Here is a 40,973-nt window from a genome sequence, read left to right as displayed (position 1 = left end):
CGCCGTACAAGTGCCTCGACCGCCGATCGGATCGGCGGGCTGCAGCTTATGTCAAAGGCCATTGTCAGCAATCATGAGAGTGGGGTGATTGGATGTCACTTCGGCGTTCGCTAGTCTCCAAAGAAGGGCGCTTTCGGCGAAGCTGCCAATCTCCCCCCCTTGGGGGCCCACGAGGGGGAGATGTCCGGCAGGACAGAGAGGGGTGCTGTCCCGCCGGCGTGACTAATTGTTCTCACGCAAATAGCTAGCCAGTGCCACCGCATTGTTGTGCGCCTCGTCATGGGCGCCGTAGAGCAGCGTCACCTTGCCTTCACGGAGCAAGGCGCGCAGTTCCGCCACCGCCTCGCCGTTCCGTTCGAGCTCATCGCGGTATCGCCGCTGGAACTCCGCCCAGCGCGCCGGCTCATGGCCGAACCATTTGCGCAACGCGTCGCTTGGCGCGATGTCCTTTAGCCAGGCCGTCAGCGCCGCGTCCTGCTTGGCGATGCCGCGCGGCCATATGCGATCGACGAGCACCCGCTGCCCGTCATCGGGCGCCGGCGGCTCATAGATGCGCTTGACCGCGAGCTCCATTGCCAACTCCGCATGGGCCAGCAGGCGCCGATGCTTGCTGGCCTTCGCTTAGCGATCCCGGGCCTAAACCCACTCGCCCTTGCGCATCACCGGCACGCGGCTGCCGTCCTTGTGGATGCCGTCTATGTCGATCTTGTCGGAGCCGATCATCCAGTCGATGTGGATGAAACTCTTGTTGCCGCCGCGCGCCGCGATCTCGTCCTGGCTGAGCGAGGCGCCGTCGACGAAGCACTTCGAGTAGCACTGGCCGAGCGCAATGTGGCAGGCGGCGTTCTCGTCGAACAGCGTGTTGAAAAACAGCAGCCCGCTCTTGGCGATCGGCGAGGAATGCGGCACCAGCGCCACCTCGCCGAGACGGCGCGAGCCTTCGTCGGTGTCCAGCACCTTTTGCAGCACATCCTCGCCCTTCGTGGCCTTGGCCTCGACAATGCGCCCCGCCTCGAAACGCACCGCAATGCCGTCGATCAGCGTGCCCTGGTAGGACAGCGGCTTGGTGCTGGTGACATGACCCTCGACGCGCCTTGCATGCGGCGTGGTGAAAACCTCTTCGGTCGGGATGTTGGGGTTGCAGGTGATGCCGTTCTTGGCGGTCGAGGCACCACCCATCCACTCGTGGCCTTCGGCCAGTCCGACGGTCAGGTCGGTGCCGGGGCCGGTGAAATGCAGTGCGTGGAAATTGTGGCCGTTCAGCCATTCGGTGCGGCTCTTCAACGCCGCATTGTGCGCCGTCCAGTTGCCGATCGGGTCTTCGACGTCCACCCGCGAGGCCGCAAAGATGGCGTCGGCTAGCTTGGCCACGGCGACGTCTTCGGCGTCGTCCGGGAAAACCTGCTTGGCCCAGGCCTGATCGGGATAGGCGACGATGTTCCAGTTGATATCGAAGCCGGTGATCTTCTCCAGCGCCGGCTGGTAAGCCATCGAATTCGCCTTGTTGGCACGCGCCACCTTTGCCGGGTCCTGAGAAGAAAGCAGCGACGGATCCTCGCCGCGCACGGCAAGCCTCGCCGCATTATTGGCGAAGGCTTTTGCCATGCCTTCAAAGAGCCAGCCGGCGGCGCGGTCGAAGCCGGCGTCGGCGCCGTAGCGGAAGCGCGCCAGCGTGATCTCGTCATCGTTGAAGATCGGCGTCACCAGGCCCGCACCTGCCTTGTAGGCGTGCTCGACGATCCGCCGCGTCAGAGGCAGCGCGGCGATAGACGAGGTCAGCACCAGATCCTGCCCCGGCTGCAATTGCAGCCCGACCTTGACGGCGACCTCCGCCAGCCTGTCGAGCTTCACCGGGTCGATGCTTGCGGAAACGCCGCGCGAATGTGTGGTCATGATCCTGCCTGCCGTGATTGGGGACTGTGTCTTACATAGACCGGCGCTACCGACCTTTCCACTCTGATGACGCCGGCAGCCCTAGGCCGTGAACTCATAAATTGGGGAAGACTGGGATCGGTGGGAAACGGACGCTCCGGACTTCCTGTACTGGGCGGCTTGGATAGGTGCCATGGTCGTCGAGGTCTGACGACCCTTATTTCAACCGCACTCAGTCGCGGTAGCGCAGCGTTTCCAGCACGAGTGCGAAAGCCGGCGAGTGTTGGCGCCGGCTTGGATAATACAGGTGATATCCCGGCCGAAGGGGGCACCAGTCCTCAAGAACACGCACCAGGCGACCCTGTTCGAGTGGGTAGGTCACCAGATCCTCGGGCAGATAGGCGAGCCCGAATCCTTCAAGGCTGGCCTGACAGATCATCGCGAGGGTGTTGAACGCGGCGTGTCCTTGAACGCGCACCTTCAACTCCCGCCCCTCCTTGCGAAACTCCCACGGTGCACAGCCGCCTGTGGGCAGTCGCAGGGGTATGCACGCATGATCGGCAAGGTCTTCAGGCGTGACCGGACGGGAGCGGCTTGCGAAGTATGAAGGCGCTACCACAACCGCCATGCGGAAGTCTGGCCCAACGCGCGCCGAGATCATGTCCTTGTCCACCTGTTCGCCAAGCCGTACACCCGCATCGAAGCGATCGGCCGCAATGTCTGCCAAGCCGTAGTCGTGGATAATCTCGACCCTGATGTCGGGATAGTCGCGCATGAGCCCGACCATGGCGGGCCAGATGATGGTCTCGCCGGCATGCTCCACCGTGGTGATCCGGACTGTGCCGGCCGGCTTGTCGCGCAGGGCGCTGAGGGCGGCAATCTCGCTTGCGATCTCATCTAACTTGGGAGCGATGCTTCGAAACAGGCGATCCCCCGCTTCGGTTAGCGAGACGCTGCGGGTCGTGCGGGTCAGCAGCCTAACGCCGAGGCGCTCTTCCATCGTCCGGATCGAATAGCTCAGAGCCGACTGCGACACGCCGAGCATGGCGGCCGCCTTGGTGAAGCTGCGCTCGCGGGCGACGGCGATGAAGGTCAGGAAGTCATCCAGGCTGTCGCGACGCATTCATCAATCCCCCTTCTAAGCTCATGCAAATTATACCATCTAATTGCATGCCGCTAAAGGAGCTAACTTCCTGACATCAAGGCCAGACGGTCAACCGGAGCAACTCTCCGCGCAATGCCTACCGTCCAACTGGCCCACTGAAGGAGAACAAAATGAAGAAGGTAATCGTGGGCGCGCTCACCGCTCTCACCATGATCGTGAGCCCGGCCGCCTTTGCTCAGGAAGCGACGGGCGCCGTCCCCCGCGCCTACATGATCGGCAGCTATGACATCAAGGATCAGGCGGTGTTTCAGCAGTACATCGAAGCCGCCTCGCCGCTCGTCACCCAGTATGGCGGCCGCGTGATCGTCTACAATCCTAATGTCACTGCCATCGAAGGAAGCTCGAGATCGGTGATCGCCATCGCCGAGTTCCCGAGCCTTGCTGACGCCAAGCGCTACTACAACTCGCCGGGATACACGGCGGCCCGGCAGTTTTTTACCAAGTCGACCGAAGGATTTCGCATCATAACCGAAGGCGCCGGCCTTCCGCAGTGACGCAGTCCGCTGGCGGATGATACCAGCATGGGGATCAGACCCTGCAGGCCATCCCGTCCAAATTCGAGGCCGAGCTGCGGCCTAGAGAACAGGAGCCCAATATGAGTGTTTGGTTTATCACTGGCGCAGGCCGGGGCCTCGGTCTGGATATCGCCAAGGCCGCGTTGGCGGCGGGCCACAAGGTGGTGGCAACCGGCCGCAACACGGAAAAGGTCGCAAGGGCCGTGGGAAAGGCCGAGAACCTCCTTATCGTCAAGCTGGACGTGACGAGCGCGGCCGACGCCGAAGCCGCTGCCCAGGCAACGCTTGACTGGTTTGGCCGCATCGACGTGCTGGTCAACAATGCGGCGAGCTTCTTTGCCGGGTACTTCGAAGAGCTGACCGTCGAACAGATGCAACTGCAGCTCAGCACCAGCCTCGTCGGTCCCATGAACGTGACGCGGGCCTTTCTGCCAGCGATGCGCAAGCAGCGGTCCGGCAGGGTCATCTCGATCTCCTCGACGGCCGGGCTGATGGGCTTCGAGTTCTGCACGGCCTATTCAGCCTCGAAGTTCGGCCTCGACGGCTGGATGGAGGCGCTGCAGACCGAAGTCGTGCCGTTCGGCATCGAGACGATGATCGTGAACCCCGGCTTCTTCCGCACCGAGCTTCTCACGGAAGAGTCGACCAACTATGCCGCGCCTTCCGTCGAGGACTACCATGAGCGGCGGACGGCGCAGATCGCTTTCTGGCGTTCTCAAAACGGCAAGCAAGGAGGTGACCCCGCCAAGCTTGCGCGCGCCCTGATCACGCTCGCGGCTGGGGACGTGCTGCCCCACCGTTTCCTTGCCGGTGCCGATGCCATTGCCACGGCAGAGCAGAAGATTGCCATTCTGCAGCAGCAGATCGATACCTATCGCGAGCTGTCGAGTTCCCTCGCCATCGACGACAACGGCCGCAACTAACGACCCCTGCGGAACGTCCGGACTTGCCGTGCTGGTGACTGAACACCATTGGCACTGCAATTCCGAGGTCAAGACTTCGTGGCTGCGGCACTCCCAAGACCACCTGTGAATTGATCAAATACGTCCGCTAAGAGGTCGATTGTCGACTGGCGGCTTTCCTATTGCAGAGGAATCTGATTCCAGACTCTGCATGAGCCGATATGACCTGACCGACTTCGAATGGCACGTGATCAAGCCACTTTTGCCCAAAAGGCCACGAGGTGTGCCGCGTGTCGATGATCGGCGCGTGCTATCACCAAAGTCCATGACGGCAAGGTGCAGATGATCGACACCTCTATTGTTCGCGTCCATCAGCAGGGCGCGACGGCAAAAAAGGGGGATCGAGATCATTGTCTCGGTCGTTCCCGAGGCGGGCTGACAACCAAAATCCATGCTCTTGTCGACGCCAAAGGCATGCCGATCAAACTGATGCTCACGGCAGGTCAGATGAGTGACATTACCTCGGCCGCGGACCTGATCACGGATTTGCCGGAGGGTGCCATGCTACTCGCCGACAAGGGCTATGATGCCGACGCCTTGCGCAATGCGGTCAGCGAGCGAAAAGCATGGGCCAACATCCCGCCCAAGGCCAACCGCAAGGACCCGATCTGCTTCAGCCCCTTCTTGTATAAGGCCCGCAACTTAGTTGAGCGCTTCTTCAACAAAGCGAAGCAATTCCGCCGCATCGCAACCCGCTACGACAAGCTGGCTGAGAACTATCTTACCGCGCTCAAACTCGTCGCAATCCGCATCTGGCTACGCGGTAATGAGTCTACGTCCTAGCTGGCCCTCTCGAGCGATCTGAACTGCGCCATCGTCGCCTCGATCTCTTCGCGCATCCAGGTCTTGAAATCCCTGACCTTGCGGCTTTCGCCCTTGCTGGCCGAAGTCACCAGCCAATAGCCGAGGCCGCTCTGCGCGCGTACGCCGAACGGCGCGACGAGCCGGCCGTCGGCCAGTGCGTCGGCGGCCAGCAACTGCCAGCCGAGCATGACGCCGTGACCGGCAATCGCCGATTCCAGGCACAGCATCGGATCGGTGAAGCGCGCGCCCTTCATGAAGGTGACCGGCTCCACCCCCGCCGCTTCGAACCAGCTCCCCCAGCTGATCATCGATCTTTCGTCGGTGATCGCACAGGTCAAAGCAAGGTCCTCGATCGATTTCAGCTTGCTGGCGATCACCGGTGCACAGACCGGAAACACCTCCTGCGCCAGCAGCAATTCTGCCCGCCCGCCCGGCCATTTGCCGTCGCCGAGCCGGATGGCGACGTCGATGTCCGAGCGATCGAGATCGGCAAGCCGCACCGAGGCATCGATGCGCAGGAGCACGTTCGGATGGCGGGCGAAATGCCGCGACAGCCGCGGCAGCAGCCATTTCGAGGCGAAAGCCGGCGCCACCGAAACCACCAGCGTGCACTCCGAGCTTTCATCGGCAAGCGCTACCGCCTGTGCGAGCTCGCGGAAGCCTGCGCTGAGCCGCGCGGTAAAGACGGTGCCGAATTCCGTCGCCACCAGGCCAGCTGGCGTTCGTTCGAACAGCGCCCGGCCGAGCTGCTTTTCGGTCCGGTTGATCTGCTGGCTGACGGCGCTGACCGAGACGTTGAGCTCGCCGGCCGCCGCCGCGAGCGAGCCCAGGCGGGCGACGGCTTCGACGGCGCGCAAGCCGTTGAGATGGACACGGTTCAGCATAGCCATACAGTTTTTCTAAACTCGTACGGCTTAAATCTCAATTGCCAGACGCTGCCGAATGCCGGATTTTAGGTGGGTTACTCAGAGTGAGGAGGCAAATCCGATGAAGATTTTATCATGGCTCGGCGCCTTTTCCCCAATCGGAATGCAGCCACACCGGCATGACAGCGAGGCCACCAACTGGGTGACCGATCCGCTGTCGCATCCGGTGCTCGACACCATGTCGGAGCGCGAACTCGCCGACATGCCGTTCAGGCTGACTGCGGGTCGTACTCACTTTGAGACGGCCCCGCCAAGGACCTGCTGCGGCTAAACAAGGACTTGCTGGCACTTCAGGCGAGCCAGCCGCCGACGCGGCCGCGAACACTTCTGGCCCAATAAAAGGCGGATTGTCTCACTGGCAGGCGCACCTATGGTGCACCGCGATGAACATCGCTTCGCCCTTGCGTCTGGCAATCGCCGGCATGATCGCCCTGGCCGTCGCCATGGGCATCGGCCGCTTCGTCTATACGCCGATCCTGCCCGGAATGATGGAAGAGCTCGGCCTGTCGCCGGCCGATGCCGGCTGGATCGCATCGGCCAATTATCTCGGCTACCTCGTCGGCGCGCTTGCCGCCACCGGCGGCTGGGCGCAAGGCCGCGAGCGCCAGCTGATGCTGGCCGGCCTCGCCGCCACTGCGATCCTCGCCGGCCTGATGGGCCTGACCGGCACGATGCCCGTCTTTCTCCTCATCCGCTTTCTTGCCGGCCTCGCCAGCGCCTTCGTATTGGTCTTCATGACCAGCATCGTTTTTGGTCATCTCGCCGCAGCCGGGCGAAACGACCTGCAGGCGCTGTATTTCGGCGGAGTCGGCCTCGGCATCGCGGCGTCTTCGGCGCTGTTGGCAGTCCTCGTCACCGAACATGCCGGCTGGGCTGCGGGCTGGCTGTGGTCGGCGGTGATTTCAGCCTGCGGCTTTGCCGCCGTCGCCTTGCTGGCCGGCGGCACCTCGGCCGCGAACAGCACCACCGGGAGCGAGCCGGCACTGCCGAAAGACCGGTCGCTGGTGAAGATCATCGTCGCCTACGGCCTGTTCGGCTTCGGCTACATCGTCACGGCAACGTTCCTGGTCGCCATCGTCCGCCAGGGCGGCGGCGGCCGCGTCTTCGAGGCGGTGGTCTGGATGGTCACCGGCCTTGCCGGTTTCCCCTCGGTCTGGCTGTGGCAGAAGCTTACGGCCAGGATCGGGCTCTATGCCACATACGCGCTGGGGTGCCTGGTCGAGGTGGTCGGCGTCAGCGCCAGCGTCGCCATGGGCGGGCGCACCGGGCCGCTGCTCGGCGGCCTTCTTGTCGGCGGCACCTTCATCGCCATCACCGCGCTTGGCCTGCAGGCCGGCAGGCAGCTTGCTCCGCAAGCACCACGCCGGATGCTGGCGGTAATGACGGCCGCCTTCGGCCTTGGCCAGATCATCGGCCCGATCGTCGCCGGGCTGCTTGCGCAGGCCTCCGGTAACTTTTTCCTTGCCTCGATCGTGGCCGCCGCCGTCCTGCTCGCTTCCGGTACGATCGCCTGGTCGGCTGCGCCAAAATCGCCATGATTATGGTCTTGCTCGGTTGCGGGCATCGGGCACGGGCATTTTCTTTCCCACTAATGTGTGACTTTATGCCCGCTGAACCCCGCTGATTTGCGCATCGACCGAGGATTTCGCCACAGTGTTCGTATCGTTTTTTCCGCAGCCGAAGCTGTTCTTCAGTTCGGTCGCCGTCTGGAGCCTCGCGGCCGTTCTGTTTTGGTTTTTTGGAGGAGAGCAACTTGGAGCAGTGTTTGGACTGCCCCCGATGGCCGCCGGCGTCGACAAGATCATTGGCGTGTCGCTCTTTTGGTCGAAGCCATTTCTCTGGTTCTATATATATTTTGCGGCTGTCGTCCTCATCTTCTACGGCTTTTGGGCCTGGTACCGACCTCATCCATGGCGGAATTGGTCGATCCTTGGCACCTCACTGATTCTCTTTGTGATCTATTACCAGGTGCAGGTAAATGTCGCCTTCAATGACTGGTATGGCCCTTTCTACGATCTTATTCAGAAGGCTTTAGGCACACCGTACTCTACGACGCCGTGGGACTTCTATATCCAACTGCTGACAATCATGTGGATTGCGCTTCTGGCTGTGACCGTTGGCGCCCTCAACCGGTTTTTTGTAAGTCATTGGATATTTCGTTGGCGCACCGCAATGAACGAATACTACATGACCAACTGGGAAAGATTGAGGCGCATCGAAGGTGCGTCCCAGCGTGTTCAAGAAGACACGATGCGCTTCTCCAGCACGATGGAGGATCTGGGCGTAAGCTTAGTCGGGTCCATCATGACACTGATAGCGTTCCTTCCCGTGCTGCTGCATCTCTCTGAAAACGTCACGGAACTGCCGATTGTCGGCACGGTGCCTTACTCCCTGGTCGTTGTAGCAATCCTTTGGTCGGCCTTCGGAACTACTTTCTTAGCTGCGGTAGGAATCAAACTGCCGGGTCTCGAATTCCGCACCCAACGTGTCGAGGCAGCCTACCGCAAAGAATTGGTCTATGGTGAGGACGATGCAGATCGCGCCCAACCGCCAACTGTCGCTGACCTTTTTAGAAGCGTAAGAAGCATCTATTTTCGTAAATATTTCCACTACTTATATTTTAACGTCGCTAGAATATTCTATCTACAGATCGACAATATATTTCCATATATTGTTCTTGTTCCTACGATGGTCGCGGGAAAGATCAAGCTCGGCGCTCTGAACCAGATTCTCAACTCCTTTGAGCAGGTCCGATCTTCATTTCAGTATCTGGTCAATGCCTGGCCGACGGTCGTGGAACTGATCTCGATCTACAAGCGCCTGCGCGCCTTCGAGGCGACGCTCGAGGGCGAGCCACTGCCCGAAATCGACCAGCGTTATCTCGAACGTGAGCAAGCCGGCTTGCGCCCTGAGGATCAGCCGGTAAGCTAAAAAGTATCGGGCGGCGATCACTTGCGGCTCAGCCGCCCACCGCCGCCTGCCTTTCGCCTCGCCGCGAAACATAATCGCGAAAGCTGATGCACTCGACGTCCGCTTTGACGCAGACCTCGCCGGCAAAGCCTTCCAGCGCGTTCCAGTAGGCGCCGTCATTCATCAGCGTGAAATGGAAGCCGAGCTCAAGCGGAATGCGCTTGCCCTGGTATTGCGCATCGAAGGCGGCGCGGAACGCGTGATAGGTCCGGTCAGCGAACTCTTCTGCCATGCTCGGCCGCTCGAAGCCGCCGGAATGTCTGACATAGAGATTGTAGTCCATGGCGATCACCCGCCTTGAGCTCGGCCCTTCCGGGATCTGCGGCAGCGAAAAGCGCGTGATGCCGTTGACGGTCGGCGGCTCGACCGGCCCGCGCGAAACGCCGCTTGCGTCGAGCAGGAAACCGGCCGCGGGCAGCGCCTCGTAAAGCGCCTTGTTTGCCGACAGATAAGGCGCGCGAAACCCGACCACCGATTTGCGGGCGAAATCGCGCCAGCCCTTCGGTTCAGCAGCAATGCCGTTGATCGAATAGGCGTTTTCGAGAACATGCCTGAAGGCGCCAAATTCGCTCAGCCAGTCGGCCTTGCTCCAGTCCTTGCCGTCGAAATGGCCGCAGCCATGGCTGCCGATGTCGTGGCCTTCCGAGGCCGCAAGGTTGATCTGCTCGAGCCGCTCGGCAACTTCCTGTTTGGAGGCGGCAAAGCCGATATTCGATTTGCCTTCTGTCTTGCCGGGTGCGGTGTATTCCTTGCGTGTCTCGGGCGACAGCAGGAACACGCAGGAGACAAAATAGGTGAAATGCGCACCCGTGCGCGCGGCCAGCGCCCGGCTGCGCTGCCACTGCGAAATGTCGCGGGCGCTGTCGAATGAGATGATGACGATCTGCTTCGGTTTTGCCGGCGGCGCCGGCGGGTCGGCAAAAGCCGCGCTGGCAGCAAATGCGGAAAACGCAACAACGCGGGACAAACGGGGCAAAGGCATCTGACCGGGTCAAGGAATGTAGAAGCGACGCCTACCGGTGAAATATGGCACGGGTACGATCGACCTGTCGGCCGCCGTTGGCGGCGACTGCCTCGTGAATAGGCGATTTTCCTGCCGAACCCCTTCCATGCCGGCAAAATTTCGCTAAAACGCGGGCTCATCAACCGCCCCGCCCGGGGCATGAATGGTTTTGATCATGTCGGACGACAGTTTTATCCGCGAAGTCAACGAAGAGATTCGTCGCGATCAGGCGCATGCGCTGTGGGACCGTTTCGGTCCCGCCTTGCTCGTGCTGGCCGTGCTGGTGGTGCTCGGCACTGCTGCCGTCGTCGGCTACCGCTATTGGGACGAGACCCGCGCCAACCGCTCGGGCGATGCTTTTTCGCAGGCGCTCAAGCTCGCCAATGACGGCAAGAACGACGAGGCGCTTGCCGCGCTGGAGGGGCTGGAGAAGGACGGCTACGGCGCCTATCCGCTGCTCGCCCGCATGCGTGCGGCAACCGTCAAGGCGGACAAGGGCGACGTCGATGCCGCCGTCAAGGATTTCGACGAGGTCGCCGCCGACACCAAGATTCCCTCCGGCATTCGCGACATGGCGCGCCTCAGGGCAGCGCTGCTTCTGGTCGACCATGGCTCTTTCGCCGATGTCTCCAGCCGCGTCGAGGCGCTTACCGCCGACACCAACACGCTGCGCCATACGGCGCGCGAAGCACTTGGCCTTGCCGCCTGGAAGGAAGGCAAGGCGGCGGATGCATTGAAGCTGTTCGACCAGATCGCCGCCGATGACGGCGCCCCGCGCAACACGCGCGAGCGGGCGACGTTGATGTCGGAGCTGATCCGCGGCTCGGGCGGTGTATCGTAACAACGGATGACTTTCAAAGTCGCCATCATCGGCCGGCCTAACGTCGGCAAATCGACCCTTTTCAACCGGCTGGTGGGAAGGAAGCTGGCGCTTGTCGACGATACGCCGGGCGTCACCCGCGATCGACGCGTCCATGCCGCAAAACTCTACGATCTGCATTTCGACGTCATCGATACCGCCGGCTTCGAGGATGCGGCCGCCTCGACGCTGCCCGGCCGCATGCGCGCGCAGACCGAGATCGCCATCCGCGAGGCCGACCTGATCTTTTTCACGATCGATGCCAAGTCCGGGCTGATGCCCGACGACAAGACCTTCGCCGAGATCGTGCGCAAATCCGGCAAGCCGGTTGTCGTCGTCGCCAACAAGGCCGAGGCGCGCGGCGCCCAGGGCGGCATGCTGGAGGCCTGGGAGCTCGGCCTTGGCGAGCCGATCCCGGTCTCGGCCGAACACGGCCAGGGCCTGCCCGATCTGCGCGATGCGGTGATCGCGGCACTGGGCGAGGCGCGCGCCTTCGGTGAGGACGAAGAGGCCGGTGAGGAGGAGGTCGCCGCCAGCGAGGTGCTGATCGGCGAAGACATCACCGACCCGGACGCAGAGCCGAGCTATGACGACACCAAGCCGATGCGCATCGCCGTCGTCGGCCGTCCCAACGCCGGCAAGTCGACGCTGATCAACGCGCTGATCGGCGAGGAACGGCTGTTGACCGGCCCCGAGGCCGGCATCACCCGCGATTCCATCTCGGTCGACTGGGACTGGCATGGCCGCCGCTTAAAACTGTTCGACACCGCCGGCATGCGCCGCAAGGCCAGGATCCACGAAAAGCTCGAAGTGATGTCGGTGCAGGACGGCTTGCGCGCCATCCGCTTTGCCGAGATCGTCATCATCGTGCTCGACGCGACTATTCCCTTCGAGAAGCAGGATCTGCAGATCGCCGACCTGATCATCCGCGAGGGCCGTGCCCCGGTGATCGCCTTCAACAAATGGGACCTTATCGACCATCCCCAGGAGTTGCTGGCCGAGCTGCGCGAAAAAACCGAGCGGCTGTTGCCGCAGGCGCGCGGCATGCAGGCGGTGCCGGTCTCGGCCGAGACCGGGCGTGGCCTCGACAAGCTGATGGATGCTGTCATCAGGACGCATCGCGTTTGGAACAGCCGCGTGTCGACCGGCAAGCTCAACCGCTGGCTGGAAGGCATCCTGGCGCATCACCCGCCGCCCGCCGTCGCCGGACGCCGGCTGAAGATCAAATATGTCACGCAGGCCAAGACGCGGCCGCCGGGCTTCGTCGTCTCCTGCTCACGGCCCGACGCGATGCCGCAATCCTATGTCCGCTATCTCTCGAACAGCCTGCGCGAGGCTTTCGACATGCCCGGCGTGCCGATCCGCATCGCCTTGCGCACCTCGGACAACCCATTCGCCAGCAAGGCAAAGAAGCGCCGCTGAGCGCCACTTCTCCTCTACGCCACGTTGCGCAGGACAGGCGCTGTTTGCGTCTGCGGCAACGCTTCCAGCGCCGCCTGCAGCAGGATGTCGCCAAGCCGCGCCGCCACCGGGTCGGGCTCGGCCTCCTTGCGATGCAGGAACAGCGCCATCTTGGGCAAAGCGGGCAGCCCGGCGATCCCCGGCGTCATCGCCCTGACGGTGGCCGGCAGGCCGATATCGGTGCGGATCGTCAGTCCGAGCCCGGCGGCGACGGCTGCCCAGATACCGCCAAGGCTCGGGCTGGAGAAGGCCATCCGCCATGCCAGACCAGCGCGGTCCAGGGTTTCGGTCGCCACGCTGCGGAGCAGGCACGGCGCTTCGAGCGCCACCAGCGGCAAAGGCTCGCCATCGCGCAGGCTGGTCTCGATCTGTTTTGCCGGGCCGATCCAGCGCATCTGGACGTCGGCGACATGCCGGCTGTAGGGCAGCGTCGCGCCATTGTGCCAGGTAAGCGCGATATCGAGGCTGCCCGAAATGATCCGTTCGGCAAGCTCGTGGCTGCGTGCGATCCTGGCTTCGATCTTGACCTTGGGATGGGCGCGGGCGAAGCGCCCGAGCACCTCCGGCAGGACCGCCTCGCCGAAATCCTCCTGCAATCCAAGCCGCACCCAGCCCTCCAGCTCGACGTCGTGGATGGCGGACGCGGCCTCGTCGTTGAGCTCGATCAGCCTGCGCGCATAGCCCAGCATGGTCTCGCCTGCCTCGGTCAGCGCCAGGCTGCGCCCCGACTTGCGGAAGATCGGCGTCGCCGCCTGCTCCTCCAGTTTCTTCAATTGTGCGCTGATTGACGAGGTCGAGCGGCCGAGCCGGTCGGCGGCCTTGGCGAAGCTGCCCAACTCCATACCGGTGACGAAGCTGCGCAGGACGTCGAGATCGAATGTCACGCGTCGCATGGCAATAATCCTGATATTTGGGACATTACGTCAAAAACTTCCTGATATTCAGGACGAAGCTATGGCGATAGAGACAGCGCGTCAAGACCGAACGCAACCAGCCCATGCAGGAGCTGAACCATGTCTGCTGTCGCCACAGGACCAGATTGCAAACCGCTTCGCCCAGGCGCCGTTGCCGCCCCGTCGGAAGCGGCGGCACTTCGAGCCAATCATCGCTGGAAGGTGCTGGGCATCGGCGTCGCCGCCAATGCCTGCTTTTCCGCGACCTTCTCCGGCATTCCGGCGACGGCGGTGTTCCTGCGCTCGGGCTATCATCTCTCCAATGGCGAACTCGGCATGGCGCTTGGTCTTCTCGGCCTGGGCGTAGCGCTGAGCGAATTGCCGTGGGGACTGCTGACCGATCGCTGGGGCGACCGCCGCGTGCTGCTGACCGGGCTCGGCGCAACCGCGGTTTGGCTGCTTGTCATGGCCGCGCTGATCGTGCCGTCACCGGCCCACATTCCTGGCATCGCGCTTCTCGCCGCTGCCCTGCTGGTCACCGGATTGCTCGGCGGCAGCGTCAACGGCTCCAGTGGCCGCGCCATCATGGCCTGGTTCGGCGAAGGCGAGCGCGGCTTTGCCATGAGCATCAGGCAGACGGCGGTGCCGCTTGGCGGCGGGCTTGGCGCGCTCGTGCTGCCGTCGCTCGCTTCGGCCCATGGCTTCACGGCGGTCTTCGGACTTCTGGCGGCTGCGTCCGCCGTCTCGACCTCTCTCGCCTGGCGCTGGCTGCATCAGCCACCGGTGCATGACGATGCCAATTCGAGCAGCACGGCAAGGCCGGCCGGCCCGCCGCCGCTGCGCAACCCGGCCGTCTGGCGCATCGCAACAGCCATCGGCCTGCTGTGCTTTCCGCAGGTGGCGGTGCTCACCTTTGCTTCCGTCTTCCTGCATGATTTCGCCGGCATGGGAACAGCCGTGATCAGCGCCAGCCTCGCTGCCGTGCAGGTCGGCGCCATGGTCATGCGCGTCTGGAGCGGCCGCTACACCGACCGTCACGGCAACCGCCGGTCGTTTCTGCGTCTGTGCAGCCTGTTGAGCCTGATCGCCTTCACCGTGCTTGCGGCACTCGTCTTGTTGGCCGCCCAATTCTTGTCAGGCCAGGTGCCGATGCTGTCGCCGGCGATCGTCGCGATGCTGGTCGTGGCCGGCATTTGCGTCTCCTCCTGGCATGGCGTCGCCTACACCGAGCTTGCGACGCTGGCCGGCGCGAGCCAGGCCGGAACCGCGCTCGGCCTTGCCAACAGTCTGGTCTTCATTGCCTTCTTCCTGGTGCCGATCGCCATTCCCGGACTTCTCGTGCTCTGCTCGTGGGCAGGCGTCTGGCTGGGTGCGGCTATTTGCGCACTGATCGCCTGGCCGATCTTTCTTCCGTCAAGCGATGGCCGCAAAAGCGCCTGACTTCGACATGAGATGGGAAAACAACGTTCTAAGCTGTTAACGCCCCATCAAGGTTAATGCATCATTGTAGCTCTCCAGTGGGGTCCGTTGCGTTTCTGGAGAGTTCCGTGCATCGACGTGTTTTGACGCGGCTTGTCGCCGCCGCCGGTGACAAAAAACGTTCCTTCCTGTCTCCGTTTATTATTGGCCTTGGCATCTGGATCGGCTTTCCGACGGTCGCTGCCTATCAGGACATGACAAGCCTGGTCTCCGGCCTTGAGGCGCCGAGCGTCCGCTGGAACGCCTATGTCGAGAAGTCCGTCGCCGGCTCCGTTCACGCCGCCGAAATGCCCTTCCTCGATTCCAGCAGCACCGGCTCGCTCTCCGGCTCCGGCGTCCAACTGCCCGGCATCGGCTCCGTCTCGTTTCGCGGCAAGGGCGGCATCGCCGGCACGACGCCGGACGAGAACCGTATCACGCGTGCCGACAAGAAGGGCCGCATCATCCAGGTCTCGCCCGTCTCGCCGCCGAAGAACTTCAACGCCGGCTCGATCTTCGAGCGCACCTCCTCACTGCTCCGCCCAAGCATGGACAGCGGCCTGAGGATGGCTTTCGCCAAGCCCGAGATCAAAGGCAAGGAAATCCAGATCGCCGCCGCCTTCCACACGCGCGTCGACAAGAAGCCGGATCCCGGCGTGCCGGCGATGCTTGCCGCGCTGGTCAACAACGATCATCCCGACGTGCTGGCGACCGCCTATGCCTCGTCGGCTCCCGACTATGCCAAGGCATCGCCTTTCGAGGCCTTGCTGCAGGACGAGGACCCGAACGATGGCCGCTTCATTCCACCGCTGAGCAAGGGCGATCATTCTTGGATGCAGACGCCGCTGCCGGCGAGCGTCTTTTCCAAACCGGAGCAGGCCTGTCTCGCCAACGGCATCTATTTCGAGGCGCGCGGCGAATCCGTGCGCGGCCAGGCCGCCGTCGCCCAGGTCATCCTCAACCGCGTCCGCAACCCGGCCTATCCGAACTCGATCTGCGGCGTCGTCTACCAGAACGACAACTGGTTCAACCGCTGCCAGTTTTCCTTCGCCTGCGACGGCAGGAAGAAGCGCATCGACAATCCCGCCGCCTACAAGACCGCCCAGGATGTCGCCATGGCCGTCACAGCCGGCAAGATATTCATTCCGGAAGTCGGCTCGTCGACCCATTATTACGCCAACTACGTCCATCCGGGCTGGGCGAGGACGATGAAGAAAACGACCAGGATCGGCCTGCATATCTTCTACCGCACCTATGGCGGCGGCTGGAGCTGAGTGCTCGGGCAGCCCTTGCATCTTTCGCGGGAGAGCGGCCGATCGAAGACCCGTCGTGGTGGGGATTCGGCCGCAGCCCGCCAGAGACCGCGTCGGGCACGATGTCGCACCCAAGCAAGTAGCTGATTTATAACGAAAAAATACTTGAGCTTGAACGTCCGCTCGTGGCTTGACGGGCGCGGACCCTCTAACTATGTTGCCGGCGACTTTAAGAAGCGGACGGACGGTGACGGTCTGACCGGGCAGGGGGGTTGCGTGGCCGACAAGAATGGGCCGGACGGAACCGGAAAAACCGGCCGCGGCAAGCAGCATGAAGCCGACATCCGCGACGACGATCTTGAGCGCCGTCGGCGCGACCTTGAAGCATCGCTTGCGACAAGGCGGCCGGACCGGCTCGAGGGGAAAGACGACGCGAAAGCGGGCAGTGTGGCCGGGTACGGCCAGGCGCTCAAGCTGTCCAGCGAGTTCATCGCCGGGATAGTGGTCGGCGCGGCTCTCGGCTGGTTTATCGATCGCGTGGCGGGGACATCGCCATGGGGTCTGATAGTCGGGCTGTTGCTGGGTTTTGGCGCCGGCGTGCTCAATGTCCTGCGTTCAGCCGGGCTTGTGTCGGAATTCGGAACGGGCGACAAACCGCGCGATCCGAAAGAATGAATTGAGGCGCCGCATGCCGGCGCATTGAACAGGATACTCAAGCCGTCTGCGGCTTCGATGGGGATTTAAAGTGGCTGCTGACAAGGTCGATCCGATCCACCAGTTCCAGATTCAGCCGATCATTCCGATTCACATCGGCGGCTACGACCTGTCTTTCACCAATTCGGCTCTGTTTATGCTTGCGACGGTTGCTGTTGCATCGGCGTTTCTCTACCTCAGCACGTCGAGCCGCAGCCTCGTTCCCGGCCGCCTTCAGTCGGTCTCGGAAATGGCCTATGAATTTGTCGGCAATATGCTGAGGGACGCCGCGGGCACGCAAGGCATGAAGTTCTTCCCCTTCGTGTTCTCGCTGTTCATGTTCGTGCTTGTCGCCAACCTGCTTGGCCTGTTCCCATATTTCTTCACCATCACCAGCCACATCATCGTCACCTTCGGCCTCGCTGCGCTGGTGATCGGAACGGTCGTCGTCTACGGCTTCACCAAGCACGGCTTTGGCTTCCTGAAGCTGTTCGTCCCGCATGGCGTGCCGGTCTACCTGCTGCCGCTGGTGGTGCTGATCGAGGTGATTTCCTTCGTCTCGCGTCCGGTCAGCCTCTCGGTTCGTCTGTTCGCCAACATGCTTGCCGGTCACATCACGCTGAAAGTGTTCTCGGGCTTTGTCGTCAGCCTGAGCGCGCTCGGCGCGGTCGGCGTGGCGGGCTCGGTTCTGCCGCTGGCGATGGCCGTGGCGCTGACGGCGCTGGAGCTGCTGGTCGCGTTCCTGCAGGCCTACGTCTTTGCCGTGCTGACTTGCATGTATCTCAACGACGCCCTGCATCCCGGGCACTAACAAGGTTTCCGGCATTGCCGCCGGATCGAATTTGCAACGGAATTTTAGATCCAAAGGAGTTGAACAAATGGACGCAGAAGCAGCAAAGTACATCGGCGCCGGCATCGCATGCCTCGGCATGGGCGGCGCGGGCATTGGCCTCGGCAACATATTCGGCAGCTATCTGGCGGGCGCGCTGCGCAACCCGTCGGCCGCCGACGGCCAGTTCGGCCGCCTGATTTTCGGCTTCGCCGTGACCGAAGCGCTGGGTATTTTCTCGCTTCTCATCGCGCTTCTCGCCCTGTTCGGCTGAATACTTGTTCGGCTGAACATTGGGAAGAATTGAACAGGCCGGCCGCGATCCTGCGGCGGGTCTGAATTTCGGGGATAGTCCATGTTCGTGACATCTGCCTTTGCGCAAGAGTCCGCGCCCGCCGCAACGGAAGGCGAAACGCACGCCGCCACCGGCGTGCCTGCCGAGGCGCACGGCACGTTCCCGCCATTCAATCCGGCGACGTACCCGTCACAGCTGCTGTGGCTGGCAATCACTTTCGGGCTGTTCTACCTCTTCTTGAAGCGGGTAGTGATGCCGCGCGTCGGCGGCATCATCGACGTGCGCAACGACCGCATCACGCAGGATCTCGATCATGCTGCCCGGCTGAAAGGCGAGGCCGATGCCGCCGTTGCCGCCTATGAGCAGGAATTGGCGGAAGCCAAGGGCAAGGCCAATGCGATCGGCCAGCAGGCCAACGATGCGGCCAAGGCGGAAGCCGAGGCTGCCCGCAAGACGATCGAGGCAGCGCTTGACCAGAAGCTTGGCGAGGCCGAGGCGCGCATATCTTCCATCAAGGCCAATGCCATGAAGGAAGTCGGCACGATCGCCGAGGACACCGCTTCGGCCATCGTCGAGGCGCTGGTCGGCGGCAAGGCCAGCAAGGCCGAGATCGCGGCCGCGGTCAAATCCGTGGCCGGGTGAGGAGCGCATCATGGACGCCACATCTCTCGCGACGCTTTGGGCAACCGTTGCCCTCATAATCTTCCTCGGCATTGCCATCTACATCAAGGTGCCGGGCATGATCGCCAAGGCGCTCGATGCCCGTGCCGACAAGATCAGCAGCGAACTCGAGGAAGCGCGCCGGTTGCGCGAAGAGGCCCAGCAGTTGCTCGGCCAATATCAGCGCAAGCGCAAGGAAGCCGAGCAGGAGGCCGCGGCCATCGTCGCCGCCGCCAAGCGCGAAGCCGACATGCTCGCCGCCGAGGCGCACAAGAAGACCGAGGATTATGTCGCCCGGCGTACCGCCTTGGCAGAGCAGAAGATCGGCCAGGCCGAGCGCGAGGCGATCGGCGAAGTGCGCGCCAGCGCCGTCGACATCGCGGTCGAAGCCGCGCGCGCGCTGCTGGCCGGCAAGATCGACGCCAAGGCCGGCGCCGACCTTTTCAACGCCTCGCTGCAGGATTTGAAGTCGAAGCTGAATTAAGCGACGTCGTCGAGAAATTCATCCAAGGCCGCCTGGGAAACCTGGCGGCTTTTTTGTTAGCGAAAGCGGCTGAGCGCAAATCTCCCCCCTCGAGGGGGAGATGTCGCCGAAGGCGACAGAGGGGGGTCAGTACGTCCTGGCGCGACGCCATGTGGGACGAAAGAGAAGGTTGGCGCTTCACGCGAGGCGACCCCCTCTGGCCTGCCGGCCATCTCCCCCTCGAGGGGGGAGATTACGCCTAGCCGCTTTCGCTCAATCCAGGCCCGAAAGGCCCTCTTCCTCCAGCACCTCGGTGCCGCCGAACCGGAACGGCGCGAAGGAGGCGCGGTGCAGCCGTGCCACTGGCCCGTGCAGATCGATCGCCGTGCGATGGCGCACTGTGGCGTAGCCCATATGCAACTCGAAGCCGTAATGCGCATGATGGCTGCCGCAGCCGCACATCATGCGGTCGCGCATCACCTTGGCGACGATCGAGGCTGCGGCGATCGACTGCGAGCGCTGGTCGCCCTTGATCAGCGCTCGGCCCTCGCAGGGCAGGCCGGGCGGCACGTCGCGGCCGTCGGCCAGCGCCAGCTTCGGCCGGATTGACAGGCCTGCTACGGCACGGCGCATCGCCTCCAGGCTGGCCTTGAGGATGTTGGAGGCATCGATGCCTTCGGCGCTGACCGAGGCCATCGATACGGCAAGTGCGGAGCCGAGGATTTTCAGGAACAGCGCCTCACGCTGCAAATGCGTCAGCCGCTTGGAATCATCGAGGCCGTCGGGGATGTTGGCGGGATCGAGCACCACCGCTGCAGCCACCACCGGCCCGGCGAGCGGGCCGCGGCCGGCCTCGTCCATCCCCGCCACCGGCCACAGGCCTTCGGCCATCGCCTTCGTCTCGAACGAGAAGTCGGGTTTCTCGACGATTTCGAAGAGAAGCGGAGAATCGGAACGCGGGCGAGCCATGGTGCGGCGAGGTTCGCATCGGCTCCGATTCTCCGCAAGTCCCTCCGGGTCGGGCGGGGCACCGGACCAGGAGGGGGCTACCGTCTGCAAGCCCGGGGACAGGACAGGCCGGACGGGATTTTTCGCCTGTTGCCGGCCGCTTCAAGCGGCTGGCACGAGACGCTTTGTCACAGCAGCATCAGCTGCTCGGTTGCCTTGGCGGCGGGGACGAACCGGTCGGTCCTCAGCGAGCGCCGCTCGGCATTGAGGCCGAGCCGTTTGGCGGCGATCTCGAAACGGCGGCCGATCTGCCAGGCATAAGGGCCGGAGCCTTTCATGCGCTTGCCCCATTCCGAATCGTAGTCCTTGCCGTCGCGCATCGAACGGATCAGCGACATGACGTGGCGATAGCGGTCGGGATAGTGGCGCAGCAGCCAGTCCTTGAAGATCGGCGCGACCTCCAGCGGCAGGCGCAGCAGCACATAGCCCGCTTCACGCGCGCCCGCTGCCTGCGCCGAATCGAGGATGCGCTCCATTTCCGGGTCGGTCAGTCCGGGGATGATCGGTGCGACCATCACCGAGGCCGGAATGCCGGCGTCCGAAAGCTGCCTGATCGCCTCCAGCCGCTTGGTCGGCGTCGACGCGCGCGGCTCCATCGTTCTGGCCAGCATCCTGTCCAATGTCGTCACCGACAGTGCCACCTTGGCCAGCCCGCGTTCGGCCATGCGTGACAGAATGTCGATGTCGCGTGTCACCAGCGCTGACTTGGTGACGATGCCGACCGGATGCCCACGCGCCTCCAGCACTTCGAGGATCTCGCGCATGATCCGGTATTGCTTCTCGATCGGCTGGTAGGGATCGGTGTTGGTGCCGATGGCGATGGTGCGCGGCTGGTAATTATCCCTGGACAATTCCTTGTCGAGCAGCCGCGCCGCATCCGGCTTAGCAAACAGCTTCGATTCGAAATCCAGCCCCGGCGACAGGCCCATGAAGCTGTGCGTCGGCCGCGCGAAGCAATAGACGCAGCCATGTTCGCAGCCGCGATAGGGATTGATCGAGCGGTCGAAGGAGATGTCGGGCGATTCGTTGCGGGTGATGATGGTGCGCGGCTTCTCGACCTGTACCTCGGTCTTGAACGGTGGCAGCTCCTCCAGCGAGTTCCAGCCGTCGTCGAACACATGCCGGCTGACCGGCTCGAAACGGCCGGACGGATTGATGCCCGCCGACCTGCCGCGATTGCGGTCCGGACGGACGCGCATGCCGCTCTGCTCGATCATCGCATTCGCCATCTCGGCCCTGCCAGCGCCGAAGGCTGCAATGTCGGCACGCACGATCTGTTCCATTTTGGCCCTTTCCCAGGGACTGTCCGCCCGCTGTCGAATCGCTCTGCTCATGAATGTATTCCTATCGCATTGAGTGGAACAAAGCAAGAACTTTCTGATGGCGCGCCGCAAAAACTGGCGCTGCCCACCGCTTTCCGCTATTCGGCTAAACATGCTCAGCGTCCTGATCGAAACCCTGAATGACGAGGAGGGCCTCGCCCGCACGCTCGCCTCGCTGATCGGCGGTGCGGTCGAAGGCGTGGTGCGCGACGTTCTCGTCTGCGACACCGGCTCGACCGATCAGACGCACCGCGTCGCCGAACATGCCGGCTGCCACTATGTCAGCGGCGGCATCGCCGCCGGCATCAGGCAGGCCAAGGGCGACTGGCTGCTCTTGCTGGAACCGGGCGCGCGGCTGGGGGAGGGCTGGATCGACGAGGTCGTCGCCCATACTGCTAGGCAAACCATGGCGGCGCGATTTTCGCGGGCACGCGGCAGCCGCGCGCCGTTCCTGTCGCGGGTCTTTGCCGGAAATCGCGCCCTCGCCGAAGGCTTGGTGATCAGCAAGCGTCAGGCCGCTGCGCTGTCGAAGGGCGCCCGCAGCGCCGAAGCCATCGCCCGCGGCCTGGCGACAAGAAGGCTCCACGCCGAGATCTGGGTGGCGCCGCGGAAGTGACGGCTTACCATCCCGGCCTAGGGAACGCCGCCCAAGCAAATTTTCTGGCGGGTTGTCGTTTATTGTGCATTGCACAAAATCTGGCCGGGGGTTACCATTCCCAGCGATACGGGCGAATGGGTTTGGGGTGTGCCGGAGCGGCGGTGACGACTATCGTCGATGCTGTTCCCTCGACATTTGAGGACCCCGATGACCCTTTCAAGCCCTGACAAGTCCGGCGCTGCAAGCCTCGAGGCGATCGCACGCAACGGCGGTACGCTGCGCCGCATCGCCGCCCGCATCCCGACCTATCTTTCCGACCTTCGCGAGAATCCGGCATGGCTGCCGATGTTCATGCTGGCCCGCACCATGCCGGCGCGGCGGCTGCACTGGCGCGGTGCGAAGCCGGTTCGGCCGGCGCGCAATGTCGGTGAAACGATGTTCGCCGGCGTCGATCGCGATGCCGTCGTCGGCGCGCTGCGGACGGAGGGGCTCTATTCGGGCCTGATGCTGCCGGCCGCCATCCATGAGGAGATCGCCCGCTTCGCCGAGCACACGCCATGCTTCGGCAATTTCGACCGCCGGCTGGAATTCCTGCCCGAAAAACACGCCGATGCAGAAAAGCATTTCGGCCGCCCGCTGCTCAGCGGCCACTATTTCGAGCGGGTCCTCGACTGCAACGCTGCGGTCGCCGTGCAGCGCGATCCGCTACTCCTCGACATCGCAGCGCACTATCTCGGCAGCCAGGCCAAGCTGATCACCACCCGCGTCTGGTGGAGCTTTCCGACCGGTGGCGTCTCGGACGCCGACAAGAACATGGCTTCGCTCGGCAAATACCATTTCGACCTCGACGACTGGCGCATGCTGAAGTTCTTTTTCTACCTGGTGCCGGTCGACAACGACACCGGGCCGCATGTCTATGTCCGCGGCTCCCACAACCGCCGCATCCTGAAGCATCAGCTGACGCTTCTGGTCGGCCATTCGGCGGAAGAGGTGCTGGGCGTCTATGGCGAGCAGAGCCCGGTCACGCTGACCGGGCAGGCCGGTCTCGGCTTTGTCGAGGATCCGTTCGGCTTCCATATGGGTACCGTGCCGACGCGCACGCCACGACTGATGATGGAAGTCGGCTTCGGCGTCTCGCCGCCGTCGCGCCGGCGGTTTCACGGCGAGCCGGTCATTCGCTGAGGCGGGATCGCCCGGCTGATATCTCGCTCCGTCTCAGCCGCGCCGCAAATGCTCGTCCAGGCGCGGCATGATCTCGACGAAGTTGCAGGGCATGTGCCGATAGTCGAGCTGCGGCTTCAAAATGCCGTCCCAGGCGTCCTTGCAGGCGCCGGGCGAGCCCGGCAACACGAAGACGAAGGTGGCGTTGACGACGCCGCCGGTTGCCCGGCTCTGGATCGTCGAAGTGCCGATCTTGTCGTAGGAGATGCGGTGGAACACTTCGGAAAAGCCGTCCATGCGCTTTTCGAAGATCGGCTCCAGCGCCTCCGGCGTCACGTCGCGGCCGGTGAAGCCGGTGCCGCCGGTGGTGATGACGACATCGATCGCATCGTCCTTCGACCAGCCCAAAACCTTGTCGCGGATCTTGTCGCGGTCGTCGGTGACGATGTCACGAGCGGCGAGGATGTGGCCGGCCTCGGTGATGCGGTCGGCCAGGGTCTGCCCGGATTTGTCGTCGGCGAGGCTGCGCGTATCTGAAACGGTCAGTACCGCGATGCGTACGGGAATGAAGGGGCGGCTCTCGTCAATCCTGGCCATGCGCCTCAGCCTCCGATGTCATGCTTCGCGTCGCGGCGACAAACCAGTCGGGATGGCGGCTGCGGATATCGACGGCCGCGCGCTTGGCCACATTGCCGGTCTCGAACAGCCCGAAACAGGTGGCGCCGGAACCAGACATTCTGGCAAAACCGGCTCCAGCCTTGTTCAGCACAGAAAGCGCCTTGCCGATGGCGGGCTGGATTGCACGCGCCGCAGGCTCGAGATCGTTGCGGGTGATCTCCAGCCAGTTGCGGATGCTGTGGAAGTCGAGGCTGCGCGGCAGCGGCGGCAGTCCCGCATTGTCGCGGCGGCCAAGCGCCTCGAACACGTCGGCCGTCGAGACGGCAGTTCCTGGATTGACGAGCACCAGACCCAGCGCCGGGAAACCCGGCACGAGCGTCAGCTCGTCGCCGATGCCGCGGGCTATCAGCGGCTTGGCTGCGAGGCACATCGGCACGTCGGCGCCAAGCGACAGGCCGATCCGCGCCAGTTCGGCATCGCCGATGTCGAGCCTCCAGGCCTGGACCAGAGCACGCAGCACAGCCGCCGCGTCGCTTGACCCGCCGCCGACGCCGGACGCGACCGGCAGGTTCTTTTCGAGCCTGATGGCGACAGCCGGCGCATGCTGGGGACCGGCCTCGCGACGCAGCGCGTCGCGCGCTTTCGCCACCAGATTATTGTCGTCGGCCGGTACCGCGGAGGCGTATTTGCCGGACACGGAAAACCCGTCGCTGTCGGCAAGTTCCGTCTCGATGCGGTCGCCGAAGCGCGTGAACACAGCCAGGCTTTCGATCGTGTGACAACCGTCGGCGCGCCGGCCGGTGACGTGCAGCGCGAGATTTATCTTGGCGTGCGCATGCGATGCCCGGATGCTGGTCTCGGAATCCACTGGCTCGGCCGCGAGGGAGACGACGGTCAATCCTTGGCCAGACGGTATTCGCCGGTCTTCGGATCCTTGACCAGCGTTCCCATCGTACCGTTGGCGGCTTGCTTTTCGGTACGCCGCACCTTGGCGGTCACCCGCTCGGCTTCCCTGACGAAGGAGCGGTAGCCGAAATAGGCGGCAATGCCGACGACGGCGAAGAAAATGATCTGCGGCATGTCAAACTCTCCCTCGCAAGGCCGGCAAGACGGCCGGTCGGGTCGGTTGATGATTTATGCTAGACGCTTTCACCGGCTTTTCAAAGCCCGAAGCGCGCCCACAGCGCGCGCTCTTCCGCCGCATCGATGACGCCGCTTGCCGCGGCGGCGGCAATATCGGGCGCCGAAAAACTCGAGCCGAACAGGCCGAAGCGGCCGAACAGGCCGCGCGGCGCGGTGATCAGCTTGAGCTGGGTCTTCGGCCCGAAACGGCTTTTCAGCACGCTGCGCATGTCGCCGAGGGCATCGACCAGCCCGAGCTCGAGCCCCTTCTTGGCCGTCCAGAACAGGCCGGTGAACAGGTCGGGATCGTCCTTGAGCTTGCTGCCGCGCCTATCCTTGACGAGATCGATGAAGGTCTCGTGGACCTCGAGCTGCAGCGCCTTCAGGCGCGCGACGTCTTCCTTCCTTTCCGGTTTGAACGGGTCGAGCACCGCCTTGTTCTGGCCGGCGGTGTGGACGCGGCGCTCGACGCCGATCTTCTTCAACAGCTCCGGAAAGCCGAACGAGGCCGACACCACGCCGATCGAGCCGACGATGGAGGACGGGTCGGCAAAGATCTCGTCGCCGGCGACCGCGATCATGTAGCCGCCCGATGCCGCCACGTCCTCGACGAAGACCAGGACCTTCTTGTTTTTCTCCGTTGCCAGGTCGCGGATGCGCCTGAAAATCAGCCGCGACTGCACCGGCGAGCCGCCTGGCGAATTGATCGAGATGGCGACCGCCGGCGCGTCGAAGGAAAACAGCTTTTCGAGAAGGCCGGCAGTCGACGCCAGCGACAGGCTCGGCCGGAACTGGCCGCCGCCGGGCATGATGGTGCCGTGCAGCCGGATGACCGGAATGGTGACGACGTTCGAGCGCCAGGATTTCGGCAGCAGGCGATTGAAAAGACGTTTCACGAGGGGGCTGTCTCCGGTCGATTTGCTTGAGGCATGTAGGAATTCGCCGGCCAACGGCAATGCCGTCACCCCGGCAATCAAAATGGATCAGTCTCCGAACAGCGACGCCAGCCCGTTATTGATCAGCTCTGCCCGTTCCGAGGGGCCATTGCCTGAATAGGCATGCAGCATCAGCGGCGGCCGGATCGACAGCTTGCCGCGTGCGCCGAGTGCTGCCCGGACGACGATGCGGATCGCTGCCGCTTCGGGGCGAGGATGGACGGCCAGCATCTCGGCATCGCCGAAGCGGCCGGCAATGGCATCGAGGATGGCGCCGAGCTGTTCCGGCCGGGCAATGACGGCCAGCCCGCCGCCCGGCCTGACCACCGCCGCCGCGCTGCGGATCCAGCTGTCGAACAGCCCGTCCTCCGCGACATGCGCGGCCTTTCTCAGCGGATCGGGCGTCGCGCGATCCTCGGCGGCATTGAACGGCGGGTTCATGATGACGAAATCGAAGCTGTTGTCCTCGAGGCCGGCGGCCGTTCGGGCCCGGCCCGACAGCGCGACATCGGCGACGAGCACCGAGGCGCGGTCGCTGAGATGCGCGTTGCCGGGATGGGCGAGCGTGGTTGTGGCGAAGGCCGCCATTTCCGGAGAACGCTCGACGAGCACTGCCTCGGCACCGGGGCAACGCGACAGTACCGCCAGGCCGGCGGCACCGGCACCTGCGCCAAAGTCGGCTAGCCGCCCGGCGAACGAGGACGGCACGGCAGCCGCCAGCATCATCGCATCCATGCCGGCGCGGTGACCTGCCTTTCTCGGCTGCACCAGCCAGAAGCGACCGCGATGGAAGGCATCGACCGTATGAGCCGGCATGTCCGGGACAAGGGCAGCGGGCGACGCGGACATTATTTTTGGCGGATCTCGTTGGCGATGCCGGCATCCGTCAGGATGCGCCGCGCCGCATCGGCCTTGTCGGCGTCCACCATGACACGGCGGGGCAGAATGCCGATCGAGCCGTCGAGCACGCTCATGTTCTGGTCGGCGACGAAAAAGCCGATGCCGGCATCGCGCATTAGCGATTCGACAAAGGAAATGATGACGGCGTCGTTGGTGCGGATGAGCTCTATCATCGGATGAAACTCGCAGTTTGCGGCGTTGATGTAAACGTGGACGTGATTATGTACCAGAGCCGCCGCGCCAATTCGCCTCTTGCCGCACCGGTGGCTGCCGCCCTAGAGTCTGTCCAGGGACCATGTTGCCGTCGTGCATATCGAGGTTGGGAGTTTTGCGTGGGTGTCGTTCTCAACATTGAAAACGGGAAGCGGGAAGCCGCCTCGATCAAGGACCTTATCGACCTGACCGCCGCCGACATGGGGCGCGTCAATGAACTGATCTTGTCGAAGGCCGGCTCCGACGTCGAGATGATCCCGGAGATTGCCAACCACTTGATCTCGTCCGGCGGCAAACGGCTGCGGCCGATGCTGACGCTCGCCGCCGCCCAGATGTTCGGCTATTCCGGTGACGGCCACGTCAAGCTCGCCACCTCGGTCGAATTCATGCACACCGCGACACTTCTCCACGACGACGTTGTCGACGAAAGCGGCATGCGGCGCGGCAAGAAGACGGCGCGCATGATCTGGGGTAACCAGGCCAGTGTTTTGGTCGGCGATTTCCTGCTCGGCCAGGCCTTCCGCATGATGGTCGATGTCGGCTCGCTGGAAGCGCTCGACATCCTGTCGAGTGCGGCTTCGGTCATCGCCGAAGGCGAGGTGATGCAGCTCGCCGCCGCCAAAAACCTCGAGACCACCGAGGATGAGCATTTCGCGGTGATCAAGGCCAAGACCGCGGCGCTGTTTTCGGCCGCCGCCGAGGTCGGCCCGGTCATCGCCCAGGCGACGCGCAATGATCGCGCAGCACTCCGCTCCTACGGCATGAATCTCGGCCTTGCCTTCCAACTGATCGATGATGCGCTGGATTACGGCGGCACCAGCAAGGACCTCGGCAAGAATGTCGGCGACGATTTCCGCGAGGGCAAGGTGACGCTGCCGGTGATCCTCGCCTATCGGCGCGGCACAAAGGCCGAGCGCAGCTTCTGGAAACGCGCCATCGAGGACAATGCCGCCGACGATGCCGGACTGGAGAAGGCCGTCGGCCTGATGCTCCGCCACGGCGCAATTGCCGACACCATCGGACGCGCCCGCCACTTCGGCGAGATCGCCCGTGACGCGCTGGCGCCGCTCGAGGCGACGCCGCAGAAATCGGCGCTGATCGACGTCATCGATTTCTGCATCAGCCGGGTGAATTGACAGGCGTCGGCGCCCGCGCCTGTTCTCATCGCGCCTTTGCCGGAAGAACCATTGCTGCGAGCAGGCTGACGACGATGCCCGCCGCCGCGAGCCAGAAGGCGACCTGGATGCCGTCGGCGACGGCAATTTTCAAGGCATTGCCGGACAATTCGCCGATTTGGCTGTTCGCAATCGCAATCAGCACGGCCATGCCGACGGCATTGCCGACATTGAGTGTCGTCGAAGCCATCCCCGAGGCGACGCCTTGCTGATCATGCGCAACGCCGGAAGCGGCGGCAATCCACATTGCTGTCCAGACGATGCCTTGTCCGACGCCGGAGACGATCAGGCCGGGTACGAGGGACAGATAGCTGCTCTCCGCGGTCGCGCCTGATACCATCAATGCTGTGCCTACCGCGCCGACGATCATGCCGCCGACCAGCGTGCTGCGCGTCGAAAAGCGCGTCGCCAGACGCTCGCCGGCTTGCGTGCCGGTGGCGATGGCGACCGACGGCACGAGAAAGGCGAGGCCCGTCTGCAAGGCGGTGAAGCCGTGCACGTTCTGCAACAGCACGGTGAGGAAGTAGGGCAGCGCTCCGAAAGTGGCCATGTAGAGGAAGGTGATCGTCATGCCGGCGACGAGGCTGCGGTTGTGGAACAGGCGCAGCGGCATCAGCGGATCGGCGCTCTTCGCCTCGATCATCGTGAAAGCGATCAGGAAGAATGCCGCCAGTGCTGCACTGACGATGATTGCGGTCGATCCCCAGCCATATTCGGGCCCCTGAACCAGTGTGAAGACAAGCAAGGTCGCGCCGGCGGTGACGGTCAGCGCGCCCGGCAGATCGAAGCTGCGGTGCTCGTGCGGCTTCGGATCGCGCGGAATGATGGCGAAAGCCGCGATGATGGCGATCCCGGCCAAAAGCACGTTGACGTAGAAGACCGACGGCCAGCCGAAGGCGCTGGTCAGAAACCCGCCGGCAAGCGAACCGAGCGTCAGGCCGCTGGCGCCTGCGCCACCCCAGACGGCGAGCGCCCGGTTGCGTTCCGGTCCTTCGGCGAACAGACGGTTGATCAGCGACAGCGTCGCCGGAAACAGGAAGGCGCCGCCGATGCCTTGCACGGCGCGGGCCGCAATGATGATTTGCGGCGACCATGCGAGGCCGCCGACCAGGGACGAGAGCGCGTAGAGCCAGAGCGCGAAGATGAAGACGCGGCGCTGGCCGATCAGGTCGGCGGCCCGGCCGCCGAACAGTAGGAAGCCGCCGGTGAACACGGTATAGGCGCTGACCACCCATTGCAGGGTCTGGCCTGAAAATCCGAGGCCGGCGCCGATCTCCGGCAACGCCACGAAGACGATGTTGAGGTCGAGCGCGATGATGAGCTGCGCGAAGGCGAGCAGCGCCAGCGTTGCGCCGCGCTTCGCGCTGGTTGTTCCTTGCGCTGCCATCGCCCCGAGCGGCGCGCCTTGATCGAGTGAACTCATGCCGGTCTCCTTGTCGACAATTATTTAATGATCGACAAAGAATTGAGATTTGCAATCCGAAGTCAAGCGGATTATTTGTTGATCGACAAAAATTGGAGACCGCCATGGCAGGCAGGCCAAGGGAATTCGACCGCGACCAGGCGCTTGAGAAAGCCCGCGACGCCTTTTGGAGACGCGGCTACGAGGGCACCTCGATGGCCGATCTCGTATCGGCGCTTGGCCTCGCATCGGCGCGCATCTATGCCGCCTTCGGCTCGAAGGAGGACCTGTTTCGCGAAGCGGTGGCGCTTTACGAAGCCAATGAGGGCGGCTTCGCCACGCGCGCGCTGCAGGAAGAACCAAACGTCCGGCGCGTCATCGAGCGCATGCTTCGCGACGCCGTCGAAATCTATACGCGGCCGGGGCGGCCGCAGGGCTGCATGGTGGTGACGGCCGCGACCAATTGCGCCGTCGAAAATGACGCCGTGCTGCAATGGCTGGCGGAGCACCGGCTGGCACGTACCGCATCGATCGTCGAGCGATTGAAAAAGGCCGTGCGCGATGGCGAATTGAAGCCGGCCACCGACGCCGCGGCGTTGGGCGATTATTATGCCACGCTGATGCACGGCCTTTCGGTGCAGGCACGCGACGGCATTCCGAAAAAACGGCTGCACGATCTTGTCACCGTCGCCATGCAGGCGCTCGACGCAAGGCTTTCGCAAATGTCCTGAGTTCCGGGCCGTGACGCCTCACTTACCGGCTTGTTCGGCGGCCCTTCTGGGATTGACCTCCGGCGTCGGCGGCGGCGAACGCTGCTTCGTAGATACGATCGAGATGGCGAAGGCTTCTTCGTCGCGCGGCACTTCCAGCATCGGCGCCCCCATGGCTGGCGAAGCAAGAATTGAAATCTCATCCTGCCACGCAAAGTTGCATGGCGGAAGCTTTCAACCGATGGCGCTTATGGATCGCTTACGGCATCGGGCAAATAGCGACGCGCAGGCAGCGCCAAAGCGGACGCCACGCGGTCAAGGGTCGCAGTTCAGGCCCTTTCGGCATGGTTTATTAATTGCTTGACCCGATTGTGAATTCGGGCCGGGTTGAAGCACGACCCCAAAAAGGCCATGCTTTACCTGTAAAGATCGAGTCTACGGCGATCCCGCTGACGCGGAGATGGCGTTTGGCTGAAAGGGATATGATGCGGCAAGGATATGCGCGCTGGCTGACGGGGCTGGCAATCGCGACGGGCATGGCGATCTCGGCTCTGCCGGTCCATGCCAAACAGACCGCAGAGCCGGTCAGGATCACATCCTTCTCGGGGGCCTATCTCGCCGCCCGGATTGCCGAAGGCGACAACGACCTCGACAGCGCCGTCTCCTACTACAAGCAGGCGCTTGCCTTCGATCCGAACGATACGGGACTGCAGCAGAGCCTGATGCTGTCGCTGATCGCACAGGGGCGCTTCGATGAGTCCCTGGTCTACGCCGACAAGCTCAAGGCGGTTCCCGATGTCGAGCGCTTCTCGCGCCTGGCGCTGGCCATCGATTCCTTCCACAAGAAGGATTTCTCCAAGGCCGAATACTGGCTCAAGCTGTCGCTCGAATCCGATCTCGACCGGCTGATTTCCGGCGTCATGACCGGCTGGGCCAAGCAGGGTGCGGGTGACGCCGGCGAGGCCATGGCTTCCATCGACAAGCTGCAGGGCCCCGACTGGTTCGGCCTGTTCAAGTCCTTCCACCGTGCCTTGATTGCCGACGCCTCCGGCCTGCCCGACAGGGCGGATGCGCTCTACACCGCCACCCTGCAGGACACGGCCGCCGGCGGTGCCGCCCCCGAAACATGGATGCGCAACGCGCAGGCCTACGCCTCTTTCCTCGCCCGTAAGGGCGACAAGGCCAAGGCGCTGTCGGTGCTCGACCAGGCCGAGACATTTGCGCCCGGCAAGGTCGAGATTGCAGCCCTTCGCGACAAGATCAACAAGGGCGAAAGGATCCAACCCTTCGCTGCCGGCCCGTCGGACGGCGCCTCGGAAATCCTGCTCGATCTCGCCACCGCGCTCAACCGCGGCGGCGGCGAGCCGTTCGTGCGGCTTTATCTGCAATATGCGCTGGCGCTGCGGCCCGACAATGACGCGGCGCTCGTTCAGCTTGCCGCCGTTGCCGAGCAGTTGAAGGACGGCGAGGGCGCCATCGCGCTCTATCGCCGCATTCCCGCCGGTTCGCCGCTGAAGGAGCTTTCGGACCTGCAGCTCGGCCTCAACCTTGCCGATCTCGACCGCAACGACGAGGCGATCACCCACCTCAAGGCCATCGTCGATGCGCATCCCGACGACATGCGCGCCTATCTGGCGCTCGGCGGGGTCTATTCCTCGAAGGAGGATTTCCGCTCCGCCGCCAATCTTTATGACAAGGCGGTCGAGGTGCTGAAGACGCCGACCGCCGTCAACTGGAACATCTTCTACCAGCGCGGCATCGCCTATGAGCGGCTGAAGGAATGGCCGAAGGCCGAGCCGAATTTCCGCAAGGCGCTGGAGCTCTACCCCGACCAGCCGCAGGTTTTGAACTATCTCGGCTATTCCTGGGTCGACAAGGACATGAACCTCAAGGAAGGCCTCGCGATGATCCAGAAGGCCGTCGACCTGAGGCCGAGCGACGGCTACATCGTCGATTCGCTGGGCTGGGCCTATTATCGCCTTGGCCAGTTCGACGACGCTGTGCGCGAAATGGAACGCGCCGTTTCGTTGAAGCCGGAGGATCCGGTGCTCAACGATCACCTCGGCGACGCCTACTGGCGCGTTGGCCGCAAGCTGGAAGCCACCTTCCAGTGGAACCAGGCCCGCGACCTGAAGCCGGACCCGGACGTGCTTGCCGCCTTGCAGCAAAAGCTGATGAAGGGCCTGCCGCCGATCGAATCCAACACGGCGCAGGAAACCCCGAACGTAAAGCCCGAGCCGGCGCCCGCCCCGAAGGGGTGACCCCATCGCCTTGACGGTCGCGGAGCGGCACTCTACGAGGTGCCGCATCCCGCCGGAGGCCGCCGTGACCGTTGACATCCCTGCCCACACGCATCCCAGCCGCTCGTTCCAGGGGCTGATCCTGACCTTGCATAATTATTGGGCGGACTATGGCTGCGTCGTCCTCCAGCCTTACGACATGGAAGTCGGCGCCGGTACCTTTCATCCGGCAACGACATTGCGCGCGCTCGGCCCAAAACGCTGGAACGCGGCCTATGTCCAGCCCTCGCGCCGCCCCAAGGACGGCCGCTATGGCGAAAATCCGAACCGGCTGCAGCATTATTACCAATACCAGGTGATCCTGAAGCCCAATCCGCCCAATTTGCAGGAGCTTTACCTCGGCTCGCTGGCCGCGATCGGCATCGATCCGCTGCTGCACGACATCCGCTTCGTCGAGGACGACTGGGAAAGCCCGACACTGGGCGCCTGGGGACTGGGCTGGGAGTGCTGGTGCGACGGCATGGAGGTGTCGCAGTTCACCTATTTCCAGCAGGTCTGCGGCATCGAATGCGCGCCGGTGGCGGGTGAGCTCACTTACGGGCTGGAACGGCTGGCCATGTATGTGCAGGGCGTCGACAATGTCTACGACCTCAACTTCAACGGCCGCGAAGGCGCCGACAAGGTGACCTATGGCGACGTCTTCCTGCAGGCCGAGCAGGAATATTCGCGCCACAATTTCGAATTCGCCAACACGGTGATGCTGCTCAGGCATTTCGAAGACGCCGAGGCCGAGTGCAAGGCGCTGCTACAAGCCGGCGCGCCGGCGTCGAACGACAATCTGGCGATGCACAGGATGGTATTCCCCGCCTACGACCAGTGCATCAAGGCCAGCCATGTCTTCAACCTGCTCGACGCACGCGGCGTCATTTCCGTCACCGAGCGCCAGAGCTACATCTTGCGGGTGCGCAATCTGGCCAAAGCCTGCGGCGAGGCGTTTCTGCTGACGCAGGCGGGTGGAATGGCGGCTTAGCTCCAGGCGATTTCGACAGGGGCGCTGATTGGCAACGTGCCTTGGCCGCTTGCTCCGGCTATTGTCCGCAGCGCCTGCCGGACGCCGGGCATCGAGAAGGCACCGTGCACCTGCGCTGTAAAACAGGCGCTGAGCGCGAGGATCTGCAGGAATGTCGATGCCGTTTTCATGGTCGTTCAGCCAATAGCTCTCTGCCTGAGCGTTGGTCGCTTCAGCGCTGCGTTCGGTTCATGGAAATCTTTGATCCAAGGACGGGCGGACCGGCGCGTGTCCGACAGGAGGCTGAATTTTTTCGGAAATCGCCGCTGGACGCCTTGATCGTGCTGGCCCGATCTTGCTGGGAAGGGTGACAGCAGCCGACCGAGTTGCTATGCCCCGCTTACCTCCGCCTCGATGGGGGAGGACGCCGCGAAGCGGCGGCTGTTTTTTGTCGCGTGAGCTCTTTCAATGCCTGACCTGCTTCTAGAACTTCGTTCCGAAGAAATCCCCGCTCGCATGCAGCGCAAGGCGGCCGGCGATCTCAGGAAGCTTTTGACCGACGGTCTGGTCGAAGCCGGGCTGACCTATGAGGCGGCGCGCGAATATTGGACGCCGCGTCGGTTGGCGCTCGACATCCGCGGCCTGACCGCCCGCTCGAAGGACATCAGCGAGGAGATCAAGGGCCCCTCGACCAAGGCGCCCGAGCAGGCGGTGCAAGGTTTTCTGCGCAAGGCCGGCCTTGCCTCGATTGCCGAGGCGCATGTCCATTCCGATCCGAAGAAGGGCGACTTCTATGTCGCCCATATTTCCAGGCCGGGCAGGTCGGCGGAGCAGATCATCGCCGAGCTGGTGCCGGGCATCATCCGCAACTTCCCCTGGCCGAAATCGATGCGCTGGGGGCCGGCGTCGGCCAAGCCCGGGTCGCTGCGCTGGGTGCGGCCGCTGCAATCGATCCTGTGCACCTTCGGCCCGGAAACCGAGGAGCCGGTGGTGGTCGATTTCGAGATCGACGGTATCCGCTCAGGCAACGTCACCTACGGCCACCGTTTTCATGCGCCGGGCGCCATCACGGTGCGCCGCTTTGACGATTACGTCGCCAAGCTTGAAGCGGCCAAGGTCGTGCTCGATGCCGACCGACGCAAGGAGATCATTCTTGCCGATGCCAGGAACCTCGCCTTCGCCAGCGGGCTCGACCTCGTCGAGGACGAGGGGCTGCTGGAGGAAGTGTCGGGCCTGGTCGAATGGCCCGTCGTGCTGATGGGCGAATTCGAGCAGGATTTTCTGGCCATTCCGGCCGAGGTGATCCGGCTCACCATCCGCGCCAACCAGAAGTGTTTTGTGACGCGGCCGCATGGCGCGGGCGAAGAGCTCTCCAACCGCTTCATCCTGACCGCCAATGTCGAGGCCAAGGATGGCGGCAAGGAGATCGCCCATGGCAACGGCAAGGTGGTGCGCGCCCGCCTGTCCGACGCGCTCTATTTCTGGAAGACCGACCAGGGCGACCTGCCGGATCTCGACCAGTTGCAGGCATCGGCGGAAAAGTTCGGGCTTGACCTCAACAAGCCGCTCGACCAGCGCATGGCCCGCCTCGACCATCTCAATGTGACGTTTCATGCCAAGCTCGGCACGCAGGGCGAGCGGGTGGAGCGGATTGCGCGCTTGGCCGAAGAACTGGCACCAATCGTGGTGCGCGCAATCTCCCCCCTTGAGGGGGAGATGGCCGGCAGGCCAGAGGGGGTCGCTTCGCGTGAAGCGCCGGCATCCTCGGTCCACAAGAGAGAGTCGCGTCAGGACGCACCGATCCCCTCTGTCGCCTTCGGCGACATCTCCCCCTCAAGGGGGGAGATTACCGCGCTGGCGCGTCGCGCTGCCGTCCTCGCCAAGGCCGATCTCACCACCGAGGTGGTTGGCGAATTCCCGGAACTGCAGGGCGCCATGGGTCGCAAATACGCCCTGCTGCAACGCGAGCATCCGTCGGTCGCCGCTGCGATCGAGGAGCACTACAAGCCGCAGGGGCCGTCAGATCGCGTGCCGACTGATCCGGTATCGATCGCCGTGGCGCTCGCCGACAAGCTCGATACGCTGGTCGGGTTCTGGGCGATCGACGAAAAACCGACCGGATCGAAGGACCCCTATGCGCTGCGGAGAGCGGCGCTGGGGGTAACGAGGATACTGATTGAGAACGGGATTAGGTTGTCCCTGAAATCTGTGGCCAATATCGCGTCCGAAGATATTGCAGGTCACATACGCGATCCCAAACTCGACCGACAGTTCGAAATTGCTGCGGAGCTAGAGCAGCAACTCGGAGGAGATTCGCTTACCGATCTCGTCATCGAACGCGATTCCGCAATCTCAAACAACACCTTTGAACGTTCCGGAGAAAGGCAGCAGCGAGAGATCAACAACCTCCTCTCCTTCTTCCACGATCGCCTCAAAGTCTATCTCCGCGACCAGGGTGCGCGGCACGATCTAATCGACGCGGTGCTGGCGGCGGGTTCGCGCCCGATCTCCCCCCTCGTGGGGGAGATGTCGGCGCAGCCGACAGAGGGGGGCGCTGTCCCGCCGGCCTCTCGGCGCGAGGCGCCCCCCTCTGCCCTGCCGGGCATCTCCCCCACAAGGGGGGAGATTGGCCAAAACGACGACCTGCTGCAAATCGTCCGCCGCGTCGAAGCGCTCGGCTCATTCCTCGATACCGAGGACGGCAAGAACCTGCTTGCCGGCACCAAGCGTGCGGCCAACATCGTCGCTGCCGAAGAGAAGAAGGCGACGGCGATCGCAAGCAGCGTTGAGCCGGCTCTATTCCGGGAGGACGCGGAGAAAGCCTTGTTTGCTGCGGTGAATCAGGCTGAGAGGCAAGCCGGCGAAGCAATTCAAAACGAAGAATTTTCCGCCGCCATGCTGGCGCTTAGCGTGTTGCGCGAGCCGGTTGATTCATTCTTTGAGAAAGTCCTCGTAAACGATGACGACCAGGCGGTGCGCGCCAATCGCCTGGCATTGCTCGCCCGCATCCGTGCAGCGACCGACCGGGTCGCGGATTTCTCCAAGATAGCCGGCTGACATCCGCGAAAAATCATCGCTTACCAGCCATTCGAGCCGGCTTACAGTCATATGCCGATGATCTCCGCGTGGCAAAAGGGACATGTTCCCAACCCACGGAGGCTTCCATGAATTCCGCTCACGACATCGAAGTGACAGAAGAGACCGAGACGCTTGAACCCACCTCCGAAACGATGCTCGACGAGGCCGCTGCCGTCGTGGTCGAGGCTGCCGATCTGTCGGACGATGAGGACGGCGACGATGAAGACACCGACGGGGAAGCTGCTGAAGACGATAAGTCGGCTACCCTCTCCGACGACGAAGAAGAAGACGACGATGAAGATGACGAGGAAGACGACGACGACAGCGTGAAGGCCGAAAGTGCCGGCGAAAAAGACGCTGACGACGACGAAGAAGAATCAGACGACGCCGACGACGCGGACGAAGAACAAGCAGCCTGAGATTTCAGGCGCTTTACGCCGCTTCAGTCCATGAACCAGGGCGGCGCTTCCGCGCCGCCCTGGTTCCGGCGCTGCTTCAGGCGCTATTTAGGCTGGTCGGGAGCTGCTAGCGGCGCAGGCTGCGGCGCTGCGGGCTCGGGGTTTTTGCTGGCGATCTTTGGATCGGCCTTGCTGACCGCAGAGGGCGTTGCAGCGGTGGCCGGCGCGGTTTTGGGCGCGGGCCTTGCAAAGGCATCGCCGACGATACCGCCGCGAATGATCATCGGGCTTCCGGTGAAGCCATGGCTCGGCTGGCTCGGGATTGCCGCGACCTTTTCATCGGTGACGTTTCCATTGACGTCAGGCAGCTTCTCGCCAAGCGCGACGATCGACGGTGTTTTCGTCCGCTCGACCGAGCCGGGACTGGCCACCGTACCGACCACCGAAGGCGTCGCCGTCGTCTGCCCGAGAAAAACCAGCGACGAGGCCTGTGCCGTGCCGGCCATAACCGCCAGACCAAGCGCACCAAGGATACGCATCGAAAGCATGATAGTTCCCCTTGCCCAAGAAGACGGCACCCTAGCCGAGGGCAGTTGATGCCGGCTTGCGGGGAAACATAGCATTTTAGCGATTTGCGATTCGCCAACGCCTGGGCTTGCTCGCCCGGCGTCGCCGTATTAGGCACCCGCATCCGTGAGGTGACGACAGTGGCTGAAATTCGTACCGTCGGCGAGGCGATGGAAAGGGCGTTGGCGCTGCTCGAAAGCGGCGACGTCGTCGCCATACCGACCGAGACCGTCTATGGGCTGGCCGGCGACGCGACCAATGGCGTTGCCGTGGCTCGTATCTTCGAAGCCAAGGGTCGCCCGCGCTTCAACCCGCTGATCGCCCATATAGCCGATCCGACGATGGCCGAGCGCATCGCGCTGTTCGATCCGCTGTCGGAAAGATTGGCGCAGGCATTCTGGCCGGGACCGCTGACGCTGGTTCTCCCGCAGCGGCCCGGCAACGGCATTCATCCGCTGGTCACCGCCGGTCTGGACACCATCGCGCTGCGCATGCCGAAAGGCTTTGGCGGCGAGCTGATCGCCAGGTTCGGCCGCGCGCTTGCGGCGCCCAGCGCCAATTCCTCGGGCAGGATCAGCGCCACCACGGCCGAGGCCGTGGCCGCCGACCTCGGTCCCCGGATCAAGCTCATCGTCGATGGCGGCGCGACGCGGGTCGGGCTGGAATCGACGATCCTCAAGGTCGAAGCCGGAAAGCTGCGGCTGCTGCGACCGGGCGGCATTGCCGCCGAAGAGATCGAAGCAGTGGCCGGGACAAAGTTGCTGCGCGGCGCTTCGGGCATCGAGGCGCCCGGCATGCTCGCCTCGCATTACGCTCCGGGTGCGGCGGTGCGGCTCAATGCCGGCAAGGTCGCCACAGGCGAAGCCTTGCTGGCCTTCGGCCGCCGCCGTGCCGAGGGCTGGCGCGATGCAGCCGCACTGCGCAATTTGTCGGAGACCGGCGACCTGCGCGAGGCAGCAAGCAATCTCTTCGCTCATCTGCAGGATCTCGATGGCAGCGGCGCCAAAACCATCGCCGTCGAGCCGATCCCGTTCGAAGGGCTGGGCGAGGCGATCAACGACAGGCTTTCGCGCGCCGCCGCCCCGCGTGACAAGATCGCCCCTCGTGACAAGATGGATTGAGCACCATAGTTTCCACCCATGAACGACATTTCCCCCGACCTCGATCCTGCCGTCATCGCGCGCTTTGTGACAATCGTCGGCGACAAATATGCGCTGCGCGACCAGCAGGACATCACGCCTTACCTCGCCGAGCGGCGCGGACTTTGGCACGGCAGGACGGCGCTGGTGCTGAGGCCGGGGACCGTCGAGGAGGTCAGCCGCATCATGCGGCTGGCGAGCGAAACGGGCACGCCGATTGTACCGCAAAGCGGCAACACCGGGCTGGTCGGCGCCCAGGTGCCGGACGCGTCCGGCCGCGAGATCGTGCTGTCGCTGTCGCGGCTAAACCGCATCCGTGAGATCGATACCCTGTCCAACACGGTGACGGTCGAAACCGGCGTCATCCTGCAGACGCTGCAGGAAGCGGCCGATGCCGCCGACCGGCTGTTTCCGCTGTCGCTTGCCGCGCAAGGCTCCTGCCAGATCGGCGGCAATCTCTCTTCCAACGCCGGTGGCACCGGCGTGCTTGCCTACGGCAATGCGCGCGAACTCTGCCTCGGCGTCGAAGTGGTGCTGCCGACCGGCGAAGTGTTCGACGATCTGCGCAAGCTGAAGAAGGACAATACCGGTTATGATCTGAAGGACCTGTTCGTCGGCGCCGAGGGTACGCTCGGCATCATCACCGCCGCCGTGCTCAAGCTTTTCCCCAAGCCCAAGGGGCGCGAGGTGGCGTTTGCCGGCCTGTCATCGCCGGAGGCGGCACTGTCGCTGTTCAGCCTCGCGATGGACCGTGCAGGGGCAGCGCTCACCGCCTTCGAGCTGATCGGCCAGAGGCCTTACGACTTCACGCTTGCCCACGCACAAGGCGTAGTGCGGCCGCTGGCCGGCGATTGGCCGTGGTATGTGCTGATGCAGATCTCGTCGGGCCGCTCGGCCGAGGATGCACGGGCGCTGATCGAAGAGGTGCTGGAGGCAGGCCTCGAGCAAGGGATCGTCGGCGATGCGGTGATCGCGTCAAGCATCACCCAGGGCGATGCGTTCTGGAATTTCCGCGAAGTGCTGCCCGAGGCGCAGAGACCCGAAGGTGCCTCGATCAAGCACGACATCTCGGTGCCGGTGGCGTCGATCCCGCCCTTCATCGAAAAGGCCGCCGGCGCCGTGCAATCGGTCAGTCCCGGCGCACGCGTCGTCTGCTTCGGCCACATGGGCGACGGCAATCTGCACTACAACATTTCCCGGCCGGTCGACGGTGACGACGAGGCGTTTCTCGGCCTTTACCACGTCATGAACAAGGCCGTGCACGACGTCGTGCGCTCGTTTCATGGCTCGATCTCGGCCGAGCACGGCATCGGCCAGTTGAAGCGGGACGAATTGATCGCGACGGCGCCGCCGATGGCGATCGAGCTGATGCGCAGGGTGAAGGCCGCTTTCGATCCCGCCGGCATCATGAATCCCGGTAAGGTTATCTGATCCTTTCGCCGGCCCGCGCCGGTTCGTATTCCGATAACCATCCGCCTCGGATCAGCAAAATTTAACCGACTTTCTTAAGCGCGAGGATAAGAAGCTCGCGCTAATGTTTCTCCACAACGAGGCTGGGAAAACCGGCCCGGAGATCCGGAAACACCGGCTCTCAGGAGAAACAGGAAAGGCACGATATGAACACTGGACTGAAGCCAGTCTGGGCCGGGCGCAATATGCGCCTCGACCCATTCCGCCTGCCGCAGGTGGTGAGCTACGCCACGCGCGACGACTATGGCGACGTTACCTTCACCATCGATCAGCGCGGCGCGGTTATCCGCCGCACGCTGGAGATCAGCGGCGTGCCGGCGATCATCGCTCTGCCCGCCAACGCGTTTCGCGGCGTCGCCGCGCGCGCGATGGAGGATCCGGATGGCAATGTCACAGTGACGCTTGAGCTTCTGCACAACGACCCGATGCTGTCGGTGCCGCTGCTGGTCGCCGACGATCTAGACGACGTCGCCGCCGACTGGCGCGCCTGGGCCGACGCCTACCGTCTGCCGATGCTGCTGATCGAGGCCGACGGCATTGCTCGGACGCTGGAAGAATCGCTCGGCGCCGCCATCAAGGCGCTGCCGGCGCAGGACCGCCGCAAGGGTCGCGTCTCGACCATGCGCCGCCCGCGCTTCCTCGCCCGCCGCCGCGCCGGCGACCTCGGCCTCAGGCTGGTCATCGGCGGCGAGGAGCTTATTTCGCGGGAATAGGCCTGAGCGCCTCTTCCTTCTCCCCCTGTGGACCTGTTGCGCAGTATGAGCAAAAGCTTGCGGCGGCGGGGTTGCGGCGGTTGTTCGCTTGTTTGCGGGGGATTTGACGTCTTG

General features: G+C 63.7%; 43 protein-coding genes and 1 pseudogene. 26 read left to right on the top strand and 18 right to left on the bottom strand.

The annotated features are described in order from the left end of the window. Window positions 1-222: 222 nt before the first annotated feature. The 3 genes from NKI01_RS27700 to NKI01_RS27690 all read right to left on the bottom strand — a co-directional run bounded on the left by NKI01_RS27700 (window position 223) and on the right by NKI01_RS27690 (window position 2,995). On the bottom strand, window positions 223-579 hold the full coding sequence (locus tag NKI01_RS27700) for a DUF488 domain-containing protein (RefSeq protein WP_023716841.1): 357 nt from the start codon (window positions 577-579) through the stop codon (window positions 223-225). Between the two features lie 57 nt (window positions 580-636). Continuing rightward, window positions 637-1,893, bottom strand: a complete 1,257-nt coding sequence (locus NKI01_RS27695) for an aminopeptidase (RefSeq protein WP_352484077.1) — start codon at window positions 1,891-1,893, stop codon at window positions 637-639. Window positions 1,894-2,104: 211 nt separating this feature from the next. Then, window positions 2,105-2,995, bottom strand: a complete 891-nt coding sequence (locus NKI01_RS27690; protein ID WP_352484076.1) for a LysR family transcriptional regulator — start codon at window positions 2,993-2,995, stop codon at window positions 2,105-2,107. 152 nt (window positions 2,996-3,147) lie between these two features. Here NKI01_RS27690 and NKI01_RS27685 point away from each other — a divergent pair, with 152 nt between their 5' ends. The 3 genes and pseudogenes from NKI01_RS27685 (at window position 3,148) to NKI01_RS27675 (ending at window position 5,297) form a co-directional block, all read left to right on the top strand. Beyond that, entirely contained in the window at window positions 3,148-3,531 is a 384-nt protein-coding gene (locus NKI01_RS27685) for a DUF1330 domain-containing protein (RefSeq protein WP_352484075.1), read from the top strand. A 101-nt stretch (window positions 3,532-3,632) separates the two neighbouring features. Next, a complete protein-coding gene (locus tag NKI01_RS27680) occupies window positions 3,633-4,475 on the top strand; it encodes an SDR family oxidoreductase (RefSeq protein ID WP_352484074.1) in 843 nt (280 codons plus the stop codon). Window positions 4,476-4,665: 190 nt separating this feature from the next. After that, a pseudogene (locus NKI01_RS27675) lies at window positions 4,666-5,297 on the top strand (IS5 family transposase). On the opposite strand, the gene NKI01_RS27670 reads toward NKI01_RS27675, so the two are convergent. Further along, window positions 5,294-6,208, bottom strand: coding sequence for a LysR substrate-binding domain-containing protein (locus NKI01_RS27670; protein WP_352496673.1), 915 nt, complete (start codon window positions 6,206-6,208; stop codon window positions 5,294-5,296). The pseudogene NKI01_RS27675 and the gene NKI01_RS27670 overlap by 4 nt on opposite strands. Before the next feature lie 97 nt (window positions 6,209-6,305). Between NKI01_RS27670 and NKI01_RS27665 the strand changes: the two genes are divergently transcribed. From NKI01_RS27665 to sbmA, 3 genes are all read left to right on the top strand, one after another. Next, the gene (locus tag NKI01_RS27665) at window positions 6,306-6,515 is read left to right on the top strand and encodes a hypothetical protein (RefSeq protein ID WP_352496674.1); all 210 of its coding nucleotides are present in this window, start codon (window positions 6,306-6,308) and stop codon (window positions 6,513-6,515) included. Window positions 6,516-6,627: 112 nt separating this feature from the next. Further along, entirely contained in the window at window positions 6,628-7,782 is a 1,155-nt protein-coding gene (locus NKI01_RS27660; RefSeq protein ID WP_352496675.1) for a YbfB/YjiJ family MFS transporter, read from the top strand. Between the two features lie 115 nt (window positions 7,783-7,897). Continuing rightward, window positions 7,898-9,175, top strand: coding sequence for a peptide antibiotic transporter SbmA (sbmA, locus tag NKI01_RS27655; RefSeq protein WP_352496676.1), 1,278 nt, complete (start codon window positions 7,898-7,900; stop codon window positions 9,173-9,175). Window positions 9,176-9,203: 28 nt separating this feature from the next. Here sbmA and NKI01_RS27650 read toward each other — a convergent pair whose 3' ends face one another. Continuing rightward, the gene (locus NKI01_RS27650) at window positions 9,204-10,190 is read right to left on the bottom strand and encodes a polysaccharide deacetylase family protein (protein ID WP_352496680.1); all 987 of its coding nucleotides are present in this window, start codon (window positions 10,188-10,190) and stop codon (window positions 9,204-9,206) included. 202 nt (window positions 10,191-10,392) lie between these two features. Here NKI01_RS27650 and NKI01_RS27645 point away from each other — a divergent pair, with 202 nt between their 5' ends. Both NKI01_RS27645 and der read left to right on the top strand, forming a co-directional pair. Then, the gene (locus NKI01_RS27645) at window positions 10,393-11,058 is read left to right on the top strand and encodes a tetratricopeptide repeat protein (RefSeq protein WP_352484127.1); all 666 of its coding nucleotides are present in this window, start codon (window positions 10,393-10,395) and stop codon (window positions 11,056-11,058) included. Window positions 11,059-11,064: 6 nt separating this feature from the next. Beyond that, window positions 11,065-12,498 (top strand): ribosome biogenesis GTPase Der, encoded by a 1,434-nt coding sequence (gene der / locus NKI01_RS27640; RefSeq protein WP_352496677.1) that lies wholly within the window; start codon window positions 11,065-11,067, stop codon window positions 12,496-12,498. A 14-nt stretch (window positions 12,499-12,512) separates the two neighbouring features. Here the strand turns inward: der and NKI01_RS27635 are convergent, their stop codons facing one another. Then, the gene (locus tag NKI01_RS27635) at window positions 12,513-13,430 is read right to left on the bottom strand and encodes a LysR substrate-binding domain-containing protein (RefSeq protein ID WP_352965353.1); all 918 of its coding nucleotides are present in this window, start codon (window positions 13,428-13,430) and stop codon (window positions 12,513-12,515) included. A 120-nt stretch (window positions 13,431-13,550) separates the two neighbouring features. Between NKI01_RS27635 and NKI01_RS27630 the strand changes: the two genes are divergently transcribed. The 7 genes from NKI01_RS27630 to NKI01_RS27600 all read left to right on the top strand — a co-directional run bounded on the left by NKI01_RS27630 (window position 13,551) and on the right by NKI01_RS27600 (window position 19,102). Next, window positions 13,551-14,870: an MFS transporter gene (locus NKI01_RS27630; RefSeq protein ID WP_352885500.1), complete on the top strand. Its 1,320-nt coding sequence runs from the start codon at window positions 13,551-13,553 to the stop codon at window positions 14,868-14,870. A gap of 107 nt (window positions 14,871-14,977) precedes the next feature. Further along, window positions 14,978-16,162, top strand: a complete 1,185-nt coding sequence (locus NKI01_RS27625; protein WP_352496679.1) for a cell wall hydrolase — start codon at window positions 14,978-14,980, stop codon at window positions 16,160-16,162. Window positions 16,163-16,417: 255 nt separating this feature from the next. Beyond that, entirely contained in the window at window positions 16,418-16,816 is a 399-nt protein-coding gene (locus tag NKI01_RS27620) for an AtpZ/AtpI family protein (protein ID WP_023716852.1), read from the top strand. Window positions 16,817-16,886: 70 nt separating this feature from the next. After that, complete coding sequence (locus NKI01_RS27615; RefSeq protein WP_023716853.1) at window positions 16,887-17,645, top strand: F0F1 ATP synthase subunit A; 759 nt, start codon at window positions 16,887-16,889, stop codon at window positions 17,643-17,645. A 67-nt stretch (window positions 17,646-17,712) separates the two neighbouring features. Next, window positions 17,713-17,937 carry a F0F1 ATP synthase subunit C gene (locus tag NKI01_RS27610; protein WP_006206606.1) on the top strand — a complete coding sequence of 75 codons (225 nt, stop codon included), beginning with the start codon at window positions 17,713-17,715 and terminating at the stop codon, window positions 17,935-17,937. An 81-nt stretch (window positions 17,938-18,018) separates the two neighbouring features. Beyond that, window positions 18,019-18,600, top strand: a complete 582-nt coding sequence (locus NKI01_RS27605; RefSeq protein ID WP_023716854.1) for a F0F1 ATP synthase subunit B — start codon at window positions 18,019-18,021, stop codon at window positions 18,598-18,600. Window positions 18,601-18,610: 10 nt separating this feature from the next. Further along, window positions 18,611-19,102, top strand: coding sequence for a F0F1 ATP synthase subunit B (locus NKI01_RS27600; protein WP_023716855.1), 492 nt, complete (start codon window positions 18,611-18,613; stop codon window positions 19,100-19,102). Window positions 19,103-19,354: 252 nt separating this feature from the next. Here the strand turns inward: NKI01_RS27600 and rnhB are convergent, their stop codons facing one another. Next, window positions 19,355-20,050: a ribonuclease HII gene (gene rnhB / locus NKI01_RS27595; RefSeq protein ID WP_352588973.1), complete on the bottom strand. Its 696-nt coding sequence runs from the start codon at window positions 20,048-20,050 to the stop codon at window positions 19,355-19,357. A 167-nt stretch (window positions 20,051-20,217) separates the two neighbouring features. Continuing rightward, window positions 20,218-21,372: a PA0069 family radical SAM protein gene (locus NKI01_RS27590; RefSeq protein WP_023716857.1), complete on the bottom strand. Its 1,155-nt coding sequence runs from the start codon at window positions 21,370-21,372 to the stop codon at window positions 20,218-20,220. A 151-nt stretch (window positions 21,373-21,523) separates the two neighbouring features. On the opposite strand from NKI01_RS27590, the gene NKI01_RS27585 reads away from it, so the two are divergent. Further along, on the top strand, window positions 21,524-22,027 hold the full coding sequence (locus NKI01_RS27585) for a glycosyltransferase (protein ID WP_352789925.1): 504 nt from the start codon (window positions 21,524-21,526) through the stop codon (window positions 22,025-22,027). 189 nt (window positions 22,028-22,216) lie between these two features. Next, window positions 22,217-23,191 (top strand): phytanoyl-CoA dioxygenase family protein, encoded by a 975-nt coding sequence (locus tag NKI01_RS27580; RefSeq protein ID WP_352965351.1) that lies wholly within the window; start codon window positions 22,217-22,219, stop codon window positions 23,189-23,191. Window positions 23,192-23,224: 33 nt separating this feature from the next. Here the strand turns inward: NKI01_RS27580 and moaB are convergent, their stop codons facing one another. From moaB to NKI01_RS27550, 6 genes are all read right to left on the bottom strand, one after another. Continuing rightward, the gene (gene moaB / locus NKI01_RS27575; RefSeq protein WP_352965349.1) at window positions 23,225-23,767 is read right to left on the bottom strand and encodes a molybdenum cofactor biosynthesis protein B; all 543 of its coding nucleotides are present in this window, start codon (window positions 23,765-23,767) and stop codon (window positions 23,225-23,227) included. Continuing rightward, a complete protein-coding gene (locus NKI01_RS27570) occupies window positions 23,754-24,656 on the bottom strand; it encodes a 4-(cytidine 5'-diphospho)-2-C-methyl-D-erythritol kinase (protein WP_352965354.1) in 903 nt (300 codons plus the stop codon). The genes moaB and NKI01_RS27570 overlap by 14 nt, the downstream gene beginning before the upstream one ends. 26 nt (window positions 24,657-24,682) lie before the next feature. Then, on the bottom strand, window positions 24,683-24,868 hold the full coding sequence (locus tag NKI01_RS27565; protein ID WP_023674078.1) for a membrane protein: 186 nt from the start codon (window positions 24,866-24,868) through the stop codon (window positions 24,683-24,685). Window positions 24,869-24,948: 80 nt separating this feature from the next. Continuing rightward, a complete protein-coding gene (locus tag NKI01_RS27560) occupies window positions 24,949-25,806 on the bottom strand; it encodes a S49 family peptidase (RefSeq protein WP_352965348.1) in 858 nt (285 codons plus the stop codon). Window positions 25,807-25,893: 87 nt separating this feature from the next. Next, window positions 25,894-26,694 carry a tRNA1(Val) (adenine(37)-N6)-methyltransferase gene (locus NKI01_RS27555; protein ID WP_352965347.1) on the bottom strand — a complete coding sequence of 267 codons (801 nt, stop codon included), beginning with the start codon at window positions 26,692-26,694 and terminating at the stop codon, window positions 25,894-25,896. After that, window positions 26,694-26,918, bottom strand: a complete 225-nt coding sequence (locus NKI01_RS27550) for a putative signal transducing protein (RefSeq protein ID WP_023716864.1) — start codon at window positions 26,916-26,918, stop codon at window positions 26,694-26,696. The genes NKI01_RS27555 and NKI01_RS27550 overlap by 1 nt, the downstream gene beginning before the upstream one ends. Before the next feature lie 159 nt (window positions 26,919-27,077). Between NKI01_RS27550 and NKI01_RS27545 the strand changes: the two genes are divergently transcribed. Continuing rightward, the gene (locus tag NKI01_RS27545) at window positions 27,078-28,094 is read left to right on the top strand and encodes a polyprenyl synthetase family protein (RefSeq protein ID WP_023716865.1); all 1,017 of its coding nucleotides are present in this window, start codon (window positions 27,078-27,080) and stop codon (window positions 28,092-28,094) included. Between the two features lie 25 nt (window positions 28,095-28,119). On the opposite strand, the gene NKI01_RS27540 is transcribed toward NKI01_RS27545, so the two are convergent. After that, window positions 28,120-29,556 carry an MFS transporter gene (locus NKI01_RS27540; RefSeq protein WP_198030447.1) on the bottom strand — a complete coding sequence of 479 codons (1,437 nt, stop codon included), beginning with the start codon at window positions 29,554-29,556 and terminating at the stop codon, window positions 28,120-28,122. 104 nt (window positions 29,557-29,660) lie between these two features. Here NKI01_RS27540 and NKI01_RS27535 point away from each other — a divergent pair, with 104 nt between their 5' ends. Beyond that, the gene (locus NKI01_RS27535; protein WP_352965346.1) at window positions 29,661-30,266 is read left to right on the top strand and encodes a TetR/AcrR family transcriptional regulator; all 606 of its coding nucleotides are present in this window, start codon (window positions 29,661-29,663) and stop codon (window positions 30,264-30,266) included. An 18-nt stretch (window positions 30,267-30,284) separates the two neighbouring features. Here NKI01_RS27535 and NKI01_RS27530 read toward each other — a convergent pair whose 3' ends face one another. Next, a complete protein-coding gene (locus NKI01_RS27530; protein ID WP_352483732.1) occupies window positions 30,285-30,407 on the bottom strand; it encodes a hypothetical protein in 123 nt (40 codons plus the stop codon). Between the two features lie 323 nt (window positions 30,408-30,730). On the opposite strand from NKI01_RS27530, the gene NKI01_RS27525 reads away from it, so the two are divergent. Then, entirely contained in the window at window positions 30,731-32,506 is a 1,776-nt protein-coding gene (locus tag NKI01_RS27525) for a tetratricopeptide repeat protein (RefSeq protein WP_023716869.1), read from the top strand. Window positions 32,507-32,570: 64 nt separating this feature from the next. Beyond that, window positions 32,571-33,515, top strand: a complete 945-nt coding sequence (locus NKI01_RS27520) for a glycine--tRNA ligase subunit alpha (protein ID WP_023716870.1) — start codon at window positions 32,571-32,573, stop codon at window positions 33,513-33,515. On the opposite strand, the gene NKI01_RS27515 is transcribed toward NKI01_RS27520, so the two are convergent. Next, window positions 33,512-33,685 (bottom strand): hypothetical protein, encoded by a 174-nt coding sequence (locus tag NKI01_RS27515; protein ID WP_023716871.1) that lies wholly within the window; start codon window positions 33,683-33,685, stop codon window positions 33,512-33,514. The genes NKI01_RS27520 and NKI01_RS27515 overlap by 4 nt on opposite strands. Before the next feature lie 277 nt (window positions 33,686-33,962). Between NKI01_RS27515 and glyS the strand changes: the two genes are divergently transcribed. Then, entirely contained in the window at window positions 33,963-36,551 is a 2,589-nt protein-coding gene (glyS, locus tag NKI01_RS27510; RefSeq protein WP_352965345.1) for a glycine--tRNA ligase subunit beta, read from the top strand. 107 nt (window positions 36,552-36,658) lie between these two features. Next, window positions 36,659-36,991, top strand: coding sequence for an ATPase (modular protein) (locus NKI01_RS27505; RefSeq protein ID WP_352965343.1), 333 nt, complete (start codon window positions 36,659-36,661; stop codon window positions 36,989-36,991). A gap of 83 nt (window positions 36,992-37,074) precedes the next feature. Here NKI01_RS27505 and NKI01_RS27500 read toward each other — a convergent pair whose 3' ends face one another. Beyond that, on the bottom strand, window positions 37,075-37,518 hold the full coding sequence (locus tag NKI01_RS27500; RefSeq protein ID WP_352965341.1) for a hypothetical protein: 444 nt from the start codon (window positions 37,516-37,518) through the stop codon (window positions 37,075-37,077). A 159-nt stretch (window positions 37,519-37,677) separates the two neighbouring features. Here NKI01_RS27500 and NKI01_RS27495 point away from each other — a divergent pair, with 159 nt between their 5' ends. The 3 genes from NKI01_RS27495 to NKI01_RS27485 all read left to right on the top strand — a co-directional run bounded on the left by NKI01_RS27495 (window position 37,678) and on the right by NKI01_RS27485 (window position 40,859). Next, window positions 37,678-38,658 carry an L-threonylcarbamoyladenylate synthase gene (locus NKI01_RS27495; protein WP_352483729.1) on the top strand — a complete coding sequence of 327 codons (981 nt, stop codon included), beginning with the start codon at window positions 37,678-37,680 and terminating at the stop codon, window positions 38,656-38,658. An 18-nt stretch (window positions 38,659-38,676) separates the two neighbouring features. After that, entirely contained in the window at window positions 38,677-40,107 is a 1,431-nt protein-coding gene (locus NKI01_RS27490; RefSeq protein ID WP_352483728.1) for an FAD-binding oxidoreductase, read from the top strand. A 185-nt stretch (window positions 40,108-40,292) separates the two neighbouring features. Then, on the top strand, window positions 40,293-40,859 hold the full coding sequence (locus tag NKI01_RS27485; protein WP_352483727.1) for a DUF6101 family protein: 567 nt from the start codon (window positions 40,293-40,295) through the stop codon (window positions 40,857-40,859). Window positions 40,860-40,973 lie beyond the last annotated feature (114 nt).

The sequence above is a fragment of the Mesorhizobium sp. M0815 genome (assembly GCF_040319995.1).
In the GTDB taxonomy this organism is placed as follows: domain Bacteria; phylum Pseudomonadota; class Alphaproteobacteria; order Rhizobiales; family Rhizobiaceae; genus Mesorhizobium.
The sequence above is the reverse complement of the archived record's forward strand: the minus strand, read 5'-3'. Positions and strand labels throughout refer to the sequence as shown.

What these genes read in the sequence shown, in the direction of transcription:
- NKI01_RS27590 (WP_023716857.1), bottom strand. Translation starts at nt 21,372, where the DNA reads ATGGAACAGATCGTGCGTGCCGACATTGCAGCCTTCGGCGCTGGCAGG.
- NKI01_RS27685 (WP_352484075.1), top strand. Translation starts at nt 3,148, where the DNA reads ATGAAGAAGGTAATCGTGGGCGCGCTCACCGCTCTCACCATGATCGTG.
- NKI01_RS27555 (WP_352965347.1), bottom strand. Translation starts at nt 26,694, where the DNA reads ATGTCCGCGTCGCCCGCTGCCCTTGTCCCGGACATGCCGGCTCATACG.
- NKI01_RS27490 (WP_352483728.1), top strand. Translation starts at nt 38,677, where the DNA reads ATGAACGACATTTCCCCCGACCTCGATCCTGCCGTCATCGCGCGCTTT.
- NKI01_RS27565 (WP_023674078.1), bottom strand. Translation starts at nt 24,868, where the DNA reads ATGCCGCAGATCATTTTCTTCGCCGTCGTCGGCATTGCCGCCTATTTC.
- NKI01_RS27610 (WP_006206606.1), top strand. Translation starts at nt 17,713, where the DNA reads ATGGACGCAGAAGCAGCAAAGTACATCGGCGCCGGCATCGCATGCCTC.
- NKI01_RS27645 (WP_352484127.1), top strand. Translation starts at nt 10,393, where the DNA reads ATGTCGGACGACAGTTTTATCCGCGAAGTCAACGAAGAGATTCGTCGC.
- rnhB (WP_352588973.1), bottom strand. Translation starts at nt 20,050, where the DNA reads ATGGCTCGCCCGCGTTCCGATTCTCCGCTTCTCTTCGAAATCGTCGAG.
- NKI01_RS27515 (WP_023716871.1), bottom strand. Translation starts at nt 33,685, where the DNA reads ATGAAAACGGCATCGACATTCCTGCAGATCCTCGCGCTCAGCGCCTGT.
- NKI01_RS27485 (WP_352483727.1), top strand. Translation starts at nt 40,293, where the DNA reads ATGAACACTGGACTGAAGCCAGTCTGGGCCGGGCGCAATATGCGCCTC.
- NKI01_RS27580 (WP_352965351.1), top strand. Translation starts at nt 22,217, where the DNA reads ATGACCCTTTCAAGCCCTGACAAGTCCGGCGCTGCAAGCCTCGAGGCG.
- NKI01_RS27535 (WP_352965346.1), top strand. Translation starts at nt 29,661, where the DNA reads ATGGCAGGCAGGCCAAGGGAATTCGACCGCGACCAGGCGCTTGAGAAA.
- NKI01_RS27690 (WP_352484076.1), bottom strand. Translation starts at nt 2,995, where the DNA reads ATGCGTCGCGACAGCCTGGATGACTTCCTGACCTTCATCGCCGTCGCC.
- NKI01_RS27670 (WP_352496673.1), bottom strand. Translation starts at nt 6,208, where the DNA reads ATGGCTATGCTGAACCGTGTCCATCTCAACGGCTTGCGCGCCGTCGAA.
- NKI01_RS27635 (WP_352965353.1), bottom strand. Translation starts at nt 13,430, where the DNA reads ATGCGACGCGTGACATTCGATCTCGACGTCCTGCGCAGCTTCGTCACC.
- glyS (WP_352965345.1), top strand. Translation starts at nt 33,963, where the DNA reads ATGCCTGACCTGCTTCTAGAACTTCGTTCCGAAGAAATCCCCGCTCGC.
- NKI01_RS27600 (WP_023716855.1), top strand. Translation starts at nt 18,611, where the DNA reads ATGGACGCCACATCTCTCGCGACGCTTTGGGCAACCGTTGCCCTCATA.
- NKI01_RS27665 (WP_352496674.1), top strand. Translation starts at nt 6,306, where the DNA reads ATGAAGATTTTATCATGGCTCGGCGCCTTTTCCCCAATCGGAATGCAG.
- NKI01_RS27550 (WP_023716864.1), bottom strand. Translation starts at nt 26,918, where the DNA reads ATGATAGAGCTCATCCGCACCAACGACGCCGTCATCATTTCCTTTGTC.
- der (WP_352496677.1), top strand. Translation starts at nt 11,065, where the DNA reads ATGACTTTCAAAGTCGCCATCATCGGCCGGCCTAACGTCGGCAAATCG.
- NKI01_RS27680 (WP_352484074.1), top strand. Translation starts at nt 3,633, where the DNA reads ATGAGTGTTTGGTTTATCACTGGCGCAGGCCGGGGCCTCGGTCTGGAT.
- NKI01_RS27605 (WP_023716854.1), top strand. Translation starts at nt 18,019, where the DNA reads ATGTTCGTGACATCTGCCTTTGCGCAAGAGTCCGCGCCCGCCGCAACG.
- NKI01_RS27525 (WP_023716869.1), top strand. Translation starts at nt 30,731, where the DNA reads ATGCGGCAAGGATATGCGCGCTGGCTGACGGGGCTGGCAATCGCGACG.
- NKI01_RS27530 (WP_352483732.1), bottom strand. Translation starts at nt 30,407, where the DNA reads ATGCTGGAAGTGCCGCGCGACGAAGAAGCCTTCGCCATCTCGATCGTA.
- NKI01_RS27630 (WP_352885500.1), top strand. Translation starts at nt 13,551, where the DNA reads ATGTCTGCTGTCGCCACAGGACCAGATTGCAAACCGCTTCGCCCAGGC.
- NKI01_RS27695 (WP_352484077.1), bottom strand. Translation starts at nt 1,893, where the DNA reads ATGACCACACATTCGCGCGGCGTTTCCGCAAGCATCGACCCGGTGAAG.
- NKI01_RS27585 (WP_352789925.1), top strand. Translation starts at nt 21,524, where the DNA reads ATGCTCAGCGTCCTGATCGAAACCCTGAATGACGAGGAGGGCCTCGCC.
- NKI01_RS27505 (WP_352965343.1), top strand. Translation starts at nt 36,659, where the DNA reads ATGAATTCCGCTCACGACATCGAAGTGACAGAAGAGACCGAGACGCTT.
- NKI01_RS27540 (WP_198030447.1), bottom strand. Translation starts at nt 29,556, where the DNA reads ATGAGTTCACTCGATCAAGGCGCGCCGCTCGGGGCGATGGCAGCGCAA.
- NKI01_RS27660 (WP_352496675.1), top strand. Translation starts at nt 6,628, where the DNA reads ATGAACATCGCTTCGCCCTTGCGTCTGGCAATCGCCGGCATGATCGCC.
- moaB (WP_352965349.1), bottom strand. Translation starts at nt 23,767, where the DNA reads ATGGCCAGGATTGACGAGAGCCGCCCCTTCATTCCCGTACGCATCGCG.
- NKI01_RS27500 (WP_352965341.1), bottom strand. Translation starts at nt 37,518, where the DNA reads ATGCTTTCGATGCGTATCCTTGGTGCGCTTGGTCTGGCGGTTATGGCC.